This window comes from Lentzea alba (assembly GCF_011067745.1).
GTDB classification, from domain to species: Bacteria; Actinomycetota; Actinomycetes; order Mycobacteriales; family Pseudonocardiaceae; genus Lentzea; species Lentzea alba.
The window spans coordinates 288,356-345,164 of sequence record NZ_JAAMPJ010000009.1; the positions used below are offsets into that span (position 1 = coordinate 288,356).

Sequence of the window (56,809 nt, forward strand, 5' to 3'; positions counted from 1 at the left end):
GCGGGCGTGACGGTGGTGGACACCTCCGAGACCATGGGCGTCACCGGCACCGACCACGCGCACCTCACGTTCGACCGCACCCCCGTGCCGATCGCCAACCGGCTCGGCGAAGTGGGCCAGGGCCTGGCCGTCGCGCTCGGTGGTTTCCTCACCCCGTCCCGGATCTCGGTCGCGATGAGCTGTGTCGGACTCGCCCGCCGCGCGCAGGAGCTCGCGGTGGACTACGCGAGGGAACGCGTGACGTTCGGCAAACCGCTGACGTCCCGGCAGGCCGTCCAGTTCATGCTCGCGGAGAACGAGGCGGAGATCGAGGCCGCGAAGCAGCTGGTGCTGCACGGCGCGCAGGCGTGGGAGGACGACGATCCCGCCGCCCCGGCGCTGTCGTCGATGGCGAAGATGATCGCCGTCGACATGCTCACCAGGGTGACCGACAAGGCGCTGCAGATCCACGGCGGTTCCGGTTACTGGCGGACCAGCGCGATCGAGCGCGTGTACCGCGACGCGCGGGCGCAGCGGTTCGAGGAGGGCACCAACGAGGCGCAGAAGTCCGTGGTGTTCCGGGAGATGCAGGCCCGTTGGGAGGACGCGCGATGAGCCGCCGGGTCGCGGTCATCACCGGGGCGTCGCGGGGCATCGGCCGGGAGCTCGCGCTGCAGCTGGCGGGCTCCGGGGTCGACCTGGTGATCAACTACAAGAAGAACGAGGAACTGGCCGAGAAGACCGCGGCCGAGGTGGAGGCGCTCGGCGCCCGTGCCGTGGTGGTGCGGGCCGACGTCGAGACGGAGGAGGGCACGGACTCGCTGTTCGACGCGACGCACGCGGCGTTCGGCAGGCTCGACTACTTCGTGTCAAACGCCGCGGCCAGCGCGTTCAAGAACATCATGGATCTGAAGCCGCACCACCTCGACCGGTCGTACGCGATGAACCTGCGATCGTTCGTGCTGGGCGCTCAACACGCCGTGCGGCTGATGGACAACGGCGGCCGGATCGTCGCGTTGTCCAGCTACGGCAGCATTCGCGCCTACCCGACCTATGCCGCGCTCGGCGCGATGAAGGCCGCCATCGAGGCGTGGGTGCGGTACATGGCGGTCGAGTTCGCGCCGTACGGCATCAACGTCAACGCGGTGAACGGCGGGCTGATCCAGTCGGACTCGCTCGACTACTTCTACGGCGTCCCCGGCATGCCGGACATCGGCACCGTGCTCGACCGCGTGCCCAAGGGACGCCCCGGCACGCTGCCGGAGGTGGCGGCGACCGTCGCGTTCCTGCTGTCGCCGCAGGCCGAGTACATCACCGGCCAGACCGTCGTCGTCGACGGCGGGCTGAGCGTGGTCGCACCGCCGTTCTTCGCCGACGCGACAGCACCGCTGCGCCTGCCACCGCGCCCCGCGCGAACGGAGTGATCCGTTGCTGCGGCGAGTGTTCCAGCCGGGCATGATCGGGCGGATGCGGCTGCCCAACCGCATCGTGATGGGCTCGATGCACCTCAACCTCGAAACACGTGACGACGGTGGCGCGGCCGTGGCGGAGTTCTACGCGGAGCGCGCGCGTGGCGGGGTCGGGCTCATCATCACCGGCGGTTGCGCGGTGAACCGGCAGGGCTCGGGGGGCCGGGGGTACGTCGTGCTGAGCGATCCCGCTCAGCACGACGCCCTCGCCCGGTGGGCCACCGCCGTGCACGCGGAAGGCGGCCGGATCGCCCTTCAGCTGTTCCACGCCGGCCGGCTCACCTCCAGCCGGTACACGGGCCTGCCGCCGCTCGGTCCGTCCACAGTCGCCAGTCGGATGTTCCCGGACGAGCCGCCGGTCGCGATGACGACCGGGCAGATCGAGGACACCATCGCCGACTTCGCCCGTGCCGCGGCGCTGGCGGGCGAACTGGGCTTCGACGCGGTCGAGGTGATGGGGTCGGAGGGGTACCTCGTCAACCAGTTCGGGTCGCCGCTGACGAACACCCGCACCGACGCGTGGGGCGGCGACGCGCGCCGGCGGAACCGGTTCGCACTGGCCGTCGTGGCGGCGATCAGGGACCGCGTGGCCGGACTCCCGGTGCTGTTCCGGATGTCCGGCGACGACCTGATGCCCGGTTCGTCCACAGTGGACGAGCAGAGGGCGTTCGCGGTCGAGCTCGCATTGGCCGGCGTGCACGCCGTCAACGTGGGCGTCGGCTGGCACGAGTCACGGGTCCCGACCGTGCAGGGGATGGTGCCGCCCGGCACGTGGAGCCACTACGCGGCCGGCGTGAAACTGGCCCTCGCGGCCGAACGCCTCGCCGTGCCGGTGATCACGGCCAACAGGTACACCCGCCTCGACCAGGCCGAGCGGGCGCTGGCCGAGGGGCAGGCCGACTTCGTGTCGATGGCCCGCCCGTTGCTGGCCGATCCCGCCATCGTGGCGAAGGCCCGGACGAACGAGCCGGTCAACACCTGCATCGCCTGCAACGAGGCGTGCATCGACAGGTCGCTCGGCGACGAACCGGTGTCCTGCGTGGTGAACCCCCGCGCGGGCCGGGAACTCGTCTTCCCCCGCCTCACCGTGCGCCGCGCCCGCCGGTACGCGGTCATCGGCGGCGGCCCGGCGGGCATGGAGGCCGCGCGCGCCCTGGCGTCGCTCGGCAACAGCGTCTCGCTCTTCGAGGCCTCCAGCGAACTCGGCGGCCAGTTCCGCCTTGCCCGGCGCGTGCCGGGCAAGGCGGACTTCGGCGCGACGATCGGCTACTTCACCGACGAACTCACCCGGCTAGGCGTAGACCTGCGCCTGGACACCCCGATCACCACGGCCAACCTCGCCCTGATCGAGCAGACCGACGGCGTGGTGCTGGCGACCGGCGTGACACCCCGCGAACTCGACCTGCCGGGAGCCGACCTGCCGCACGTCGTGCGCTACCCGCGCGCGTTCCGCGAACCGGAGTCGCTCGGCGAGCGAGTGGTGATCATCGGCGGCGGTGGCATCGCGGTGGACCTGGCGCACCTGCTAGGCCACGTGCCGAGCCCGCTCGACGCGCGGACGCGGTTCCTCGTCGACCACGGCCTGACCGAGGGACCAGCTCCAGCGCCCCCATCACGCTCGCTGACGATCCTGCGCCGCCAGGGCCGCATCGGGACAGGCATGGGCCGCAGCACCCGCTGGGCGGCCGTAGACGCGCTGCGCCGCCAGGGCACGGAACTGCTCAGCGGCGTCCGCTGCGAGGCCATCACCCCCGACGGCGTGTGCGTCACCGACGAAACCGGAACCCGCCGACTGATCCCGGCCGACTCGGTGGTCGTGGCGATCGGCCAGGAACCCCGCGCCACCCTGCTCCCCTTGCTGGCCAATACCGGCCTCCCCCTCCAGTTGGTCGGCGGCTCCGCCAGCGCCACCGGCCTCAACGCCACCCGCGCCTTCGAAGACGGCCTACGCGCCGCCCACACCCTGGGCCGCTGACCGACCCCGCACGCGGGGCCCTCCCGTGCCGCAGCAGTACACAAAAGCTCCCCGCGTGCACCACCCAACAACGCAAACCAGACAAACCAGCCACCACCCAACCCACCACAGCCGCAGCATCCCGAACTGCACGCGGGGCCCTTCCGTACCGTCAGACAGTACGAAAGCTCCCCGCGTGCACCACCCCACAACACAAACCAGACAAAACGGCCACTGTCCGAGCCGCCGCGGCCGCAGCATGACTGACCGCACGCGGGGAGCTTTCGTACTGTCACGCAGTACGGAAGGGCCCCGCGTGCGGTCAGCGGTGGTTAGGGGGTGTAGCGGCCCAGGACTACGGCGGCGTTCGCGCCGCCGAAGCCGAGAGCGTTCACCAGCACGACGTCCGGCCGGCCGGCCCGTGAGGTGTTGGGCACGCAGTCGATCGGACACTCCGGGTCGAGCACGCGGTGGTTGATCGTCGGCGGCAGAAATCCTTCCTGCACCGCGAGAACAGCGGCGGTGCAGGCGTGCGCCGCCGCGGCCCCCATGGTGTGGCCGATCATGGACTTGATCGCGGCGACGGGCGGGACGGCACCCTGCCCGAAGACCTCCGCGAGCGCCGCGCACTCCATGGGGTCGTTGGCTTTCGTGCCGGTGCCGTGGGCCAGCACGAGACCGACCTCGTGCGGCGCGACACCCGCGTCGGCCAGCGCGCCGCGCAGGCACTCGGTCACCATCTCCTGCAGCGGCCGGGTCGGGTGGTACGCGTCGCAGGTCAGGCTGTAGCCGAGCACCTCGGCGTGAATGGTGGCGCCACGGGCCAGCGCGAAGTCCAGCGCCTCCAACACGAGCACCGCCGCGCCCTCGCCGAACACCACGCCTTTCCGGTCGGCGTCGAACGGCCGGCACGCGTCCGGTGCGAGCGCTCCCAGGCGGTACATGTTCGCGAAGACCTTGCGGTTGGGCGTGTCCCCGCCGCCGCACAGCGCGAAGTCGACCTCGCCGGAACGAATCGCGTCCAAGCCGTAGCCCACGGCGTAGTTCCCGGCCGCGCAGACGTTCGGCAAAGTGATCGCCTCGACGTCGGACAGGCCCAGGTCGGCCGCCACCGCCAGCGGCATCCGGCTCATCCGGAACCTCTTGGCCAGCAACGGATCGAGGTGCGGCAACCCCTGCGCCAACTCCATCTCGGTCAACACGTCGACGTCGCGCGCGTCGCCGTCGGTGGTGCCGATCGAGATGAGCCCCGGCACGTCACGCAGCTCCCCCAACGAAACCGCGGCGTCCTCCACCGCCATCCGGGCCGCGGCCACCGTCATCCGAGTGGCCAGGCCTTGTTCCGAGTCGCCGTCGGGGAAATCGGGCACCTCGCACATCCGGTCGTGCGCGAACCCGGTCGTGTCGAAGAACGAGATCGGGCCCGCTCCGCTGCGGCCTTCCCGCAGCCCAGCGCCGAACCCGCTTCTGCCGTTGCCGATGCTCGACACGACACCGAGCCCGGTGACGACAGTCCTGCGTGCGGTCATTCCTGCTCCTCGTCACGCGATCCGATGACGCAACCCGGTCAGCTCGACGCGGGAGGTGATGCCGAGCTTGCGGAAGATCCGGCCGAGGTGCGCGTGCACGGTGTGCGGGGACACGAACATCCGCGCGGCGACCTGACGGTTGGTGAGTCCTCCCGCGACGAGCTCGGCGACCTCGCGTTCGGTGTCGGTGAGGCTGTCCCAGCCCGTCGACGGCCGGTCGGCGTAGCTCCAGTGCCTGCGCCGGACGCCGGCCTCGCGCAGCTTGCTCCTGATCCTCGCCGCGTCCCTGGTCGAGCCCGCCGCCGTGTAGCCGGTCATCGCCGTCTCCAGCGCCGCCACGGCCCCGGCGCCGTCCACCGCGGCCAGGTCCTCGGCGGCCGACGCCCGTGCCCACGGGTCGCCGTACTGGTCCAGCGCCGCGGTGAGCGACGCGGCGTCTCCCCTGGCCACGCCACGGGCGTGCGCCGCCGCGGCGGCCAGCACCGCGACGCCGGGATTGCGCCTGGCCACCTCGGCCGACGCGGCGACGACCATCCGCACCAGGTCCCGGTCGTCGGCCGAGAGGGCCGCGCGAACCAGCCAGGCGGCCGCGCCCGGCTCCAGCAGCAACGGTGCGGGCTGGTCCAGCAGTTCGGGATGGCTCGCGGCCAACGCCGACAGCGCCTCGCCCGGACTCGTGCGCGCGGCCTCGACCTGCAGCGCCGTCCACACGTGACCGGCGCGGAAGTACGGCAGGTGACACTCGGGCGCCTGGCCGAGGTGCAGCCGGGCGGCGGTGACGTCCCCCCGGCGCAGGGCGGCCGTGGCGAGCACCGTCGTCATCAACGAGGCGGGCCAGGTCACCCCGAGCTCCTCGGAGAGCTCGAAGGCGGCCTCCACCACCTCGGTGGCCTCCGCGACACGGCCGGTCCGCGCCTTCACCCTGGCTCCCACCACCCGGAGCAGCAGCTCGCTGCCGACGTCGGTCGCGTGTCCCACCAGGCTTTCCGCCGCGGCGAACGCCTCCTCGGCCGCGCGCAGGTCGCCGACGCCGGCCAGCGCGACGGTGAGCACGAGCTGCGGATGCGGCACCGGCACGTCCCGCCACCCACCCGGCCCGCAGCGCATCGCCTCGTTCAGCAGGTCGACACAGGCCGTGACGTCGCCGGCGGCCCACCGACGGGTCGCGAGCACCAGCCGTGCCGTCCCGGCGAGCACCGACCGGTCCTCGGCACCGGCGAGCGCATCCTCGGCGAGCCGGCCCGCGTCCTCGTCGTCACCGTTGGCGAGGAGCGCGAACAGCCGTGTGGCCTGCAGCCGCTCGTCGTCGGCGCCACTGGCCAACAGCTGTTCCGCCACCGCGACCGCCGACCGGTAACGGCCGTTCAGCACCCGCACCGTCGCCAGCGCCGTGCCCAGCCGCACCGCCTGGTCCTCCGGCGGGGTCACCGCGAGCCCCGCCGAGGCGAGCTCCTCGGCCTCGGTGAGCCTGCCCAGCCGCAGCAGCGCGGTCACCCGGAGGTCGAGGAGCCGGTGGTGGTCCGCCGCGCCGGGGCGGGTGAGCCGCAACGCTCTCAGCGAGATCTCCGCGGCCGCCGCCGGCGCGGTGTCGAGCGCCTGCGCCGCCGCGTCGGCGAGAGCCCGGATCGCCTGGGTGTCCCCCGGCAGCGCGCCCCGCACGAGATGATCGGCCGCGTCGGCGGCGGTACCGGTGCGGCGCAACAACAACAGGCCGATCTCCCGGTGCAGTGCGGCGGCGACCGACGGCGTCACCGACTCCCGCAGCACCCTCCGCATGAGGTGGTACCGGAACGCCAAGGTGTCCGGTTCGTCACCGGGGACGACCATCCCCGCCCGCATCGCCTCGCGCACCGCCAGCAGGATGTCGCCCGCGGACCGGCCGAGCACGTCCGCGACGTCGGCGACCCGGAACGTCGCGCCGAAGAGCGCCGCGACCTCCAGCACGGAGATCACCTCGTCGCTGCCCCCGTCCAGCATCCGCCGCACGACGGTGACGACCTTGCCCGGCAACGGCCGCGACGACCAGGCCGCGGCGCTGTCGCCGCGCTGCACGTCGTACTCCTCGCGAAGACCGTCCAGCAGGGCGTTCAACAGGGCGGGGTTGCCGCCCGCCCCGGCCGCGAGCAGGACCAGGCCACCGTCCGGGCGGCCACCGGCGAAGTCGGTCACGATCCGCTCGACCTCGGCCGCCGACAACGGCCGGACCCGCAGCCGCGTGGCACCTTCGGACTCGAGGTGGTCGAACAGCCGGTCCACCTCCGTCGCCGCGCCGATGCCGTCGCGGCGCACCAGCAGCCACAGCACCGGGCGATCCCCCAGCACCGACGGAAAGGACCTCAGGGCCGAGAGCGTCGTCGGATCAGCCCAGTGCAGGTTGTCGAGCCCGATGAACACGGGTCCGGAGCCGCTGCGCCCCTCGATCGACCGCAACAGTTGCGCCGCCTCCGCTTTCCAGGCCGTTTCTCCGAGAGCCTCGGCGAGAACGGCGAGCGGAGCCCACCTGGCCAGTTCGTCCGCGCGGGCCGAACAAATGGACACGCCGTGGGAAAGCGCCAGGTTCCGCGCGAAGGCGAGCAGGCGGCCGCATCCCACGCCCGCCTCGCCTTCCACCAGCACGACACCGCCGTGGCCCTCGGCAACTGCGGAAAGCGCTGTGCGCAGACATGCCCGAACCTCTGCCCAGTCGTCCCCGTTCACCACCGCGACCCCTTCCCTGGCGAGCCGTCACCCGTGCGCGGAAGTGAACGTCCGTCGAATTCGACGGACGACAATGCGAACACGGATTCGAAAAAGTCACCTGATAGTGGCGAAAACCTATCAGAGTGATCTTCTCGCAAACCGGGGGAAACATGACTCAATTGGTAAAACTGTGGTACGGGACAGCAGGGGTTCGGTACCTTCGAATGACCACCCCCAGTGTCTGAACACACCGAAAGCCGGGGCCGGACGTGGATCGTCCGACCCCGGCTCAAACGGGGTTCACAACCAGGCGGTCGTTCAGTTCGCCGCGTTGTTGTTGTTCGCGTTGTTGTTGTTCAGGTTGTTGTTGTTCAGGTTGTTGTTCGGGTTGTTCGCGTTGCGGTTGTTGTTGTTCATTTCAGCCACCTCGTGCTCGAAGGGAACCCAGCGGACCGTCGACCGGGCCGCGCTAAGAGCCTCCGGTCCACGCCGAGCACCGCACATCACCCGAGTTGGCACGGCGAACGGAGTGACAACGCCCAGGATTTCGCGGCACCGCTGACAGGTTGGGCGATGTGACCGGTTGGCGGGCCGCGCGAAGCTGACGCCGTCCCGACCCTCGAGAGGGGAAGTCAGCCATGACGTCTCAGATGGACGCGCCCGTGAACACGGACGGCACGATCTCGTTGGAGCTCACGGAAGACGAGCGGCACGCCGTCCGGCGGCTCACGACCACCCTCACCGCGAACCCGCTGGCGCTGATCGACGGCACCGAGTGGGTGCAACAGGCGTTGGACCTGTCGTGCGAGCTTCCCCTGCGACTGCGTGAGGCGCTGCGCCGCTTCCGCAGGCATCCCGGCGCCGAGGCGGTGCTGCTGGTGCGCGGTCTGCCCGTCGACGAGAACGACCTGCCGCCCACTCCGAACGTGCCGGGTTCGGTCGAGAAGCACCCGACCACGCCGGCCGCGGCACTGGCGCTCACCAGCCTGCAGCTGGGCGACGTCACGGCGTTCCGCCAGGAGAAGGGCGGCGCTCTGGTGCAGAACGTGGTCCCGGTGCCGGGAAAGGAGGACTTCCAGGGCAACGCGGGCTCGACCACGCTGACCATGCACGTGGAGAACGCCTTCCACACACACCGGCCGGACTACGTCGCGCTGCTGTGCCTGCGCAACGACCACGACAACGTGGCGGGGCTGCGCACCGCGAGCGTGCGCACCGCACTTTCCTTGCTGTCACCCGAAATGCGGGCCGTCCTCGGCGAACCCCGGTTCATCACGGACGCGCCGCCCTCCTTCGGGGACAGCGTGCCGTCGGCGAAACCGTGCGCCCTGCTGAACGGCGCTCCGGAGGACCCTGACATCGTGGTGGACTTCCACGCCACGCAGCCTCAGGACGAAGTCGCCGCGGCCGCGTTCCGCGCGCTCGGCGACGCGCTGGACCAGGTGCGGCGCACGTTCATCCTGCGCACGGGCGACCTGGCGATCGTCGACAACCGGCTCGCGCTGCACGGCCGCACCGCCTTCAAACCCCGGTACGACGGCAGGGACCGCTGGCTGCAGCGCACCTACATCCACCTGGACGCCCGGCGCACCAGGCCGTACCGGGAAGCGAACGGCAACGTGCTGTCCTGACCGGTCAGCTGGCGGCCGCGCGCCGCGCCCTCGGCGGCCACTGACCGAGCTCCAGGACACCGAGCGAGTACGCCTTGGACACCAGCGACGCCCGGTTGTGCACGCCGAGCCGGCGGATCATGGCACTGACCCGGTACTCGACCCCCTGCTGGCTCAGGTGCAGCTTGCGCGCCAGCTGCGCACCGGACTCACCGGCCGCGATCCCTTCCAGGATCTGGGTGTCGGCCTCACCGAACAGGGCGGAGGGCGCCGTGTTCCCCGCGACGGCGGGCTCCGGCTTCACCAGCACCACAACGCAAACAAGGCGTTCGAGCGCGTCCCTGACCGGCACCGCGGCCACCTGGCACCGGAACGCCGGTTCGCCGGGCGCGGCACCGGCGGCGGCCATCCGATCGAGCATCTGCGGCCGTCTGCTGTCGGAGAGGCGGGCGAACTTCCGGCGCGCCCGGACCTGGGCGCCGGGGTGCAGCAGATCGAGGAACGGGCATCCGTAGAGATCGCCGGGGGTCTTGCGGAACTGCCTCAGGAACTCGGCGTTGGCCTGGACGATCCGCATCGCGCCGTCGAGCCGGGCGACGCCCGCCCCCGACTCGACGGACAACCACCGGAACAGGTCGACCCAGGCGTCCGGGTGGCTGGTGGTGTCCTGGGTCAGCAACGCGTCGGCGACGGCTGCACTCGCCTCTGACAGTCCGGCGGCCACTTTCATCTCGACCTGACCTTTCGGGGGGAGGAGGCTTTGTGGTGAGAAGGCTAGAAACCCGTTCTCCGTGCGGTCAACGACACTGCGGGAAGCGAACGGCAACTCTGTGGGAGCGCTCTCTCGGGGTACGGAGCCCGCACTCCGGCGTCGCGGACATGTCCACACGACTACTCGGTGAGCGGTGCCGTGCCGGACCCCTGTGCGAAGCCGAGAACGTCGAGCAACCCCGTCCTGCCCGCGACCCCGAGCTTGCGATAGCAGTTGGTGAGGCGCTTCTCGACGGCTCGTCTGCTGACCTCGAGCAGTTCGGCGATCTCCCCGTTGGTCAGGCCCTCCGCGACGAGTTCGGCGACCCGGCTCTCCCCTTCGGTGAGCGCCGGGATGCCGGACGCGGAGTCCGCACCGGAGGGCAGCGGCCCGGCCGCGAGGGAGTCCGGGTCGCTCAACGCGAGGCGGTGGGCACGGGCGGCCGCACGTTCGTGGCCGGGCAGTTCCGCGGCCCGCAGCCGGTTGGCGAGCGACCACACGGTCGCGGCGACCTCCTGCGGGCGGACAGCCGACTCCAGCACGTCGACGGCGTCCTGCAACAGCGCCACGCCACGCGCGCCTTCGGTCATCTCGCCGAGCAGGCGCAACGCCCGTCCGTGGGTCCGCGGTTCGCCCCACGTCGCCGCGAGACGACGTTGTTCGTCCGCGAGCCGCCGGGCCTCCGGCAGGTCGCCGAGCCTGCGGTGCAGCCGCGCCGCCCAGGCCCGCCACGGGACCAACGCCGGATTCCGCCAGCCGAGCCGCTCGAACTCGCTCCCGCACTCCAGCACGTATGAGAGCGCACCCACGTCGTCCTCGCCGTCGGCCAGCGACGCCCGCAGCAACCGCACGGCCGCCGGCACCGGCCGGTCCACCGGAACGTGGGCCTCACAACGCTCCAGCACCAGGCGGGTGAGGTCCGGGTCCTCGCACTCGATCGCGGTCAGCACCATCGAGCGCACGAACGGCGACTCCGGTACCGCCCAGTCCGGCACCGGCGCCCGCGCCGCGGCGACCGCCAGCGCGACCGCGTCCGCCGTCGCACCCTGATGCGCCCGCACCAGAGCGCGATCGGCGTCGATCAGCGCGAGCTCCAGACCTCCGTCGAGCGGACTCGCCAGGTCGGCCGCGGTGTCGAGCCACGACAACGCCTCGTCGAGCGCTCCGGCGGTGACCAGAACTTTGATCAGCAGACGTGCCGGGGTGTGGACGTGGCCCCGTGCGGCCGGTTCGCGGTCGAGGATTCGCTTGGCCGTCCTGGCCGCGTCGGGTGCGGAGATCCGGACCGAGAGCATGCTCGAGTGCAGCAGCACGATGAGCAACTCCCGTTCCGCGCCACCGGTGATGGCGGGTTCGCTGCCGAGTTCGGCCAGTCTCCGGGCCGAGGCCGCGAGCACGTTCGGGTCACCACAGCCGAGGTAGCGGGTCCTCGCCTCCAGCCGCAACGCCAGGTCCCGGTCGACGCCGGTGAGCGTGGCGACGTCGCCGAGCTCCGCCGTGACACCGCGGATCAGGTCGGCCACCGGCTGGGGTGCCCTCGCGAGCCAGGACGGTTCCAGGCGCATCAACGCCGCGCCGCGTTCGCGTGCGGAGCCGAGGTGGGGAAGGGCCGCGACGATGTGGCGGGTGGCGACCGCCGGGTCGGTGTCGCGGATGGCCACGGCGAGATCCACCAGCAGCCGTGCCCGCCGCGGACCGTCCTCCGGTACCGCGAACACCGCCCTGCGCAGGCACCGCGCGGCCAGCACGGGCTCGCCCCGGTCGAGCGCCAGCCTGCCCGCCTCCCGCAACGCCGAGATCGCCCACTCGTCGAGCGGCATGGTCACGGCGAGCAGGTGCGCGGCGACCTGCTCGGCGGGGCGGCCCCGGTGGTGTCCCAGTTCCGCCGCCCGCAGGTGGAGGACTTCCCGTTCCCGCGCCGGCATGGCGTGCTCGACCGCGTCGGCGGCGAACACGTGGGCGAACCGCGGCCGCAGACCGGCGGCGAACAGGCCGAGGCGGGTCAGCCGGCGCACGGTGTCGCTCCAGCGGATCGGATCGAGCCGGGCCAGCAGCCGCGCCGTCTCCTCGTCCGCGTCGTCCCCCAGCGCCGCCACCGCGTGCACGACGGCGCGGGTGGACGCGGGCAACGCGCGCACGCACGAGACCAGCCTCGCCCGCAGCGATTCGGGCCGCCTGGCCGACAGGTCTTCCACGCTGCTCACCGCCGGGCGGATCCCGTCCGCTGCCAGGTCCGCGAGGAGGGCGGTCAGCGCGATGGGGCTCCCGGCGGTGATCTCGTGGCACCGCCGCACGAACTTCTCGTCACCCGGCTCGCCGAACGCACTCGCGACCAGCTCACCGGTCGCGGCCGGCGACAGGTCCCGCGGCCGCAGCACCACCGCGGCCGCGTCGAGCACCTCCCGCACCAGCGGCGTCTCCGTGCCGGGGTCGCCGTCGCGCACGGTCACCACCAGCACCACGGGCAGCCTGCCGATCCGGCAGGCCAGCCGCGCCAAGGCCCGCAACGAAGCCTCGTCACTCCACTGCAGGTCGTCGACGAGCAACGCGAGCGGCTCGCCGGTGCTCAGCGCGTGCACGATCGAGTCCACAGTGGACTCACTGACCGCGGGCTCACCGTGCTGACCCAGGGCGAGCAGCTGGAGCACGACGCCGAGCACGAAGTCGCTCTCCAGCGGCGACGCGGCGGCCCACCGGACCTGGTACCCCGCCCGTCGCGCCCAGGCCGCCCCGGCGAGCAGCAGCGCGGACCGGCCCACGCCGAGCGGGCCGCTGATCACGACGGTCGCCCCCGCACCCGTCCGCGCTTGGTCGAACACCGCGGCGAGGTGGCCGAGCTCGACGTCACGCTCCAGCGTCATCGCGCTCCCCCTCCTCGACGACGGCCAGGTCGAGCAGGGCCCTGAGCTGGTGCCGCCGCGTGACGCCGGTCTTGCGGTAAATGCCGCTGAGATGCCACTCGACCGTGCGGCGGCTGACGGCGAGCTGCGTTGCGATGTCCACGTTGGACAGTCCGCAGCCGGCCAGTTCGGTGATCCTGCGCTCGGTGGGGGACAACAGGTCCCCGATCCGCGCCGCCGTGGCGCGGAGGTGCTCGGCGAGGTGGAGGGAGCCGAACTCGCCGGCCAGCTGGTCGGATTCGAGCAACAGGTCGAGCGCCTCCCCGATCGCTCCGGACGACACCCGGTACCTGGCGAGCTCGGCGAGCGCCTGCGCGTACCGGAACCTCCACGCCGAGCCGCGCAACAGCCGAACCGCCTCGGCGCAGTGCTGTTCGGCCTCGGCCCCCGTGAGCACGAGCGAGGCGACCAGGTGTCCGCTCCCGACCGCTGTGCGCGTCCCCCACCGCCCGGCGAGCCCGAGTTCCTCCATGATCAGTGCCGCGGCCTCCTCCTGCCGGCCGAGTGCCCGCAGTGCGATCGCGGTGAGCGCGCGCCAGCCGAGCAGGGCCGGGTTCGTCCAGCCCCGCGCCAGCAGCCGCCGGCCGCACTCGCGCAGGTGGGTCACCGCGTCGGCCGGCCGGTCCCGGTGCAGGTCGAGCACGCCCTGGGCCAGCAGGACCTGCGCCCAGCCGAACCCGCGCCGGGCCCTCGGCTCCCACTCGACGTCGAGCAGTGACTCGGCCAGGGAGACGTGCCCCCGTTCCAGCGCCAGCACCGCCTCGAACGCCACCAGACCGGGCAGCGCCACGGGATGCCAGCACTGCCGCGGATGCTGGGCCAGGGCGGTCTCGAGGTCCGCGGCCGCCTCCTCGAACCTGCCGTCGCGGGCGTGCACCTTGCCTCGGGCCAGATGCGCCACGGCACCGAGCACGCCGGAACCTCGCTCCTGCGCGAGTGCGATGGCCCTGCCCAGACCGGCCAGGGCCTCGGTCGAGTCGTCGGTCAGCATCAGCGTGCGGCACACCAGCACCTGCGAGGTGACCAGCCGGGTCTCGCCCTCCAACGCCGTCATCGCCAGCGCGCGGGTCGCGGCCAGGTCGACGCCTCGCACCGCGAGCTGCCACGCCGCCACGCCGGCCTCGTCCGGCCCGTCGGGGCGGCCGGGCTGGTCCACCGACACGGGCAGCTCGAACTCGGTCACGTCGTGCGAGGCATCGTCGGCGATCCAGTACAGCGCCGACAACGCCGCCCGTTCGGCCGGCGTCACCCCGGCCCTGCCGCAGGCCGTCCCGATCGCCGACCGGGCCTCGACGTCGTCGCCCTTGGCCACCAGCAGGTCGGCCGCGTCCAGCCGGACGTCCACCAGGTCGGGCCCACCCTCGCGCAGCAGCACTCGCCGCAGCAACCGTTCTCCCGCCAGGGGAGAGTCCGGTGTGCTGGCGATCGCGAGGTCGATCTCCAGCACGGCCCTGCGCAGGTCGTCGAGAGGTTCCCGCAGTGCCCTGGCGAGCAGCTCGACGGCGGTGCCGAACTCGCGCACGTTCCTCGCGCGCGTCGCCTCCCGGCACAGCGTCTCGACCACCCAGCGCTCGCCGATCGGCCGGGCTCGCAGCAGCAGCCGCGCGACGTCCTGGTCCGGCAGCGCGCCGCGGTGGGCGATGGTCGCGGCCCTGGCGTAGAGGTCCGCCCTGTGCTGGGCGTCCAGGCCGGTGAGAATCCGGTCGGCGGCAGGTGCGAGCGGGGTGCCGCCCGCGCCCAGTGCCAGGCCGCTCACCAGTTCCCGCGCTTCGGCCGGCGACATCGTCCGCACCCCGGCCAGTGCGCAGACCAGCTCGAAGTCGAGGTTCCCCGGTTCGAGCGCGAGCACCCGGACGAGGTCGGCGAGCTCGGTGGGCAGTCCGGCGACGAGGGCCGCGGCCCGGTCGGCGAACGCCTCCGCACAACGCCGGACCAGCTCGGCCTCCCCGCACGGGTGCGGACCGGCGGCGAGGAGGTCGGCGGCGTCGTGGACCAGTGCGGGACGTCCTCCGGTCGACTCGGCCACGACGTGCGCGGTCCCGGGGTCGATCGTGTCTCCCGCGCGGGCTCGCAGCACCGCCAGCACCGCGGGTTCGCTCAACGGCCGCAGCCGCCGGACGGTCATCGCCGCGGGGAGGCTGCGGATGCCGTACTCCTGCCAGTCCCGCGCGAACGGATCGGTGACCGCGAAGACCACGGCCACCGGCCGGTGGGCGGGCCTGGTGATCATGGAACGCAGCCACCGCGCCGAAGCCCGGTCGATCCACTGCACGTCGTCGAGCAGGAGCAGCAACGGCCGCCGCGCCGCGTCTTCGAGCAGGGTGGCCTTCATCGTGGTGGCCAGGTCCTCGGAGTCCCCCTGGCGCAGCGGGTCCAGCTGCGCCACCAACCCGAACCGCCTGGCCGTCTCGCCGCGGGAACACCGGCCGACGAGGACCCGGCACCCGGCCGTCTCGGCGTGCGTCCGAGTCCAGCGCAACAGGGCGCTGCGTCCCGCCCCGCCGGGACCGCGCAACAACACCGTGCGTGGTGTGCCCGACACCAGATCGCCCACCACGCCGCGCAGCACGTCGATTTCCTGCTCTCGTTCGACCAGAACGTGCCCGCTGCAAGGATCCGCGGTCCGTCTTCGGCCCTTCTCCGCCACCGCCGTCTCCATGCCCCTCACCCCCGGGACCCGGAGCCCGTGCGGGGGACGAGCGCTCCGGCGAGCTGCCGCCGTCCGCTCACCCCCAGCTTGCGGTAAGCGCTGGTCAGGTGGATCTCGACGGTGCGCAGCGACACCACCAGCGACTCGGCGATCTGGCGGTTGGAGGCTCCGGCGGCAGCCAGGTCCACGATCCTGCGCTCGCTCGGGGTGAGCGAGCCCGTCCACACCTCGTCCCGCCGTCCCATCCGGCCACCAAGGCTTTCGAGGCCGGCGCGCGCCCAGGACGCGTGTGCCAGCTGGCCCCAGCGCACCGCGAGATCGACCGCGTGCCGCAGGCGTGCGCGTCCGGCTCTCAGGTCACCACCGCGGGCCAGTGCGAGCCCGAGGAGGTGCTCGGCCTGCACCTGGCGCACCCGGTCCCCCGCGGCGGCCAGCAGTTCGACGGCCTCGCTCAGCAGTGCGGGCGCCCGGTCGTGACGGGCGATCGCGCCCTGCGCGAGCCGGGCGAGTCCCAGTGCCTGCCGCGTGCCCCAGCGGCGGGCCAGTTCCGTTCCCCGTTCGACCGCCTCCACAGCCTCGTCGGCTCGGCCGAGATCGGCGAGCAGCCGGGCGAGATCCACCCACCACGGCGCGAAGACCGGGTTGGTCACGCCCACCTCGCGCAGGCTGTCGCCACAGGCGACCAGGTCGGTCAGCGCCGCCTGCGCATCTCCCTGGGCCCAGCGGATTCTGGCCCTGGTCATCAGGTACTCGTAGTACTCGCGGACCCTGCTGGTCGTCGCCTCGCCCAGCACCGTCTCGGCCGTGTCCGCCTCGTCGAGCAGCACCAGCACCGAGGCCAGTGCCACGCGCGGCGCGACGGTGTGTTTGCGGCCCGCCGCACCGGAGAGTTCCACCGCCCGGCACGCGTCCGCGTAGGCGCCGGAGAGTTCGTCGGACTCGGCCCGGATCATGGCCCGCATGGCGAGTGCCGCGCTTTCCGCCCGAGAGTTGTTCGACGCCGCGCTGTCCTCGATCAGACGGCCGAGCGTCGCCAGCGAGGTGGTCCGATCGCCGGCGAGGTAACACACGAAAGCTCCCACGGACGAACCTGCCGTGGGCTCGCCCGGTCCGATGAGCCGGACCGCCGTGGTCGCGTGTGCGAGTGCGATGCGAGCCGGCTCGCCCTGGATGGCGGCGAGCGCGCTCCGCGCCGCCGCGCTCAGCCGTTCGGCGACGGTGTCACCACCGGTGCCGAAGTCGGCGGGCAACAGGGCCCGGGCACTCGGCGCCGCGGTTCCGATCGTGGTCAGATCCGTGATACCTCCGAGGACCCGGATCGCGGTGAGGTAGCCCACGAGGTCCCGATGAGCGGCGTCGCCGGCTTCGGCCACCGGCCCCAGTTCGGCCAGCACCTCGTCGACCTGGTCGAGCACCTCGGGCGCGCGGCCGGCGGCGAGCCCCGCGGCGGCGAGCTTGCCGACGACCGACGCGCGCTCCCTGACGTCCGCGGTGAGCGTCAGCGCCTCGCGCAACAGTTCCAGGGCGCGGTCCGGGTCGCTCAGCCCCACGACCGCGGCGAGATCGATCCGGTTGCGCGGATCGCGCGGACCGGACCGGTACACCGCGAACAGGAAGCGGCGGCGCGACTGGAGAGGAGCCTGCCGGGCGGCTTCCCGCAGGATGTCGAGCATCCACGGCGGTGGCTGTTCCGGCAGCGGCAACAGCTGCTCCGCGACGTGCGTGGCCGGATACCCCGCAACGCTGAGCAGCCACCCGGCCCGGCCGCGGAGCTCCTCGCGCCGCAGCGCGGACAAGCCGTGCAGCACCGGTGCGACCACCTGGACCGCCGATCCGCGTTCGTCGAGGAAGTCGTTGCACCGCAACAGCTCTACCACCTCCTGCACCCGGACCACGGGCACCTCGGCGAGCATGGCGACGAGTTCGGCGTCCGTCGTGCCCAGCGCACCCACGGCCCTGGCCACGTCGAGTGCGTGGCCGGTCTGGCCGAGCACGGCGAGCACGTCCCGCGGCGCGACCGTCCTGCCGATCTCCGCCACCCGCGACGCCTCACCGTTCACCGGCGGGACGCGCCGGCCGTTCAGCACCTCGATCAGGCGCGACAACGTTCCGGGGTTCCCGTCGGCGACGCGGGCGCACTGCTCGGTGAAACCGGCCTCCGCCCTCGGTCCCAGCGCGCTCGCGGCCAGCACCGCCGCGTCGGCGGGCGGCAGCGGGCCGAGGTCGAGGACCGTGCCGCTGTGCCGCTCCAGCAATCCGAACGGCGGGGACGCCGACGCGAACGCCTCCGTGCGCAGACCGAGCACGACCAGCAACGGCAGTTCCGCCGCCCGGCGCAGGGTGAAGTCCAGCCAGCGCAGCGTCGCGGCGTCGCAGTGCTGCACGTCGTCGATCACCAGCACGAGCTCACCCGCGCGATCGACGGCGTCCAGCACGACCCGGTGCAGCAGGCGCAGGATCGACCGGAAGACGGCCTGTCTCTCGCCGCGGTGGTCCTCGTCGCCGGCACCGTCGTCGAGCGAGCGCAACACCGGCAGCTTCCAGCGCAACGGTTCCGCGCCGGGAGTGGAGCCGAGCAACCCGCACGCCGCGTCGAAGGCGGCTGTTTCGGGAGCACAGGTCGTCCTCAGGACGGCGCTGGGCCGCAGATCCTCCAGCGCGGCGTCGAGCAAGGCCGACTTGCCGATTCCGCTCGGTCCGCGCACGAGCACGACTCGCGGTGTGCCGGCGCGTACCGCGGCCGCGGCGTCAGCGAAGAGACGTAATTCCCGATCTCTGCCGACCAGCGTGCCTCCGGTCATCATCACACACCTTCATCCCACCCTGGGGGCATCTCGATTGGTGATTTTCACCGATGACGTGACCGGTCACGCACATTGCCGGAGGCTACCAATCAAAAGGAACCAACCACCTCAGGTCGCAGGGTTTTACCTGGGAAACCCTTATACCACTGAACATCACTTGCACAAACGAACAGCACCATCTGAGAAATACGTGAAAAATGTTCACGAACAGTTCTTTCGATTCGTTCGACGACCGGTCGTCGAACAGGTTCGACAACGCAGCGTGCACATCCCCCAACAGCTACTACGCTGCGAAATCACGTTCTCGGCCACTCATGGTCAGCAAGCCCCCCGGGCAACCCCGAAAAACAAGGAATGGCTTCCGAAGAACGCGGACGACCGAGGTCGTCTCAGACGGATCCGGCCGCCGCCGGACACTCGCCCAACTGAGATGACAACAGTGGAGAACATTCCAGTTCCGGCGCGTTCGGGATGCACACCCGTCCACCTGGGATCCATGCGCACTTCATCCAACGTTTTTCTTCGAACTTGAACGGCGCGATCCCGGTGGATCCGACTCACACCGCTTCGCGGACCGCGTGGAACAGGTGATGCCGAACCGACGACCGGGCGCCCGCCGACATCGACACCTTGAGCGCGAATCCCGCGGCCCGCAGCGCGGATTCCCAGACACCGCCGTCCGGGAAGATCTGCCCTCCGCGCAGGACCTCACCGCCCGGCACCGGCGAGTGCAGGAAGTGCGTCGAGACGAGAGCGGCGGGATCGTCCCCGGCCGGAACGCTGAACACCAGTTCACCGCCGGGCACGAGCAGGCGGTGGATCCGCATCAGCGCGCGGCCGATGTTGGTCGCGTGATGCAACGAGTGACCCGCCACGACCACGTCGGCCGAGGCGTCCGCGAAACCCTGGTCCGCGAAGTCCTGGTTGACGTCGAGAATCTCGGCGCGAAGCTCCGGACGCGCCCGCACCACGGCCCACAGGACCTCTTCGCAGACGTCGGTGAACCGGTAGCACGCGATCGCGGAAGGCAGCACGTCCAGCAGCGCGTCGGTGGTCCGCCCGGTGCCGCCACCGATCTCCACCACCCGGACCGCGCGCCGGCGGACCAGGGCACCGGAGCCGACGAGCTGCGCACAGTCCTCGTCGAGCTCATCGGTGCAGGAACTCAAGCCCTCACCCGCCAGCGCTGCGCACGCCGAGCCGTCCGGTGCGAGCAGTGCTCCCGCCGTGACCTCGTCCCTGAGCAGTTCGGGCAGACGCCTGACCGCCCGCTCGTGCAACCGCGCCGCGTTGCGCGGAATCCTCAGCCGCCGGTACGACGAGCTCAGATCCTCGGGCCTGAGGCGGCGAACCTCCCCGAGCACGCGGTACCCGCGGCCGTCGAACTCGATCACCCCGCGCAACGCCAGGGTGCGCAACCACCGCAGCACCAGCCACTCGTGCCGTGGTGCGATGCGCAGGGCTCGTGCGGTCACGTCCAGCGACGCCCGCGCACCGGGCTCCAGCTCCAGTGCCGAGACCATCGCGGCAACGCTGACCTCGTCGAGGTACGTCAGCGACGCGGACCTGCGACCGAACACGCGCGGGAGCACGATCGGCAAGTTCATCCCAGGAACCCGAACCTGATCGGGCCCGCCGACTCGAGGCTGGAGTGCAGCAGGTCGGCGTGGAACTTCACCCGCGCAGCATCCTCACGCGCCAGCGCACACACGATCTCGTCGGCCGCGACGGTCGCCATCATCAGGTTCAGCACCTGGTCCGCGCCCGTCAGGTCACCGCGCGCCGCAAGGCCCGCCCGCATCCGGTGCAGGCAGGCCACCAGCTCCGCGCACGTTTCGGAAAGTTCACCCATCTTCGGAGAGTCCCACGTGGACGGCCCGACGAACGTCCTGTTCGGACACTGTCGGAACTCCGTCCGCAAAGCCCGGAAAACCCGGAAAACACAGCCGGCGCACCGGCCGCGGCTCAGTACATCGTGACCTTGGCCGTGGCGAGGTCGTACGACGCGCCGACCACCCGCAGCTTGCCCGCCTTGATCGCCTCGGCGAGCGAGGGCGTGCCCTCCAGCGTCGCGACGACACTGCGCACGTGCGCCTCCAGGGCGGAGGCGTAGACGTCCTCGCCCTTGGCCGCCTTCGCGGCGGGCAGCAAGGCGGACACCAGCGCGCCCAGCGCACCGGTCGGCAGCTTGCTCGGGTCCTTCATCGCGTCCACGGCCGCCTTCACCGCACCGCAGTTCTGGTGCCCGAGCACCATGATCAGCGGCGTGTTCAACGCCAGCACCCCGTACTCGATGGTGCCGATCGTGGGCTCCGACAACACGTTCCCGGCCGTGCGCGTCACGAAGACGTCACCGAAGTCCTCGTCGAAGACCACCTCGACCGGCACGCGCGAGTCCGCGCACCCGAACACCTGCGCGTACGGCGACTGTCCGGTGGCGTGCTTGCGGATGTCCGACAGCGTCTGCACGTGCAGCCGCTCGTTCGCCAGCAGTCGCTTGTTGCCCTCCAGCAACCGCTGCAACGCACCGTCGGGCGTCTTGGGCAGGTCCGTGCTCTGCGGCGCGGGCACCGTCGTCGCGGCACCCTCTCCAGCCGCCTTGCTGCCGCCGGACGCACAGGCGCTCACGGCGACCGAGATCCCGCCGAGAGCGAGGCCGCGCAGCAGCGTTCGCCTGGCGGAGACGCCCTGCGGGCGTTCTTCAACAGTCATGTCAACAGTTTCCACAGTGGACATGCTAAGCAGTCGTCCACAGTGGACCATTCGACGTCTGTCGCACGATCGCGTGACGTACTACGAGGAAAACCCGCCGGATTCAGGGCTGAATGTCCGAATTTCCAGACGTTACCGACGTCGGGTGAGTTCCTCGATCCCCGGAGAACCTTCCGCGAACCGAGGAACCCGGGGCGGCCGCACGACGGCAGGCAGCACCCCGGGAACGCACCCGCGGCCGGCCCGCCGCTGACGGACCGGACCGCCCACCTCTCCAACGAAGCCGAGTTCTCAAAGGACGCGGAAAAGCAGTCAGCCCTGCTCACGACGCAGTGCCCTGCGCAGCGCTTCCGCGATGTCACACCCGTCACCGGGGTCGAGACAGGCGTGGATCAGCGCCTCGACGGACGCCACGAACAGGTCGCGGTTGTCCGCGGTGTCGTCACCGGTGCCGGCGATGTGCTGCGCGAAACCCGACGTCTGCGCGGACACCATCATGCTGAGCTTCTCCGGTGTGACGCCGGGCCGGAACCGCACGCCGAGCAGCTTCAAGCCCTCCTCGTACACCGGCGCCCAGCGGGTGGAGTACGCGTCGAGCATTTCGCGGTAGGCGGTCGTGGCCACCGACTGCCACTTGGCGTCGATCGTCAGCGAGAGCTGGAACAGCCAGTACCTCGCCAACCGGATGCGCATGCGCAGGTCGTGCGTGGCGATCTTCGCGATGAGATCGGTGAGTTCGAGCTCGCCCTTGCGCACCCTGGGCAGTTCGGCGAGCGCCCGGCGCGGGCCGTAGTCGAGGAAAAGGCCCCAGCGCGGTGCCGTGCAGGTGTACTTGATGAGGCACGTGAAGAAGTTCGCCATGCCGCCGCGGCTCGGCCAGCGGTCGCGGAACGCTCCTTCCCCGGCGCTCACGGCGCACGGCAGTTCGGCGGCCATCGTGGCGGCGCGGCGCACGATGATCTTGCGCGTCAGCCGGGCGCCCGCGAGCTCGTCGCGGCTGCGCGAGTTGCGGCCGGACAGCTGGTCGTCGATCTCCTTGAGGCCGGCTTCGAGGAAGACCATCGTGGTGACGTAGGCGGAGCGGCGCGGATTGCGCGGATCGGCGAGGCCGGGTCGGGAAATGTGCTCTCGGAAGACTTCTGGCCAGTCGACTTCGTCGTTGAAGTGCACGGCACCCCCTAAAAGGATCACCTCATTCGAGCACGACGGCCGCGGCACCGGCAACGGTCACAGCCCATCCTGACCAGGAGGATGACGGGTCCCCTTTCCCGCGTCATCGTGGAGTCACGCGGATTCGGCTGAAAGGGGAAGTCCGATGCGAATCGTGGTGGAGACGTCGTTGTTGTCCGCTCGGGTCATCGAGGTGCTGCTGGTCCTGCTGACCGCCACCGTGTGCGGAGTGCGCCGCCGCAAACCTCCTCCGCGATGACGGCCGCGGATCAGCGGTTCACCCGCTGGCGCCGCACCGCGACGACCACCGCCGCCACGGCGATCACCAGGCACAGCCAGGCGAACCAGTCGCCGAGGCGGGTGTACGCCGTGGCTCCGGGTCCCGCGGGCAGGCCGGCGACCACCGTCGTGAAGGTGTCCGGCCCGCCGGTGCGGGCCTCGGCCACGATCCGGCCCATCCCGTCGGACACCATCAGCACGCCCGTCCGGCCGGACCAGGCCACGCCGAACCCGTTCTCCACCCCGCGCAGCGACGCCACTCTCGCGTGCTGCCAGCCGTTCGCCTTCTCGTCCGCGGCAGGGATCGCCATCGTGCGCGCACCGGCGGCCGCGTAGTCCCGGCTCGGGTTGGCGAGGTTGACCTCCCCGCAGATCTGCACGCCCGCACCCGCCGCGTGGACCAGTTCACCGGTCCCGCGGACGTACGCGTTCGGTGCGCCACCGTCCGCGGGGATGGCGAGCGCGGTGTTGAGCTTCGCTCCCCCGGACCGCCGCACGTAGCCGACCACGACGTCGGCACCCCGGTCGCGCGCGGCGCGGGTGAGCGGCGCGACCAACGACGGCAGGCTCGCGTCGTCGACGCCGAACTCGCCCTCGGGCAGCACGACCAGCCGGACTCCCTCCGGCAACGTCGCGATCCGGTCCGCGTAGGCCTTGACCAGTCGCTCGCCGTCCGCCGTCGCGACGTCCACCGCCCAATGCCCCTGGTTCGGCGCGATGAGCGCGACCTGGTGCGACGGCCCGGTCTCGCCCGCCAGCCGGACGACTCCGAAGCCCAGCACGCCGACGAGCACCACGCCCAGCGCCACCCCGATCCGCCACCGGGACACCGTCGAGCCGACCATCGCCGCGATGCCCGCGGGCACCAGCAGCAGCACGAACTCGATGCCCCAGAACCCGGTGACCGACGCGATCTGCAGCACCACCGGCACGTCGCCCATGCTGTTGGCCGGAGTGCCCATCACGCCGGTCGGGTTCGTCACCCCCACCAGGTACAGCACACCGGTCCACACGGCGGGCGCGCTCACCGTGGCCAGCAACGGCATGCCACGCACGACCAGGGCGCGGAAGAGCAACACCGCGGCAGTCAGCGTGGCCGCCGAGCCGGCGCTGATCCCCAGCGCCATCGGCAGCGGAACGTCGGTGGAGTGCAGGGAATGCGCCCAGTTGTTCGACGACCCCAGCACACCGGCGAGAAAGGCCGCGGCCGCCGCCAGCCGGGCCGACACCCGAGGCGCCAGCAGCAACACCGGCAGCGGAGCGAGCCAGGTCAGCGCGGGTACCGGCGTGAAACCGGTGCCGAAGAAGGACAACAACCCCGAGCAGAGCGCGGCCCCCAGGCCAGCTAACAGCCGATCACGTTTCGAGTCCATCGAGAATCCTCCCCACCGTCCGCGCGCACAGCGCACGGAAGTCCTTTTCGGACAGACCGATGCGCCCGCTCAGGTAGAGCTGGATCAGGCCCTGGGCGGACGAGGTGAAGATCAGCGCGACCTCCAGCGGGTCGTCCCGGCGCAGCAGACCTTCCCGCATGCCGAGGTCGACGAGCGCGAGGATCGGGCTGAACGTGGGCGAGCCGCCGTCGCGGAAGTCGTCCGGGAAACGCCGCGCGGACTCGCGCCGGTCGGCGATCAGGAAGTTGTACAGGTGCGGCTGCCCCAGCGCGAAGTCGAGCAGATCGTCCAGCAACCCGAAGACCCGCGCGCGCAGATCACTGGTCTCCGCACGCCGCCCCCAGTTGCCGGCCACCTCCAGGAAACTCGCGTCTGCGACGGCGCGCAGCAACGCGTCCCGGTTCGGGTAGTGCGAGTAGATCGCCATGGGCGTGATGCCCACGGCGTCGGCGACCCGCCGCATGCTGACCGCCGCGGCGCCCTCGGCGAGCAGGATCGCCCGCGCCGCCGAGGCGATGCGCTCGGCGGTTCCCCCCGTACCCATACTATACAGCGTATAGGAGAACTCCCCGGCGCACAGCCGGATCAGATCCAGCCGTGGTCGCGGGCGATCCGGGCGGCCTGTCCCCGGCTGCGGGCGCCGAGCTTGGTCATCGCGGACGACGCGTAGTTCCGCACGGTGCCCGCGGACACGTGCATCACCCGAGCGATCTCGTTGGCGGTGACGGTGTCGTCGACCAGCCGCAGCACGTCCAGCTCCCGCTCGGTCAACGGACAGCGGACCTCGGCGATGGCGTCCGCGGCGAAGTCCGGATCGACGTAGCGCAGCCCGGAGTGGACTCGCCGGATCACTTCGGCCAGCAGGGACGCCGGTGCCGTCTTCGCCAGGAACCCCTTGGCACCGGACGAAAGAGCCTGCCGCAGCACGCCGGGACGGGCGTGCCGGGTCAGCATCACCGACCGGACGTCCGGGTAGGCGGCGGACAGCCGTTCGAGCACGGCGAGACCGTCGAGCACCGGCATCTCGTGATCGACCACCAGCACGTCGGGATGGTGCTCGGCGACCGCGGCCAGCGCCGCGGCCCCGTCCGGCACCCCGGCCACGACCTCCAGGTCCTGCTCCAGGTTGAGCAGCGACTCGATGGCCTGACGGGTCAGCTGCTCATCGTCGGCCAGCACCACCCGGATCATCGGGGTACCTCCGCTCGCACCTCGAAGACGCCGTCGCGGGCGCCGGCGCTGAACACTCCCCCGGCTTCGGTGATCCGGCGGGCCAGCCCGCGCAGTCCGGAGCCCTCCCGATCGTCGCGGCGCAGCGGCGCCACCCCGTCGTTGCCCACCGTCAGAACGGCCTTGCCGTCACCGGTTTCCAGCTTCACCGTGCAGCGGCTCGCTCCGGCGTGCCGCAACAGGTTGGTCACCGCTTCTCGCAGCACCCGGCCGAGCAGTTCGCTCGCTTCACCGTCGAGTCGCTCCGGATCGCCGGTGAACTCCCAGCCGATTCCGGCCGAGTCGAGCAACGCGCGGACGCCGGCCAGTTCGGTGGCGAGTTCGGTGGACCGCCGGCCTTGCACCAACGCCCGCACGTCGTGGATCGCGCCTCTGGCCAGCCGCTGGATCTCGTCGAGCTCGGCGCGGGACCGAGCCGGGTCGATCTCGCTCAGCCTGCTCGCCAGCTCGCTCTTGAACGACACGACTTCGAGCGCGTGCCCGAGAATGTCGTGCAGGTCCTCCGCGAACCGCAGCCTTTCCCTGGTGGTGGCCAGCTCCGCGGCGTCGCGCCGCGCCTTTTCCAGCTCCAGCGTGAGATTCCACTGCCTGAGCAGCGTCACCTCGGCGTAGGTCATCGCCAGCACCAGGAGCAGCGCGAAGCCGCCCTGGCGGAGCACGTTCCCGACGGTCTCGTTTCCGGTGAGCGCCATCGTGGTGACCGCGGCGAACGCGACCAGCAGCGCGAACGGCACGCTGAAACGCCAGCCGGCCCGGGGAAAGCGGGCGATGCGCAGATCGTGCCCGAGCAGACCCGCGGCCAGGGCCCAGGCGACGGTGTGCCCGGTGGCGACGGAGACCACCACCATCCCGACCGCGACCAGGGCGATCACCCCGGCCTGCCACCACGGCATCAGGCCCGTCGAAGCGGTGATCGACCGGAGCGTCCAGTACCGATGGGACAGCACGAGCACCGCCAGCCCGACGGCGACCACCACCGCGCGCTCGATCGTCAGCGGATCACCGAGCTCGGTGAGCACGAGCACGACGGCGATCATGCCCACCGCGACGATCACGTTGTACCGGCTGTAGCGGCGGAGGGACTCGAGGGCGCCTTGATCCGCTGACCTCACCCGCCGCCGGCTTCTCCACATCCGTTCAGGTTAGCCACCCATGACAGCTGTCACGTCGTTCGCGGACGAGCGTCATCTCCCGTCGTGACAGCGGCGACTGGGGCGGCGTTCGCGGTCCGGGGATCGTTCGTGGGCATGGAAGACGACATCGTGATCGAGATCTCCCTGCTGAGGTTCTCCTACGACACCTTCGCCGCCGTCGACGGGGTGGACCTCACCGTCCGTCGTGGCGAGATCTTCGCTCTGCTCGGCACGAACGGCGCGGGCAAGACGACCACCCTCGAACTCGTCGAGGGCTTCCGCCGCCCGGAATCGGGCACGGTCCGGGTGTTGGGGCACGACCCCGCGCGGGCCAGATCGCTGCTGAAGCCCCGGATGGGCATGATGCTGCAACACGCGGGACTGATCGAGGAGCTGTCCGTCTTCGAGACGCTGAAGCTGTGGGGCTCGCTGACCACCCGCTCCGACGACGTCGAGGAACTGCTGGACCGGATCGAACTGGTCCACCGCCGGGACACCCGCGTCGAACAGCTCTCCGGTGGCGAGAAGCGGCGCCTGGACTTCGCGCTCGCCATCTACGGACGTCCCGAACTGATCGTGCTGGACGAACCGACCACCGGGCTGGATCCCGAGTCGCGGCAACGGTTGTGGCAGACCGTCGAACGGTTGCGCGACAGCGGCAGCACGATCCTGCTGACCACGCATTACCTGGAGGAAGCGGAGTCGCTCGCCGACCGGGTGGCGATCATGCACCAGGGACGGATCTCGGTGGCGGGCACGCTGCCCGAGGTGCTGGGCACACGTCCGTCCCGGATCACCGCACGTGTGCCCGCCTCGGCCTTGGAACGGGCACTGCCCGCTTTCGCCGGCGCACTCAAGTCCACTTTGGACGACACCGGCGCACTGCTGGTGCTCGAAACCACCGCCCTGCAGGAGGATCTCGGCGCCCTGCTGCGCTGGGCCGGCGACGGCGGCATCGAGCTCGACCGGCTGACCGCCAGCCAGGCGTCACTGGCCGAGATCTTTCTCACCGTGGGAGCGAACCGATGAACATGGCGATGCGGCACGGCGTTCTCGAGATCCGTTTGCTGTTCCGGCGCAAGACCACCGCGTTCGCCGCGTCGGTGCTGCCGATCGGGCTGTGCGTGCTGACCTGGTTCACCGTGCGCAACCGCGCACCGGAGAGCTGGGGATCGCTCGTCAGCGACCGGTTCGTGATGCTGATGCTGCTGTCGGTGTTCATGACCAGCATGACCGTGTACACCGCGCGACGGCAGTCGCTGGTGCTGAAACGGCTGCGGACCTCGGAGCTCACCGACGCCGGCGTGATCACCGCGATCACCATGCCGGTGGTGACGATGGGCGTGGCCCAGGTACTCGTCTACGTGGTTTTCTGCCTGGTCGTCGGCGCACCGATGCCGGCACACCCGTGGCTGCTGCTGCTCGGGCTCGCGTCCGGGCTGCTGACGACGGTGGCCGCCGGAATGGCGATCGCCGCGGTGAGCCGGAGTGTCGAGGCCACGCCCGTCACCGCGTTCCCCGTCATCGTCGCCACGCTGGCAGGCCTGTTCATGCAGGACGCGCCGGACGCCGCGGTGGTGGCGTCCGGGGTGATGCTGCCGCTGATCGGTCCAGCTGACCTGGTCGCGAAGGGCTGGTCCGGTTACGACGCCGGCGCGACGCTCACGTCCATGCCCCCGCCGTTGCTCGGTCTGGCCTCGACCTTGTTGTGGGCGGCCGTGTTCGCCGCGGTGATCGCCCGTTTCTTCCGCTGGGAACCCCGCGCCTAGGTGTGCTGACCACTGGAGTGCCGGCCCCGGTCTGCTTCCCCCTGCGGTGACGCTCACAGCGCCTTCGGTGCCATCCGGCGGGTAACGTGACCGGAGCTCCACAGTGGATTCATGAGCTCCGAAGGCGGCGGACAGTGATCGAGTCGGACGGCAGCACCGACCAGAGCGTGGCGCGCATCGCGGAACGCCTCAAGGAACGCATCTACGCGGAGCTCGCGGTCATCGCGGTCACGCTCGGGCTGGCGCTGGCCGGGTCGAGCACCCACCTCTCCGCCGCCCTGTCCGTGCTCGGCGCCTCCTTCGGCCTGTGGCTCGCGACGATCGCGGCCGAGGTGCAGGGGCACCGGTTCGCCTACGGGCAGCGGATGAACGGCCCGGAGCTGCGGCACATGCTGGTCGTCACCAGTCCTCTGATGACCGCGGCCGCCGGGCCGTTGGTCCTGATCCTCTTCTCCGCCTTCGGTGCCTTCTCGCTCACCGCCGCGCTGTACGCGTCGGTCGCTGTGGACACCGCGACCATGTTCGTGTGGGGCTACACGGCGGGCCGGCGGATGCGGGCGAGCGTGCTGATGTCAGTCCTCAGCGGAGTCGTCAACCTGCTGATCGGTGGGGTCGTCATCGTGGTCAAGGTGATCGCCGGCCACTGAGACCTCCAGCACGACACCGTCGCCGGACACGTGCAGCGTGCCGTCCGGAGCGACGGTGAGCCCGGCGAAACCACGCGGACACCCCGGCATGCCGTGCGTGAACAGCGCGCGGCGCTGTGTTTCGAGTGGACGGAGGTCGAGCTCTCCGGCCTCCGTCCTGATCTCACCGGTCACGAGGCTGATGGCCAGCAGTCGCCGCCGACCTGCCTCCACGACGACCAACTCGTCGCCGCGGACGGTCAGACCTTGGGGCGCGGCAAGACCTTCGGCGATCGGCACCGGTCGTCCGTCGTCGATCCGGTACACGGCGCCCTGCTCGTCGCTGACGTAGCAACGCCCGTCGGCGTCGAACGCCACGTCCACCGGCTCGGAGAACCCGTTGGCCACCACGGTGATCGTGTCGCCGGCGTCGACCGCGACGACCCTCCCCGCACCCGTCTCCGCGACCACGAGCGCACCGTCGGCACGCACCGCGATGCCGAGAGGGCAGCTCAACCCCTTGGCACGCACCTTCTTGCCCGTGCGCACCTCGCCGTACTGCGAGGTCGTGTGCAGCTCGTCCCCGTCGGCGACGATGCCGTGCGTGGAGCGCATGGTCCGTTCACCGGCCACGCGATAGTGGTCCGCCACGTGGACGGTGCCGCCGGAGACCGCGAGGCCGTAGGGCCCGACGAGGCCCTGCGGCACGATCTGGCGGATCCGGCCGTCCGGGTGCACCTCTGCGATGCCGCCGCTCGCGAAACTGGAGACGTACACGCGGTTGTCCTCGTCGACCGCGGCGTTGTCCAGCCCGAACAGACCGGTGGTGACGGTCTGCCGGCTCCCGTCGGGAGAGATGCGCGTGATGTCACCGTCGGCGCCGGCGGAGAGGATCAGCAGCACGCCCGCACGGTCGAAGCGGACCGCGACCGGTATCTGCACGTCCTCGGCCACGAGTTCCGGTGTGCCGCCCTCCGGCGAGATCCGGTGGACCTCGCCGGAGAGCATGCGCGGGTAGTACAGGTAGCCGTCGGGGCCGAGTTGCATCGCGTTGCCCATCGGCAGATCACCGGCGAGCACGACGGGCGCGCCGCCGCCGGGGAACAGCTCGAGGACCCGTCCGCCGGGTCGCATCTCGTTGACGAACAACCGGTTCCCGGCGCACGCGATGCCGTTCGGCACCTTCACCTCGTCGGTGACCAGCGTGAACTCACCGCGCGGGTCACGGCGCCACACCCGGCCGGGCACCAGGTCGGTGATGTACATCGACCCGTCCGCGCCGAACGCGAGGTCGTCCGGTGACTGGACGACGTCTCCGGCCGGCACGATCATCTCGACCTCCGCCGTGGGGAGGTCGACGGCGCTGATGCACCCACCGAGGAAGTCGGCCACGTACAGCCGTCCGTCCGGCCCGAAGGCGATGCCGTTGGTGCCGTGGAAGGAACTCATCCGGCGATCACCATGACGTCGTCCATGCCGCCGTTGTCCCGCCAGTCCCGGAGCATGGCGTGGAACGCGGTGGCGCCCTTCGCGTAACCCTGGCGCGGGTGAGGCTTGCCCTCGTTGTTGTAGTAGCCGGGAGTGCATTCGAGGTGGAACTTGTAGAGCTCCTCCGCGTTCTCTCCGAGAGCCGCCGCCCAGGCGTCCACCGACTCCGCACTCGGCTCGACCCACCGGGCACCGCGCTTGCCCGCCTCCGCCACGACCGCCGCGATGTGGCTCGCCTGCTCGTCGAGGATGTGCGCGTAGTTCACCGAGGCGGCGTTCTGGAACGCGCCCAGGGTGAGCAGGTTGGGGAAGCCGTCGCTGTAGAAACCGTGCAGCGTCCGCGGCCCGCGGCTCCAGTGCTGCAACAGGTGGACGCCGTCACGTCCGTACACCGGCAGCCGGCCGGTGATCATGTCGGACATGGCGACCTGGAAACCGGTCGCGAAGATGATGCAGTCCACCTCGTACTCGCGGTCGCCGACCACGAGCGCGTTCTCCGTGACGCGTTCGACGCCGCCGTGATCGGCGGTGTCGACCAGGGTCACGTTGGGGCGGTTGAAGGTCTGCAGGTACTCGTCGCTGAAGGTCGGCCGCTTGCACGCGTAGCGGTACCAGGGCTTGAGCAGCTCGGCCGTCTCCCGGTCCCGCACGATGTCGTCGACGCGGGCGCGGACCTGGTTCATCTTCCGGAAGTCGAGGATCTCCTCGGCGCGCTCGCGTTCCTCCGGCGTCAGCGAGTCGGCCTGCCCGCCCGCGGTGATCTTCCGCAACAGCCGGGCACTGCCCGTCCACGCGTCGCCCACCAGGTCCTCGTCGACGGAGCCGCCGCTGACGATCCCGAGGAAGTTCTCCATCCGCTGCCGTTGCCACCCCGGTTCCAGCGACGCCGCCCATTCGGGGTCGGTCGGCCGGTTGTCACGGTAGTCCACAGTGGACGGCGTGCGCTGGAAGACGTACAGCTGCTGCGCGTCGCGGCCGAGGTGGGGCACGACCTGGATCGCCGTCGCGCCGGTGCCGATCAGGGCGACGCGTTTGCCGGCCAGCCCGGTGAGGTTCCCGCCTGCGTCACCGCCGGTGTAGCCGTAGTCCCAGCGGCTGGTGTGGAAGGTGTGTCCCTTGAAGGTGTCGATACCGGGGATACCGGGGAGCTTGGGCCGGTCCATCGTCCCGTTGGACATCACCACGTACCGCGCCCGCATCCGGTCGCCGCGGTCGGTGGACACGATCCATCGGGCCGCGTCCTCGTCCCAGCGCAGCTCGGTGACCGCGGTCTGGAAGCACGCGTCGCGGTAGAGGTCGAAGTGCTCACCGATGGCACGCGCATGCCGGCGGATCTCCTCGCCGGGCGAGTACTTCCACTCGGGGACGTAGCCGAGTTCGTCCAGCAACGGCAGGTAGACGTACGACTCGATGTCGCAGTGGATTCCCGGGTAACGGTTCCAGTACCACGTGCCACCGAAGTCGCCGCCCTTCTCCACCACCCGGATGGAGCCGACGCCGGCCTGTCGCAGCCGGGCCCCGGCGAGCAGGCCGCCGAGCCCGCCGCCGATGACGACGACCTCCACCTCGTCGTGCAGGGGTTCGCGGGTGAAGTCCGGATCGGCGTGCGGGTCGTCGGCGTAGAAGCCGAACTCACCGGCCACGTCGCGGTACTGCGTGGCGCCGTCGGGACGGATGCGGCGGTCGCGCTCGGCCCGGTACCGGGCGCGCAGCTCGTTCGGGTCGAAGTCGAGGTCCTCGGAAACAGGCAACACGGGAAAGCCTTTCGCTGAAGAGGGTTGCTCAGACCGCGGACCAGCCGTTGTCGACCGGGAGGACGACACCGCTGATGTTCGAAGCGGCGTTCGAGGCGAGGAAGACGATGGCGGCGGCCTGCTCCTCGGCCTGCGAGATGCGGCCGATGTTCTGCATGTACTTGCCGACGACCTGAGGCCCGTGCGTGTCGGGATCCACGTTGACGGAGATGCCCGTGCTCACCCCGCCGGGCGCGATGGCGTTCGCGCGAATGCCGGAGTCCCGGTACATGACCGCGACCGAGCGCGTCAGTCCGATGAGGCCGGTCTTCGACGACGTGTACGCCAGTCCGGCGGCACTGCCGCGCAGGCCCGCCTCCGACGCCGTGTAGACGATCGCGCCCTTGCCCTTGGCGAGCATGTGCGGCAACGCGGCGCGGGTGAGCCGGAACGGCGCGGTGAGGTTGACGCCGATGACGCGCTCCCACTCCGCGTCGGAGACGTCGGCCGCCGCGTTCATCGAGTCCATGATCCCGGCGTTGCACACCAGCACGTCCAGGCCGCCGAACTCCTCCACCGCCGTCGCGACCACCTCGTCGACCACGGCCGAGTCGGTCAGGTCCCCCGCGACGACGACCGCGGCACCGCCGGCGGCGGTGATCTCCTCGGCGACGACCTTGGCGGCGTCACCGTTGATGTCGGCTACCACCACCTTCGCGCCCAACCCGGCGAACTGGAGGGCCGCGGCCCGCCCGATTCCCGATCCGCCGCCGGTGATGACGACGCTGCTGCCACTCAGATCACTGTTCGAGGTCATGTGCTCACCATACTCATTTATTGTCAGTCAGTGCCACAATGTCACCCGAAGACAAGAAGTAAGATGCGGAAGCCCTGGGACGGAGGTGCCATGCCCAACGAACAGCAGACCCGCACGCCAGAACGGACCGGACGACCGCCGCTGACCGAACGGCGCAAGGCGGAGACCCGGCTGGAGGTCGCGCGCGCGGCCGTCCGCCTGTTCCTGGCCAAGGGCCTCGCGGGCACGTCCGCCGAGGAGATCGCGGCGGAGGTGGGCATCTCCGCGCGCACGTTGTGGCGCTACTTCCCGAACAAGGAGAGCTGCGTCATGCCGCTGCTGACCGGCGGGATCGAACACACGGCCGCGTGCCTGCGTTCGTGGCGCCGCGACCAGGGCGTGTCGGACCTGCTCGGCATGCTCACGTCCGGCCGCGTCGGCTCCCGCGAGGAGATGGCGGCGATGATGAACCTGGTCCGGCTGACCCGGACCGAACCGGGCCTGCGCGCGGTCTGGCTGGAGGCGCACCGGGAGGCGGAGCCGGCGTTCGCCGAGGCACTCGCCCACCGCGCCGGCCTCGCCGAACCCGACCTGGTCATCGCGATCCAGGCGGCGATGATCAACAGTGCGTTGCGGGTGACCGTGGAGCACCACGCGTTCAACACCGAGAGGCCGGAGTCCCTGGCGGAGGCGACGGCCGAGGCCCTGGTCATCGCCGCGCGCGGCCTCCCGAACTGACCAAGACCAGCTCGTCAGCCGTGGTTGATCGCTTCGGTGGCCTCGGTGATGATCTCGCGCATCGCGGTCTCGGCGCCGACCGGATCGCCTGACCGGATCGCCTGCGCGACGTCGGCGTGCAGCCGGATGGCGACCGGGTTCGGGAGGTGCGGCATCAGGCCGTGATGGGTGCGCCCGATGAGCACCTCGTCGGTCACGCCGGTCAGCGCGGCGAGCATCTCGTTGCCGGACGCCGCCAGCAGCGTCCGGTGGAACACCAGATCCGCCTGCAGGTAAGCCTCCAGGTCACCGGACTTGCCGTGCACGGCCATGTCCATCACGGCGCCGGTCATGACGCCGCACTGTTCCGGGGTGGCCCGCCGCGCGGCCAGCGCCGCGGCCACCGGTTCGACGCCCGCACGCAGTTCGCCCAGGGACGCCAGCTGCGCCTGCCGGTCCGGGCCGTCCAGCCGCCAGCGGATGATCCGCGGGTCCAGGACGTTCCAGGCGGCGCGTTCGGCGACGGTCACGCCGACGCGACGACGGGTGGTCAGCATGCCCATGGACTCCAGCACGCGTACCGCCTCGCGGATCACCGAGCGGCCGACCTCGTAGCGCTGGGCGAGTTCCTCGATGCGCAGCACGTCGCCGGGCGGGATCGCGCCGGAGCTGATCTGCGTGCCCAGGTGATCAAGGACGGTCTCATGCAGACCGCGTTTGAGCTGCTCTTCGGCCACCACGAGCGCAAATCATCCCATGATTGCCTAGCTGGGGCTACATGAGCGATTAAGACCTGATCAATCGAGCTCCGGTCTTGTAAAAAGCAGATTATTAACTCAAGATGTTGCGCACTGCGCTCACCGCCAACACCCCAACGGAGGGGCCGTGTCGCAACTCATCGCCGTCATGGGCGTGTCCGGATCCGGCAAGACGACCGTGGGCGCCGCGCTGGCCCAGCGCCTGCGCGTGCCCTTCGCCGACGCCGACGACTTCCACCCGCAGACCAACATCGACAAGATGTCCGCCGGCATCCCGCTCGACGACGCCGACCGGCTCCCCTGGCTCGTGGCCATCGGTGCGTGGCTCGCCACGCACTCGGCCGACGGCGGCGTGATCGGCTGCTCGGCCCTCAAGCGCTCCTATCGCGACGTCCTGCGCGCCGCCGCGCCCACGACGTTGTTCGTGCACCTGGCCGGCGACCAGGACGTGGTGCGCAAACGCGTCGCCGGCCGACCTGGGCACTTCATGCCCGCGAGCCTCGTCGCCACCCAGTTCGCCACCCTCGAACCGCTCGAACCCGACGAGAGCGGGATCGAGATCGATCTCGACCAGCCCGTGGACCGGGTCGTCGAGGCCTACCTGCACGCCGCCGTGGAGGCACTGTGAACGTCGCACTCGCCGCTGTCTCCAGCGGACGCCTGATCCCGGCCGCGCTGATCGGCATCGCGCTGCTGGTGCTGCTGATCACCCGGTTCCGGGTGCACCCGTTCCTCGGCCTGACGATCTCCTCGCTGATCGTCGCGGTGATCGCGGGCATGCCCATGGAGGCGTCGATCGCCTCCTTCGCCAAGGGCTTCGGCGACACCGCCGCCGGCGTCGGCACCCTGATCGCGCTCGGCGCGATGTTCGGCAAGCTGCTGGCCGACTCCGGCGGCGCCGACACCATCGTGGACACGATCATCGGCCGTTCCAGCACGCGCACCCTGCCCTGGGCGATGGCCGCGGTCGGCGCGTTGATCGGCCTGCCGATGTTCTTCGAGATCGGCCTGGTGCTGATCATGCCGGTGATCCTGCTGGTCTCCCGCCGTTCCGGGGTGTCGTTGATGCGCCTGGGCATTCCGGCGCTGGCCGGTCTGTCGGCGATGCACGGGCTGGTGCCGCCGCACCCCGGTCCGCTGGTCGCGGTCACCGCGCTCAAGGCCGACCTCGGCATCACCCTCGGCCTGGGCGTGCTGATCGCCCTGCCCACCATCGCCATCGCGGGACCGCTGTTCGCCCGGTTCGCCGCCCGCTGGGTCGACGTGCCCGCCCCCGCGCTGTTCGACACCGAACCGCGCGACGAACGGCCGCGCCCGACGTTCGCCGTCACGCTGGCCACCGTGCTGCTGCCGGTGGTGCTGATGATGGGCAAGGCGCTGGCCGACATCTTCATGGCCAAGGGCAACCCGGTGCGCAGCGCACTGGACTTCCTCGGCGCACCGCTGATCGCGCTGCTGATCGCGGTGATCGTCGCGATGTTCACCTTCGGCCGCGGCGCGCGGATGGACGTCAAGGCCGTGGCGAAGTCCGTCGAGGACGGTCTGCCGCCGATCGCCGGCATCCTGCTCATCGTCGCCGCCGGCGGCGGTTTCAAGCAGACGCTGATCGACACCGGGATCGGCAAGCTGATCGCCGACTGGGTCGCCGGCAGCGGGATGTCGGTGCTGCTGCTGGCCTGGCTGGTCGCGGTGCTCATCCGGCTGGCCACCGGCTCGGCAACCGTCGCCACGGTCACCGCGTCCGGCATCCTCGCCCCGCTGGTGTCGACCCTGTCCCCCGGCGAGACCTCGCTGCTCGTCCTCGCGATCGGCGCCGGCTCGCTGTTCTTCTCCCACGTCAACGACGCCGGGTTCTGGTTGGTGAAGGGCTACTTCGGGCTCAACGTCGGGCAGACCATCAAGACCTGGTCGATCATGGAAACCATCCTGTCCGTGACCGGACTGGTCTTCACGTTGCTGCTCAACCTGATCATCTGACCGGTGCGCCGAACGCGGACGCGTGGTCGCGGGCCCAGTCGGCGAACGTCAGCGCGGGCCTGCCCAGCAGGTCCTCCACCGTGCTCGTGGTGGGGCCCGCGCTGACGGCGTAGTCGGCCAGGGAGCCGAGCAGACGGGCGGGAACCTCCTCGGGCAGTCCCTGCGCGAGGAGGCCCTGCCGCACCTGTTCCGGCGGAAGTTCCTGGAAGGACAACGTCCGGCCGACAGCGGCGCCGACGATCCGCACCTTCTCGTACTGGTCCAGCGACTCCGGTCCGGTCAGCGTGTGCACCGACCCGGCGTGCCCGTTGCCCAGAAGTGCTTGTGCGGCAACCGTTGCGATGTCGGTTTCGTGGATCGGCGACGTGGCGGCCTTGCCGTACGCGCCGCGCACGACGTCACCGGCCCTGACCTGCGGCACCCAGGCCAGCGCGTTGGCGGCGAAGTCGGCCAGGCGCAGGACCGTCCACTCCAGACCGGAGCCGGTCACGAGCTCCTCGGCCCGCCGGAACTGGTCGGCGAACCGGGCTTCCCCCGCCGGATGCTCCACCGTCGTGGCCGACAGCAGCACCGCCCGCCGGACGCCCTGCTCGACGGCCAGGGCCAGCAACGCCTCCAGGCCAGGACCGGTGGCCCGCGGGCTGATCTGGATCGCCTCCACCCCTTCCAGGTCCGGTTTGATCCACTGTGGACTGAACAGGTCACCCGTCTGGCGGGTGACAGTGGTGACGGGCACGTTGTCCTGCAACAGCAGTTCCGCCACGCGCCGCCCCACGACGCCGTTGCCACCGGTGATCAGGATCATGATGCTTCCACCCCTTGGCCGAGCTGCCGCAACTGCGCGAAGACGTCGACAACGCCCCAGATCTCGGCGATCCGGCCGTGGGCGAAGCGGATGATGAAAATCTCGTCGTACCTGACGGACCTTCCGGTCGCCGGCAGGCCGCGGTACTCGCCCTGATGGGTGCCGGTGACCGTGTTCCGGTAGACGACCTTGTCCCCCTCGGCGACCACGTCCTCGATGGCGACGCGAATGTCGGGGAACGCGCGCAGAAGCGTCACCCACACCTGCTTGAGCGCCTGCACCCCCGTCACGCCACTGGGTACCGGGGCGTGGAACACCAGGTCCGGATCGACGACTTCGTCGATCACCTTCGCGATGGCCTCCACGTCGCCGCTGTTGACGGCGTCGTGGAAGCGGCCGAACGTCTCTTGGTTCGTCATGTGCACAAGACGACGGCTTCCGCAGGGATGTGACAGGCCGTGAGCGGCGTCACAATCACTCAGGCCGCGGCCTCGGCGCCCAGGCGATCAGGTTCGCGAAGATCCCGCCGAGGATCACGACGCCCAGCATGACGCCCACGACCCAGAACGCCTGGTCGTTGTCGGCCAGCGCGGCGTCGACGACCTTGCCGTTCTCCAGGTCGTAGCGGACCGTCACGCGCTCACCGGGGTTCCGGGCCGGGCCGTTCTCCGACAGGGTCGCGACCTGCTTCGTGCCGTCCGGCAACGGGTACTCGACCTTGACCGAGGCGCTCTTCCCCGATTTCAGTCGCTCCTGCACCGTCCCCTCGGCACTGGCCCAGGACTGCTGCTCGGTCGCCGAACTGATCACGAACGCCAACCCCGCGACCGCGCCCGCCAGCACGAGCCCCGCCACGAACCGGCCGGTGCGGGACTTCAACGATTTCGCCACCACGCCTCCCCTCGCCCACGACATCGCGGCAACCGTCCCGAACGTCACACGAGCGGCTGGATGAGCCCATTAGCCTGTGTGGAGCAGCACAGTCGGCTACTCTCTGGTCGCGTTCAGTGAGAAAGCGACCCTGGGGGACGCGTGATAGATCCCGAGCAGCTGCTCAGCCAGTACGAAGGCAAGCTCGCCGAGGCACAGGCCAAGAGCGACGCCATCCGCGAGAACCTCGCGAACCTGCACGTCACCGAGCGCAGCCCGGACGGGCAGATCACGGTGACGGTGAACGACGCGGGCAACCTCGTCGGCCTGCAACTCGGCCAGGCGCTGCAGCGCAAGGACGGTGCGGCGGTCGCGCAGGACATCATGCGCACCTTGCAGGCCGCGCAGAGCCGTGTCGCGAACACGGTCCAGGAGTCGATGGCGCCTCTTCTGGGCGAGGACTCCGAGGCCATGCACATGATGATGGACAAGCTCCGCAGCGCCCAGCCGCCACCACCGCCGGAGCAGTACGGGCAGGGAGGCGGGAGCTGGGGTCCGACCGAAACTCGCCTGGGGACCATCGAGGACGACGGCGCGCCGCCTCCTCCCCCGCCGCCCGCGCGCCCGCAACCGCCCCAGCAGCCGCCCCGCCGCCGTCCAGTCGAGGACGATGACGACGACTTCGGCAACGGAGGGTTCCTCCGATGAACTACCGCATCGACCTCAGCGAGATGGACAACCACGCCAGGCGCGTCGACGAGATCGGCGGGCGCATCGGCACCGCCATCGGCGCGGGCACCGCGGCGTCGAACTCCGAGGCGTTCGGCTTGCTCGGCATCCCGCTCGCGGCCCTCTGCTCGGCCGCGCAGCACATGGCGATGAACACCCTCAACGACGCCGCCGAGGCCGCGCTCGACCACCACAAGCGGGTGCTGGCGTGGCGCGAGGCCGTCAAGGCGAACGACGAGGACCAGGCCAGCCGCTTCAAGGTGGGTGAGTGATGAGCACGCCGAGCATGGGGCCCGCTCCGGCGCCCACCGAGAACCCGCTGATCCGCAAGGGAGAAAAGACCAAGTGGTCTGAGGGTTCAGGCCTGCTCCACGACGTCTCCGAGGCGGTGGGCGGCTTCGCCGACGGAAACTGGGCGGAGGGGCTGCTGAACCTCGCCAGCGCGGCAGGCGACATCGGCAAGGTGCTGACCGATCCGCTCGCCTACCTGTTCAGCGCGGGCTTCGGCTGGATGTTCGAGCACATTCCTTTCCTCAAGGAACCGCTCGACTGGTTGACCGGTGACCAGCAGACGCTGGACGGCATGGCGCAGACGTGGTCGTCGGTGTCGAGCTACCTGGACGAGATCTCCACCGACCTCAAGGACGCCGTCAACAAGGACGCTGGCCAGTGGGTGGGCAAGGACTCGGAGAAGTACCGCGAGTTCGGCGCCGATCGCGCCGACACCTATGGTGCAGTCGGCACGGCGGCCCGGGGTATGTCGATCCTGATCACGATCTGCAAGACGATCCTCAAGGTGGTCCGCGACATCGTGCGTGACCTGATCACCGAGGCAGTCGGCAAGCTGATCAGCATCTGCATCCGCTGGGCTCCTGCCTTCGCGGCGTTCGGCGCGGGTGTCGCCGGTGCCGTCGCCGAATGTGTGCCTGTGGCGGTGCGGTACGCGCAGAAGTGCGTCGAGTGGTGCCGCAAGCTCACCAAGGCATTCAGCAAAGCGGGCGGCCTGTTCAAGAAGCTGGACGATGTTCTCGCCAACGCCAGCGTCAACCTCGCCAAGCGCGGCGACGACTTCGTGACCGTGCTGAAGCAGGGCGCGAACGCGGACATCGCCCGCGCGATGAAGGACTTCAACTTCGCCGGGATGATGAAGGATGCCGGCGCCGGTGCGAAGAAGGTCATCGTCGACGGCGTCACGGGCCTGCCGAAGGACATCGGCCCCGCCATGGCCGAGGAGTTCCGCAAAGAAGGCGCGAAGATCGTCGACAACCGAGGTTGGCTGTCCTGGCGCGAACTACGGGAAAAGGAAAAGGAAGAAGAGAACGGGTGAAGGTTCTTCGGCGTGTCCTCGTCTACCTGATCCTGCCGCTTCTCGGTTACCTGATCGGCGCCACGATCTTCACCCACTTCTACAACAAGATCGAGCGCGGTGACCTGCAGAAGGCCACGCTGGTGGCGGAGGCGAAGTCCTGCGAACGCCTCAGCCCGGTGTCGTGGCGGGGATTCGGCTATCACTACGAGTGCAAAGCCGAGATCCGTGTCGTGTCGGACCAGACGACCCACATGTCGACCGTGACGGGGTGGCTCACGCCCGAGGACATCGGCAAGGAGTACGCGGCCCATACCCAGCGGGTGGGCAAAGCGTTGTATCCGGACGAGCGGAACCAGTGGCAGCTTCTGCTGGGCTGCGTGCTCACGTTCGTCTTCGCGATCGTCTACCTCATCGCGTTCGCCAACGTCGCGTACCGCATCCTGCCCGACCGCGGCCCGCGCAAACGACGCAGGCCGACCCGGTACGAACCACCCGCACAGTGATCCGTTCCGGGTCGTGACCGGCCGGCGCCTACTTCTTCCCGGCGCCGGCCTTCTTCTCGCGCACGCGCACGGAGATCCGGACCGGGCTGCCCTCGAACCCGAACTCCTCGCGGAGCTTGCGCTCGATGAACCGGCGGTAGCTCGCCTCCAGGAACCCGGTCGTGAACAGCACGAACGTCGGCGGCCGGGTCGAGGCCTGGGTCGCGAACAGCACCTTGGGCTGCTTGCCGCCGCGCACCGGCGGCGGGGTCGCGGCGATCAGGTCCGACAGCCACTGGTTCAGGCGACCGGTGGGCACGCGGGTGTCCCACGAGTTCAACGCGGTGCGCAGCGCGGGCGCCAGCTTGTGCACCGCGCGGCCGGTCAGCGCGGAGATGTTGACCTTGTCCGCCCACGGCACGCGCACCAGGCCGCGTTCGAGCTCGCGGATCATCTCGTTGCGACGGTCCTCGTCGACGAGGTCCCACTTGTTGAACGCCAGCACGCACGCACGGCCCGACTCGACCACCATCGTGAGCACGCGGAGGTCCTGTTCGGACAACGGCTCGTGCGCGTCCAGCAGCACGATCGCGACCTCGGCGGTCTCGATCGCGGACTTCGTGCGCAGCGAGGCGTAGTACTCGGCGCCGCTCTCGAACTTCACCCGCTTGCGCAGGCCGGCCGTGTCGACGAAGCGCCAGATCTCGCCGTCCAGCTCGACCAGCGAGTCGACCGGGTCGACGGTGGTGCCGGCGACCGAGTCGACGACCGAGCGGTTCTCGCCCGTCAGCCGGTTCAGCAGCGACGACTTGCCCACGTTCGGCTTGCCGACCAGCGCCACCCGCCGCGGGCCACCTGCTCCGTTGCGGAAGTCGTCGCGCGGGGTCTCCGGGAGCTTCTGCAGGATCACGTCGAGCAGGTCACCGGACCCGCGGCCGTGCAGACCGGACACCGGGAACGGCTCGCCCAGGCCGAGCGACCACAGCGAGGCGATGTCGGCCATCAGGCGGTCGTCGTCCACCTTGGACGCGCAGAGGATCACCGGCTTCTTGGAGCGCCGCAGGACCTTCGCGACGGCCTCCTCGGTCGTCGTCGCGCCGACCGTCGCGTCCACGACCACGAGGATCACGTCCGCGGTCGCCATCGCGAGCTCGGCCTGCGCGGCCACGGCGGCCTGCAGGCCCTGTGCGTCCGGCTCCCAGCCGCCCGTGTCGACCACGGTGAACTTGCGGCCGTTCCACAGCGCGTCGTACGCCACGCGGTCACGCGTGACGCCCGGCACGTCCTGCACCACGGCCTCTCGCCGGCCGATGATGCGGTTGACCAGCGTGGACTTGCCCACGTTCGGCCGTCCGACCACCGCGAGCACCGGCTGAGGCGGCTTCGAGTCCTCGCCGTCCTCCCCGTCGAGGTCGTCGAAGGCTGACCAGTCGGCCTCGTCCTCCCAGGTGCCGTCCAGGTCCGTCATCGTCTTCCCTCACTCTTGCGATGTCCATCGAGTTCGGCGACCAGTGTCGCCAGGCGATCGCGCACCTGCTCGGTGGCAACGCCGAGGGCCGTCCGCCCCTTCCCCTCGGGAAGGTGGAACGGCTCACCGATCAGCACGTCGACCTCGGGCCGCCAGCCCTTGGCCTGATAGGTCCCGCGACAGGCGACCGGCAGCACCATCGCGCCGGACGTCTTGGCCAGCCACGCCGCACCGTTCTGCGCGCTCGCCACGTCGCCCTCGCCACGGGTGCCCTCGGGGAAGACCCCGATCACGCCACCCGCCTTGAGCACGGACAAAGCGCTGGTCAGCGCGGTGCGATCGGCCTCTCCCCGCTTGACGGGGATCTGCCCGATCTTCAGCAGCAACATGCCCACGACGGGCTTGAACATCTCCTGCTTGATCAGGAACGTCACCCGCCGGGGCAGGACGCCGAACAGAATCGGCCCGTCCGCCATCGAGCTGTGGTTGGCGACGACGACCACGCCGCCGCTCAAGGGTACGCGGTCGCGCCCGTGGACCCGAATCCGGAACTGCCACGCCCACGGCACGCGGGCGATCCACCTGCCGATGTCGGTCAGCCACGGCAGGCCCTCGGGGGGAAGGGTCACCCTGTCACCCTCAGCCCACGGCTTTCCACGAGGTCCAGCAACGCGCCGACGGTGCCCGCGAGATCGAGGTCGGTGTTGTCCAGCTCGACCGCGTCGTCCGCCGCCTTGAGCGGCGACACCGCCCGGCTGGAGTCGTAGGTGTCGCGCCGCCGCACGTCCGCGAGCACAGCGTCCACAGTGGACTCGCGCCCGGCCGCGTTGTCCTGCTTGGTCCGGCGCGCGGCCCGCGCGTCCGCCGACGCCGTCAGGTAGACCTTGAGCGGCGCGTCCGGCGACACGACGGTGCCGATGTCGCGCCCCTCGACCACGATGCCGCCCACGGTGTCGACGGCGTCCGCGATGATCGCCCGCTGCTGCGCCACGAGCAGCTCCCGCACGTGCCTGGCCGCCGACACCGGCGACACGGCCAGCGTCACCTCGGGTCCGCGGATCTCCACCGACACGTCGTCACCGTCGAGCACGATCCCCGGCTTCTCGGGATCGGTACCCACGACGAGCTTCGCGTTGTCCGCGACCTCGCCGACCTTGACCTCGTCAGTCGGGTCGACCCCGGCCCGCAGCACGGCCACGGCGATCGCCCGGTACATGGAGCCGGTGTCGAGGTAGCGCGCGTCCAGCGCCATCGCGAGGCGCTTCGCGACGGTGGACTTGCCGGTGCCGGCCGGTCCGTCGAGTGCCACCACACCGCGCAACTGACCCTGGCCCACCACAGCTCCCTCCGAGACACCCACGGCCCACATTGTGCCTGGTGCGGACGCTCACACCGCAGGCGGTACGGCCCACCCCGGCTCCAGCGCGACGATCTCGGCGCCGGCACCACCGAGATCGTCCGGCGGGGACAGCCACCAGGACAACGCGAGGAAGTCCTTCCCGGGCTCGATCATCACCACCGCGCCGTCGCCCGGCCCGTCCGACACCTGGTCGAACAACCGGACGTCGATCCGGCCGTAGCTGTCGCGTTGTGTCTCAGCCAGCTCGTCGTGCGGACCGGCGAGGAACGCCGCGTGGTCCTCGGCCGAACGCCAGAACGCCAGCACGTGCGCGACGCCCGGCCCGCTCCACCCGCCGCACTGCCCGAGGAACCCCGGCACCTCCGCCAACGGCCCCCAGCCCCGCTGTCCCCGGTCGAACGCGACCGGATCGAGCACCTGGCAGCGCACCCACTTGATCAGCACGACCCCGACGGTATCGATCGGTGCAATCAGCAACAGGCCCGAGCCGTCGCGGCCGATCTGGTGTGGCATCCCCCGATCCCGGCGGGACCGTTCCTCGCCACGCCCATTCACACGATCAAGCTCACGGTGGCGCGTCACGGACATCCACAACGCCCGGCAAGGACTTCAGCGCCTGACCACGCGCTGCCTGGATGGAATCATGTCGCGGTGCACTTGGGCAGACGCTGGTTCGTCATCATCGCGTTCGGCTTGACGTTGCTCGGCTTCGTGGTCTGGCTGGCCACGTCGGACAACGGTCTGGACACCGGCGACAAGGTTGCCAGCATCGCCGGCGCGCTGATCGGGTTCGTCACCTTGCTCGTCACCCTGCGCCCCAACGCTTCCACGACCACTCGGGACCCCGGCGAGGCTGTGGAGGATCTGGCCCGGTTCGTGACCAGGCAGTGGGAACGCGAAGCCGACGCACGAGGCCTCACCCGTCACGAACCCCTCGACGTCCGCTGGGCGTCCACCGAACGACCTGTCGCACCGAGCGCGGCGGAGGTCGTCGGGACGGACGCCATGGCGGCCAGGCCCACGCGGCTCAAGCTGCACGGCGGCGTCGAGGACCTGGCGGACGTCCTGCGGAAATTGCCAGGACGTCAGCTCGTGCTGCTGGGGGAACCCGGTTCCGGCAAGACCAGCGCGGCCGCGCTCCTGACGCTGCGACTGCTCGCCCGGCGACAGGCCGGCGAGCCCGTGCCGGTGCTCTTCCCGCTCGCGTCCTGGGATCCGAAGACCCAGGACCTCGAAACCTGGATGGCGCAGCGGATCTCGGTCGACCACCCGGCGTTCCGCCGGCGCGGCGTGCACGGGCCGGACGCCGCGCGGGACCTGGTCGAACGCGGGCTGGTCCTGCCCGTGCTGGACGCGCTGGACGAGGTCGCGTCGAAGGTCGGCGCGGTGCAGGGCATCGCGCAGGTGGTCGGCCGCCGCAAGCCGATGGTTCTGACCTGCCGTGCCGATGACTACGAGGAGATCATCCGCGAGACCGGAGTTCCCGTCGGGCGCGCCGCCGTGGTCGAGTTGAAGCCGGTCACCGCTCGCGAGGCGGCCCGGTACCTCGCGACCGGAACCCCGGACGGCGACCAGCGGTGGCAACCGGTCGTGACCACCTTGCGCGAGGAACCGGAAGGAGTGCTGGCACGGGCGTTGTCCACGCCTCTGTCCGTGTACCTCGCGAAGACCGCGTACACGCCCCCGTCGACCAACCCCGCCGACTTGCTCGCGCACTCGACCTCCACCGCCGTCGAACACCACCTGCTGGAGGCCTACCTGCCTGCGCTCTACCCGGCACCGGAGGCGGTGAAGGCGCGGAAGTGGCTCGCCTTCCTGGCCCGCAGGCTCGCCGCGAGTCCTGTCGCCGGCAACCTCGCGTGGTGGCGGCTGTTCCTGCTGCTGCCCAAACCCCACGTGGTCACCTCCGCGACGCGAGCCGGGTTGGCGGGCGCGGTGCTCGTTGCCGCGATCGTCATCGAGTCCCTGGCCACCGGGGAGTTGTACCCGCTGCGGGACGCCCGCTCCTTCGTGAACTTCTTCGGAGTGCTCCCGTACTTCCTCCTCCTGAGCGCGATCGCCCTGGCACCGGTCGGGGCCCTGGTGGGCGCAGTGGCGACCGTGTTGGCGGCTTTGCGGCCACAGGCCGGCAGGGTGCTCGTCCCCCTGCCCAGGAACCTGGTGCTGACTTGGAGGACCACCACCCGCGTGATGGCCGTCCAGCTGCCCTTCGGTGCCTTGCTGATGGTTCTCCTCGGCACGTTCCTGTGGCCTGGGTTGCAGTTGAAGAACCTGGTGCTCCTCGGCCTGCTGGCCGGTGTCGCCGCGTCCGTGTACTCCTTCACGACGACGATCACCGTCGATGCTCCGGTGGACGGTCCCAGCGCCCTGGCGAGCGATCGCAGGACCACCCTGAGCTACCTGTCGCTGTGGGTGGTCGTGTACACCGGCCTGGCGGTGGTGCTGTCGAGCAAAGGCGGCCCCGTGTCCCCGGACAACACCGTCTCCGCGGTCCAGCTGACGGTTGCGTTCGCGACCTGGTTGAACTTCTCGGGCGCGTGGGCGAGGTTCGGCATCGCGCGGCTCTGGTTCGCCCTGTTCCGCAAGCTCCCCTGCCGCCTCATGCGCTTCCTCGACGACGCCCACCGACGCGGTGTCCTGCGCCAGGTCGGAGCGGCGTACGAGTTCCGCCACCAACGCCTGCAGCAGTACTTCAGCCAGCGCTGATCAGTGGTTGAGATCGGTTCTCAACGCCGCCGCCCCGCGCAGATACACGTGTTTGACCGACGCCCGCGGCAGCTCCGTCTCGACGTGGGCGAGCAGGCGGATCACCCGCGGCATGGCGCCGGGCACGGCGATCTCCGTGGCGGACAGCAGCGGCACGTCGGAGAGACCGGCCAGCCGCGCGGCGTAGGCGGGGAACTCCGAGGTGAGATCGGGTGTCGCGGTCAGAACCACGGAGATCAGGTCGTCCGCGGTCAGGGCGTTGCGGTCCAGGACCTCCCGCACCAGCTCGGCCGTCGCCTCCAGCAGCAGGTCCCGCGAGTCCGCGTCGATCTGCGTCGCTCCCCTGATAGCTCGTACCGCCATGACTTCGACCCTAGCGCGGCGAAACCGCGTGCGCCGCGATCGTCCTCATAGGACGTCAGCCGTCGACCACGATGTTGGGATACCGCAGCGTGAGGTCGAGCAGCTTCACCACGTAAACCGCCCAGCCGCCGCCGAGCAGCACGAGCCGCCGCTGCCCGAGCATCGTCGCCGTCTCGATCAGCACGTGCAGGCCGGTCGACCCGATGAACGTCAGGCCGCTGAAGTCGATCACCACGTCCCCGGCCGCGTCCCCGAACGCACAGGCCAGCGCCAGTTCCGACCGCAGCAGATCGCTGGTGGTCAGGTCGACCTCACCGGTGAGCGCCACCACCGCGCCCCGGCGCCGCACCTCCAGCAAGCCTGATTCGGGATCCATCGTCGGTGCCTCAGGAGTCGGGAGACAACAGGTCGCGCACCGCCGCGAGCACGCGGAGCGGGTGCGCGGGCTTCGGCAGGTACGCGTCGGCGACGTGCGCGGCCGGTTCGATCGCCGAAACGGCCACCACCGGCACGCCGAACGTCCGGGCGACGGCCGCGAACCGGGTTCCCTCGCCATGAGACGTCAGCAGGTCCACGATCGCCAGTGCGGGCGGGTTCCGCAGCGCCGACTCGGCCGCGGCGACCGTCGTCACGAGCGTCACCTCGTAGCCCTCGGCCTGCAGGAACGCGGCCAGCGACTGGCCGGAGAACCGGTCGCCGTCCAGCAGCAGCACGCGCGGGCGTCCCGGCGGCGCGGGCAGATCCGGGACACCCGCACGCGACCAGACCCGCACGAGCGCACGCACGACCGTGCCGGGCCAGGTCGGTTTGCCGGGCCGCACCTGCACCTCGTCGGCGATGCCGAACAGCAGCCGCAACCCGAGCGGGCGGGCGGAGGCACCGGCCTCGTGGTCGAACACGCCGTCGTCCTCGATGGTCAGCAACACCGCGTGGTCCCGCGGCTCCCACGTCACCCCCACGATGGACGCGCCCGCGCGCCGCACCGCGTTGTCCGCCGCCTCGGACACCGCGAGCAGCACGTCCCGCGCGTCGTCACCGTTCAGGCCGGACTCACCGGCCAGATCGCGCACGAAGGCCCGGATCTCGGGCAGTGACCCCGGGACCGCCGGAAACCACCGGGTCTGCGCGCTCATCACGCCGCGTATGCCGGAGCCGCCAGCAACGGCGTGATGAGTTCCCTCAGCGTCGTTGCCCGGCGTCTGTCCGCTTCCGCGTGCAGCGGTACGAGCTTCTTGCGCGTGCGTGCGGACAGCATGTCGCCGGTCTGCGCCACGGCCAGACCCGCGACCGCCGCCGCTTCGTCCGCATCGCCCTCCATGAGGTGGTTGAGCGACAACGCGATGAGGGCGAACGTCCGGCTGCGGGCCATGTCGTCGCGATACCCCGTCACGGCCTGACGCAACGACGTGATCGCCGGCCGCGCGAAACTCACGTCCACCGTGCGTGCGAGAGCCGTGTAGACGGTCCCGGTGATGCCCGCGAGATCGGGCGCGTCGAAGAAGGCGGCCCACGGCGCTGCCTCGGCCACGTCCGCACGGGCGAACTCGTCGTGCGCCCGTCCCAGCAACGCCAGCGCGGGCACCCGCTGCCCCAGTTCGGCGTAGCACCACGCCTGGTTCGCGGCCAGGATCGCGTTCGTGTGGTGGCTGTTCGCGACGAGCCCGGCGAGCCGGAACATGCCGAGCGCTTCGGCGGGTCCACCGTGGTGCAGGTGGACCCGCCCCATCCGATAGCGGATGTTCGCCACCAGATCACCGTCCTGGGCGAAGTTCAGGGCGAGATTGAAGTGGCGGTGCGCGGACCCGCCGAGCCCGGCGTCGAACGCGGTCCAGCCCGCGAGCGCGTGCAGTTCCGCGATGGCGAAGCGGAACTCACGACGCACGACGGTGCTGGCCGAATGTGCGAACGCCTTGTCACACCAGGACAACAGCGCCTGCGCCTGAGTGCGGCACGCGCCACCGCCGTAGCGGTAGTCGACGGCACGCAACGCAGCGGTCATCGCCCTCAAGTGCTTGACGTGCACCAGTCCAATCTTGGAGTGAGGGGGCGGCAACGAGGGTGATGGCTCGTAGCGCATTCGCAGTTCTCCACAGCGGCTCGGGGACCGTTACTGCGAGTTTGTTCCTGGGATTGTTCGTCCGACAGGGCCGAACGAACCCGCCTGACAGGGCCCTACGACGTCAGGTCCGCGAGCAGGAGTCCACTGCGCGGCTTCGGCGTGAAATACGTGCTCTTGCGGGGCATCTTCGAGCCCTCCAACACCTCTTTCAGCGGTACCGGCGCGATGAGCAGCACCGCCTCGGCCTCGGCCGCGGGATCGGTGACCGCCCGCACGAACGGGCTCTCCGGATCGAGCCCGAGCGCCCGGTCCAGCAACAACGACTCCACGACGGCGTGGTCGATCCCTTGCCCCGCAGGCAGTTCGACCCGCAACACCTCGTCGGCGCAGCGCACCACGACCACGCCCGGCTCCGGATCGACGACGTACGGCAACGACGACACCGTCAGCCCCACCCGTTCCCACGCCGTCACCAGATCGGACGCGCCCAACCCGGTGCCGGTGATCGCGCGGTGGATCGGCCCCACCCGCAACCCCGGCCCGGACGTGATGAGCGCGAGCAGCCCGGACAGGCCCGCCTCCCTGGCCGCGGCGACCCGGTGGTTGCCGTCCGCCACGAGCAACGGATGCGCGCCCGCCGCTTCGAGGAACGCGTCCTGCGACTCCCCCGGCCCGACCAGCCACACCCAGTGCCTGCGCCCGCCGGAGTCCACAAGCGACACCGCCGGCTCGCCGGTCATCCCGAGCACCAACGATGTCAGGCCGTCGTGAGGACTGACCGGGACGAGCATGGCCGCGCTGGTGGCGATGCCGAGCGAGGCCAGCACCCGGCCGCGTTCGGCGACCACGTCCGGGTAGACGTCCTCGGTGTGCGCGATCGCGTCCGGGTCGACCAGGCACAGCAGCCCGCACGCCGTCCCGTCCGGTCCGTCCACCCGGTACGGCGCGACCACGTCGGTCACCTCGCGGTACGCCCGCCGGATCAGCACCGCGAGCTCGGCGCGGGCGGCCGGCAACGCGTCGAGCAGCCCCGTCCCGGCCGCCAGCGCCGCCGGCGTGCGATGGGGGTGCTGCACGGCCAGCAACGTGCCGTGCGGGGCTCTGGCGAGCGCACCGATCACCTGTCCGGGTTCGGCGAACTCGTCGACGTCCGGGCCGGGCACGCGGTCGCGCACCACCCACCCTCGTCTCACTGGGCGTACGGTCAGAGACATCCACGTATCATGATCTGTGTGAACGTAGAGATCACGCCCCTGCCGGGTATCGGAACGCGCCAGGACTTCATGATCCGCGCCGGACGCCGCGTCGGCGTGATCACCTACCGGGACGGCCGGTTCGAGCTGATCGTCTCCAAGGCGAACGATCCCGACTCCTGTTCTGCCTCGATACCCCTCTCACCGGAAGAGGCGAACACGCTCGCGGGCCTGCTCGGCGCGCCGCAGCTCGTCGCCCACCTGCGCGAGGAGCACCGCGACATCACGGGCATCACGACCCGTCAGCTGCCGGTCACCGCGTTCGCGAACCACACCCTCGGCGAGACCGCTCTGCGCACCAGGACCGGTGCGTCCATCGTGGCCGTCGTGCGCTCGGGCAACGCGCATCCGTCGCCCGGCCCCGACTTCATCTTCGAAAACGGTGACCTCGCTGTCGTCGTCGGCACCGCGGCAGGCCTCGACGCCGCCGCAGAGATCCTCCACGGCGGTTAAGCACAGTGCACGAGACGACCATTGCCATGATCCAGCTCGGCGCGGTGTTCTTCGGCCTCGGCCTGCTCGGCCGCGTCGCTCGCCGGATCGGCATCTCGCCCATCCCTCTCTACCTGATCGGTGGTCTCGCCTTCGGCGTCGGCGGCTTCGTGCCGTTACACGGCATCGAGGAGTTCACGCACATCGCCAGCGAGATCGGCGTCGTGCTGCTGTTGTTGCTGCTGGGCCTCGAGTACTCGGCGTCCGAGCTCACGACCGGGCTGAAGAAGTCCTGGATGGCGGGCGTGCTCGACCTGGTGCTGAACGCGGCACCGGGCGCGATCGCCGCGTTGCTGCTGGGCTGGGGCACGGTCGGCGCGCTGGCGATGGCCGGCGTCACCTACATCTCGTCGTCCGGCATCGTCGCGAAGGTGCTCGGCGACCTCGGCCGGCTGGGCAACCGCGAAACGCCGGTCGTGCTGTCGGTGCTGGTGTTCGAGGACCTCGCGATGGCCGTGTACCTGCCGGTGCTCACGGCGGTGCTGGCGGGCGTGAGCTTCGTCGGCGGACTCACCTCGGTCGGCATCTCCCTGCTCGCGATCACCGTGGTCCTGGTGGTGGCGTTGAAGTACGGCCGGTTCATCTCGGCCATTGTGGACAGTCCGGACCACGAGGTGTTCCTGCTCAAGCTGCTCGGCTCGGCCTTGCTCGTGGCCGGCATCGCCTCGCAGCTGCAGGTGTCCGCCGCGGTCGGCGCGTTCCTGCTCGGCATCGCGATCTCCGGCTCGACCGCCGAGAACGCGACGCGCCTGCTGGAGCCGTTGCGCGACCTGTTCGCCGCGATGTTCTTCGTCGTGTTCGGACTCAACACCGACCCGGCGACGATTCCACCCGTTCTTGGAATCGCGGTGGCTCTGGCCGCGATCACCACCCTCACCAAGGTCATCACCGGCTGGTGGGCCGCCCGCCGTCAGGGCATCGGCAAGATGGGCCGCATGCGTGCGGGCGCGGCACTCGTGGCGCGCGGCGAGTTCTCCATCGTCATCGCCGGGCTGGCCGTGGCATCTGGCCAGGTGGACGACCGGCTCGCCGCGCTGGCCACCGCGTACGTGCTGCTGATGGCGATCCTCGGGCCGATCGCGGCCAAGTACGTTGAGCCGATCGGTGAATTCTTTCAGCGCAGAAGGCAAATGGCCTGAAACAAGTGCCTCCGGATGACGACTCTCTCTAGTAGGGCTAGACGGAGAGTAGGGGCGAATCGTCATGACCGAACCCGCGGAAGTGGAGACCACCGGCCGGTTCCTGGTGCTGCTGCAGGAAGACGCCATCGAGGAGGGGGTGGCCGAGCTCGGCGCGATCGCCGGGTTCGACCCGAACAGCGGCGATCTGGACCCGGAGACCGTGCAGGTCTTCCCGGAGCTCGGCGTGGCGGTGGTGTCCGCCGATCCGAACCTGCTGGCCGAGCTGAACGGCGCCGCCGAGCGCCCCGGTCCGATCCAGATCGTCGAACCGGAACGCGTCGTGCACGTGTTCCAGGACGACACCGCCGCGCCCGCCGAGGAGGTCGAGGCGGCGGCCGACGAGTCGGTGCTGACCTGGGGCCTGCAGGCGGTCGGCGCGGACGTCAGCACGGCGACCGGCAAGGGCATCAAGATCGCCGTGCTGGACACCGGTTTCGAGAAGAACCACCCCGACTTCGCGGGCCGCGCCATCACCACGAAGTCGTTCATCACCGGCGAGGACGTGCAGGACGGCCACGGCCACGGCACGCACTGCATCGGCACCTCGGCGGGCCCGCGCAAGCCCGCCACGGCCCCCGGCTACGGCGTCGCCCACGAGGCCGAGATCTTCGCGGGCAAGGTGCTGTCCAACGCGGGCTCCGGCTCCGACGGCGGCATCCTCGCGGGCATCGACTGGGCCGTGAGCAACGGCTGCGCGGTCATCTCGATGTCGCTGGGCGCCGACGTCCCGGCCGGCACGCCGTACTCGCAGATCTACGAGATCGTCGCCCAGCGCTCCATGGCCAAGGGCACCCTGATCATCGCGGCCGCCGGCAACGCCTCGTCCCGCCCGGCCCGGATCGCCCCGGTGGGCCACCCGGCCCGCTGCCCGTCCATCATCTCCGTGGCCGCCATCGACGTGAACCGCGCGATCGCGTTCTTCTCGTCCGGCACCGCGGACAAGATCGGCCAGATCGACGTGGCGGGCCCCGGCGTGGACGTCTACTCGTCGTTCAAGCTGCCCGAGAAGTACGCCCGCCTGCGCGGCACGTCCATGGCGACCCCGCACGCGGCCGGCGTCGCGGTCCTGATCGCCGAGAAGACCGGCGCCCGAGGCTACGAGCTCTGGGCGCGCCTCGCCCTGTCCTCCCTGCGGCTCCCCCTGCCGTCCACCGACGTCGGCGGCGGGCTCGTCCAGGCGCCCTAGGAAAAGCGACGATGACCACTTCGGTGGACCAGGTGATGGTCTCCGTGACCGAAGGCAGCCTCCCGCGCGTCCTGAACGACCTGCGGGAGGCCGGCCTGGTCGTCGACACGGTGCTGGAGGCTCTGGGCGTGGTGACCGGCACGGTGGAGGTCCGCGCCATCCCCACCTTGCTCTCGGTATCCGGCGTCCTGGACGTCGAACGACAGTGGCGCGTACAGCTCCCGCCGTACTGACTAGGCTCTCCGGCGACCCCATTCACGCTCGATCGAACACGTGTTCTAAGATTGTGCGCGGGGCCACGTCGTTGCGGAGAGAGGAAACCTGATCGTGTCGGACACGCTCACCGAGGTGCAGGCAGTCGAGAAAACCGACGTGGAGGAGACTCCGGCGCCGGCCGCCGAGGCGACGAAGCCGGTCGAGGCTCCGGCCGCGGAGGCCCCGAAGGCGGAGGCCCCCAAGGCCGAGGCCCCCAAGGCCGAGAAGCCGAAGCCGGCCGCCCGCGCCAAGAGCACGGCGAAGAAGACCCGCACCGTGGAGCTCACGCTCACGGTGACCGGCACCGCCGAGGGTGAATGGCAGGCCGACCTGGTCCACGGCACGCAGCGTGTCGTGTCAGGCCTGGTCATCCCGGCCATCGCCGTGGCCAAGGCGGCCAAGGAGCTGCACGACGACATCGCGGAGGGCATCGAGTCGGTGCTCGAGGCGGCGCGCGACCAGCACCGCACCCGCATGGAGGAGCTGGAGGCCGAGCTGGCCAAGGTGAAGGCCCAGCTGGCCGAGCTCTCCGAGTAACAAGCACGCACCGAGAAGGGGCGGCCCGCACAACGCGGACCGCCCCTTCTCGCATGCTGAAAGTCACGCGGGGGCCCCGCGTTACCTTCCGGGTAACGCGGGGCCCCCGCGTTACCCGGGAAACGGCTAGCGCGACGGGTCGAGCAGGAGCTTGCCGGCCGTGCGGCGGGAACGCAGGTCCTCGTGCGCCTGCCGGATCTCGCCCATGCCGTACTCCCCGCCGGGCACGGCCTTGAGCTTGCCGTCCACCACGAGCTGGAACAGCTCGGCCATCGCGCGGTGCGCCAACGTTCCGTGCTCGGCGTCGCGCACCTTCAGGGCGTGCGGCAGCCACATACCCGCAACGGTCGTGGAGTGCACGAGCAGTGCTCCGAGGTCGACCGGCTTCGGCCTTTCCCGCGAGGCCATGCCATAAAACGCAAGCCGCCCGAACGGAGCCAGCGCCACCAAGGACTGATCAGTGGTAGCCCCTCCCGTCATGTCCAGCACGACATCGACCCGCCGGCCACCGTTGGCCTCCTTCAGCGCCGCGGTCATGTCCTCGGCGCGCGAGTCGATCGCCACGTCCGCACCCAGGTCCAGCGCCAGCTTCCGCTTGTCGTCGGACGAAGCGGTGGCGATGATCCGCCCGGCACCCCACAACTTGGCCAGCTGCACGGCGATCGTGCCCACGCCACCGGCCGCGGCGTGCACCACAACGGACTCGCCAGGCTCCATGTGCGTGGACTTGCGCAGCAGCAGCCACGCCGTGGCGCCCTGCACGATCAACGACAGCGCGGTCAGGTCGTCCACGCCGTCCGGCACGTCGAACGTCGTCAGCGCCGGCGCGACGGCCTTCTCCGCGTAGCCGCCGGAGTTCTTCGTCAGCGCCACCACGCGGCGGCCGTCGGCGGTGGTGCCGACGACCTCGCCACCGGGCACCAGCGGCAACGTCATCTGCGCGAGGTAGGAGTTCTCCGCCTGGTGCGTGTCCGCGTAGTTGAGCCCGGCGCGCGAGACGTTGATCAGCACCTCGCCCTCGGCCGGCACCGGGTCGGGCAGCTCCACCTGCTGGAGCACCTCGGGTCCGCCGAACTCGGTGATCTGGATGGCACGCACGTCAGCTCTCCTTGAGCGCGAGGGAAATGGGGTCCTTCTGGGCGGCCGCGACCCGCGAGCCGTCGGCGGCGCGCGGACCGGGCGGGTTGCGGAAGCCGAACGGCTCCGACGGACGGCCTGCCTGCACGAACCACGCCTCGCCGGTCCCCGAACCCTCCACGATGGACATGAAGGTGTCCACCACGACCGACACCGGCAGGATCGGCATGCCGATCTCCTCCAGCGTCGACCGCAGCGGCGTGATGATGTTGGTGTCCGCGAAGGCAGGACACAGCGCGTTCACCCGCACGTCCGGGTACGCGCCGCCGAGAGCACGCACCAGACCGACGACGGCGGCCTTGTTGGCGCCGTAGACGGGGTCGCCGGGCGTCGGCATGAGACCGGCCATCGACGCGGTGGCGATGATCTGGCCGCCGGAGGCCTTCAAGGCGGGCAGCGCGGCGTGCACGCCGTACACCACGCCATCGAGGTTGATGGCCATCGCACGACGGTACTTCTCGACGTCGAAGTCGTCGCCCAGCGAGCACCCGGTGCCGATGCCGGCGTTCAGGAAGGCGATGTCCAACCCGCCGAACTCGCGCACGGCCAGAGCCACCGCGTCCGCAGAGTCCGCGGGACTGGTCACGTCGCAGCGCACGAACACACCGCCGACCTCGTCGGCCACGACTTTGCCCTGGTCAGCGTCCACGTCCGCGACCACGACCCGCGCGCCAAGCGAAGCCAGGCGCCGGGCGGCCGCGGCACCGATGCCGTTCGATCCGCCGGTGATGAGCGCGACCTTGCCGCTGAGTTCCACGGGCACCTGCCTCCTCGCAGTAGCACCTTCCGGAGCAACTTCCAGGTAACATTCCGACCAGTCGGTATGGTCGTCCGCGCGACGCTGGACGTCAAGCGGACTGATAGGTACGTTACTAAGCGCTTGCTTAGCTCACCATCCCCCAACGAAGGAGGACCCGTGGCCGACAGGGTTGCGATCGTCACCGGCGCGGCTCGTGGCATCGGTGCCGCGGTCGCGCAGCGTCTCGCCGCGGACGGCCTGGCCGTCGCGTTGCTCGACCTGGACGAGCAGGGCGTGCTCGACGGCGCCGACAAGATCGTCGCGGGCGGTGGGCGCGCCATCGGCCTCAAGGTCGACGTGTCCGACGAGGAGCAGGTCAACGCCGCGGTCGAGAAGGTCGCCGAGCAGCTCGGCGCGCCGACCGTGCTGATCAACAACGCCGGCGTGCTGCGCGACAACCTGCTGTTCAAGATGTCCACCGCCGACTGGGACACGGTCATGAACGTGCACCTCCGCGGTGCGTTCCTGATGAGCAAGGCCGTGCAGGCGCACCAGACCAAGGAAGGCTTCGGCCGCATCGTCAACCTGTCGAGCACGAGCGCGCTCGGCAACCGCGGTCAGGCCAACTACTCCGCCGCCAAGGCCGGTCTGCAGGGCTTCACCAAGACCCTCGCGATCGAGCTCGGCAAGTTCGGCGTCACGGTCAACGCGATCGCGCCCGGTTTCATCGCCACCGAGATGACCAAGGCGACCGCCGAGCGCATGAAGATCTCGTTCGAGGACCTGATCAACGGTGCCGCGCAGACGATCCCGGTCGCGCGCGTCGGTCAGCCCGAGGACATCGCGCACACCGCGTCGTTCCTCGTGAGCGAGGGCGCCGGCTTCGTGTCCGGCCAGGTCATCTACGTCGCCGGCGGACCGAAGGACTGAGGGCCACCCCATGCGCGCTTTCGAGAACATCGAAGAGCTGGTCGCCGCCAAGGGCGAGCACCTCGGTTTCGGCGAGTGGCACGAGGTCACGCAGGAGCAGGTCAACCTGTTCGCCGACGCGACGCTGGACCACCAGTGGATCCACATCGACGTCGAGAAGGCGACCAAGGGCCCGTTCGGCGGCCCGGTGGCGCACGGCTACCTGACGCTGTCGCTGGTGCCGTTCCTGGTGCGGGACATCTACACCGTCAAGAACATCAAGATGGGCGTGAACTACGGCAGCAACAAGGTCCGCTTCCCGCAGCCGGTGCTCGTCGGCGCTCACGTGCGCGCGGGCGTCGAACTGCTGGACATCACGGACATCTCGCTGGGCAAGCAGCTCGTGACCAAGGTCGTCGTCGAGATCGAGGGCAACGACAAGCCCGCGTGCGTGGCCGAGATCGTCAGCGTCATCGTGCCCTGATGATCAAACGCCGATGATCAAACACTGAGGCTGTGGATCAGCAGATCCGCGTAGTGCTCAGCCAGCCGCCCGGCCGGGATCTCCCCGTCCGGGCGGTACCACGTGCCCAGGTGGTGCAGCGAGCCGAAGAAGTAGTGCGTGGCGAGGTCCGCGGGCACGTCCGCCCGGAAGATCCCGTCCCGCTGGCCTTCCTCGACCAGACCGCGGAACTTCTCGTGGTAGCGCCGCCGTTCCGCCCGCACTTCCTTCTGCTTCTCGGCGGACAGATGATCGATCGACCGGAAGAACACCTTGGCGGCGTCGAAGTTGTCGACGCTCGTGACGATCACGTCGATGGCCGCGTCGCGCAGCCGTTCGACGACCGAGCCGTCGGCCGAG

55 protein-coding genes (2 of these 55 cut by a window edge) are annotated in these 56,809 nt (G+C 70.5%); 22 read left to right on the plus strand and 33 right to left on the minus strand.

The window, feature by feature from the left end; translation table 11 throughout:
• The 3 genes in view from G7043_RS30680 to G7043_RS30690 are tightly spaced (at most 4 nt apart) and all read left to right on the plus strand, a layout consistent with a single transcriptional unit that may run on beyond the window.
• Positions 1-594 carry the 3' portion of an acyl-CoA dehydrogenase family protein gene (locus G7043_RS30680; protein ID WP_242642828.1) on the plus strand. Its footprint begins 597 nt before the window's first position, so only the last 594 of its 1,191 coding nucleotides appear in the window; its start codon lies off the left edge, out of view; its stop codon occupies positions 592-594.
• On the plus strand, positions 591-1,403 hold the full coding sequence (locus G7043_RS30685; protein WP_166051529.1) for an SDR family oxidoreductase: 813 nt from the start codon (positions 591-593) through the stop codon (positions 1,401-1,403). Before G7043_RS30680 ends, G7043_RS30685 begins: the two co-directional genes overlap by 4 nt.
• Positions 1,404-1,407: 4 nt before the next feature.
• Positions 1,408-3,423 (plus strand): oxidoreductase, encoded by a 2,016-nt coding sequence (locus G7043_RS30690; protein WP_166051531.1) that lies wholly within the window; start codon positions 1,408-1,410, stop codon positions 3,421-3,423.
• 311 nt (positions 3,424-3,734) lie between these two features.
• Here the strand turns inward: G7043_RS30690 and G7043_RS30695 are convergent, their stop codons facing one another.
• Both G7043_RS30695 and G7043_RS50045 read right to left on the minus strand, forming a co-directional pair.
• The gene (locus tag G7043_RS30695; RefSeq protein ID WP_166051533.1) at positions 3,735-4,931 is read right to left on the minus strand and encodes a beta-ketoacyl-[acyl-carrier-protein] synthase family protein; all 1,197 of its coding nucleotides are present in this window, start codon (positions 4,929-4,931) and stop codon (positions 3,735-3,737) included.
• A gap of 12 nt (positions 4,932-4,943) precedes the next feature.
• A complete protein-coding gene (locus tag G7043_RS50045; RefSeq protein WP_166051535.1) occupies positions 4,944-7,631 on the minus strand; it encodes a helix-turn-helix transcriptional regulator in 2,688 nt (895 codons plus the stop codon).
• Between the two features lie 617 nt (positions 7,632-8,248).
• Here G7043_RS50045 and G7043_RS30705 point away from each other — a divergent pair.
• Entirely contained in the window at positions 8,249-9,241 is a 993-nt protein-coding gene (locus tag G7043_RS30705; RefSeq protein WP_166051537.1) for a TauD/TfdA family dioxygenase, read from the plus strand.
• A gap of 4 nt (positions 9,242-9,245) precedes the next feature.
• On the opposite strand, the gene G7043_RS30710 is transcribed toward G7043_RS30705, so the two are convergent.
• The 12 genes from G7043_RS30710 to G7043_RS30765 all read right to left on the minus strand — a co-directional run bounded on the left by G7043_RS30710 (position 9,246) and on the right by G7043_RS30765 (position 26,243).
• The gene (locus G7043_RS30710; RefSeq protein ID WP_166051540.1) at positions 9,246-9,950 is read right to left on the minus strand and encodes a LuxR C-terminal-related transcriptional regulator; all 705 of its coding nucleotides are present in this window, start codon (positions 9,948-9,950) and stop codon (positions 9,246-9,248) included.
• A gap of 161 nt (positions 9,951-10,111) precedes the next feature.
• Positions 10,112-12,832 carry a helix-turn-helix transcriptional regulator gene (locus tag G7043_RS30715; protein WP_166051541.1) on the minus strand — a complete coding sequence of 907 codons (2,721 nt, stop codon included), beginning with the start codon at positions 12,830-12,832 and terminating at the stop codon, positions 10,112-10,114.
• The gene (locus G7043_RS30720) at positions 12,816-15,530 is read right to left on the minus strand and encodes a helix-turn-helix transcriptional regulator (protein WP_166051543.1); all 2,715 of its coding nucleotides are present in this window, start codon (positions 15,528-15,530) and stop codon (positions 12,816-12,818) included. Before G7043_RS30720 ends, G7043_RS30715 begins: the two co-directional genes overlap by 17 nt.
• Before the next feature lie 5 nt (positions 15,531-15,535).
• Positions 15,536-18,322, minus strand: a complete 2,787-nt coding sequence (locus G7043_RS30725) for a helix-turn-helix transcriptional regulator (RefSeq protein WP_166051545.1) — start codon at positions 18,320-18,322, stop codon at positions 15,536-15,538.
• Positions 18,323-18,882: 560 nt separating this feature from the next.
• Positions 18,883-19,932 (minus strand): class I SAM-dependent methyltransferase, encoded by a 1,050-nt coding sequence (locus G7043_RS30730; protein WP_166051547.1) that lies wholly within the window; start codon positions 19,930-19,932, stop codon positions 18,883-18,885.
• The gene (locus G7043_RS30735; protein ID WP_166051549.1) at positions 19,929-20,177 is read right to left on the minus strand and encodes a hypothetical protein; all 249 of its coding nucleotides are present in this window, start codon (positions 20,175-20,177) and stop codon (positions 19,929-19,931) included. The genes G7043_RS30730 and G7043_RS30735 overlap by 4 nt, the downstream gene beginning before the upstream one ends.
• A 113-nt stretch (positions 20,178-20,290) precedes the next feature.
• Positions 20,291-21,037, minus strand: a complete 747-nt coding sequence (locus G7043_RS30740; protein ID WP_166051551.1) for a carbonic anhydrase — start codon at positions 21,035-21,037, stop codon at positions 20,291-20,293.
• A 312-nt stretch (positions 21,038-21,349) separates the two neighbouring features.
• Positions 21,350-22,207, minus strand: coding sequence for a hypothetical protein (locus G7043_RS30745; protein ID WP_166051553.1), 858 nt, complete (start codon positions 22,205-22,207; stop codon positions 21,350-21,352).
• A gap of 269 nt (positions 22,208-22,476) precedes the next feature.
• Entirely contained in the window at positions 22,477-23,859 is a 1,383-nt protein-coding gene (locus G7043_RS30750; protein WP_166051554.1) for a nitrilase-related carbon-nitrogen hydrolase, read from the minus strand.
• A complete protein-coding gene (locus G7043_RS30755) occupies positions 23,843-24,424 on the minus strand; it encodes a TetR/AcrR family transcriptional regulator (protein WP_166051557.1) in 582 nt (193 codons plus the stop codon). Before G7043_RS30755 ends, G7043_RS30750 begins: the two co-directional genes overlap by 17 nt.
• 41 nt (positions 24,425-24,465) lie before the next feature.
• Positions 24,466-25,071 carry a response regulator transcription factor gene (locus G7043_RS30760; protein ID WP_166051559.1) on the minus strand — a complete coding sequence of 202 codons (606 nt, stop codon included), beginning with the start codon at positions 25,069-25,071 and terminating at the stop codon, positions 24,466-24,468.
• Positions 25,068-26,243, minus strand: a complete 1,176-nt coding sequence (locus G7043_RS30765; RefSeq protein ID WP_166051561.1) for a sensor histidine kinase — start codon at positions 26,241-26,243, stop codon at positions 25,068-25,070. Before G7043_RS30765 ends, G7043_RS30760 begins: the two co-directional genes overlap by 4 nt.
• A gap of 63 nt (positions 26,244-26,306) precedes the next feature.
• Here G7043_RS30765 and G7043_RS30770 point away from each other — a divergent pair, with 63 nt between their 5' ends.
• The 3 genes from G7043_RS30770 (at position 26,307) to G7043_RS30780 (ending at position 28,659) form a co-directional block, all read left to right on the plus strand.
• On the plus strand, positions 26,307-27,272 hold the full coding sequence (locus G7043_RS30770) for an ABC transporter ATP-binding protein (RefSeq protein ID WP_313888158.1): 966 nt from the start codon (positions 26,307-26,309) through the stop codon (positions 27,270-27,272).
• Positions 27,269-28,012, plus strand: a complete 744-nt coding sequence (locus G7043_RS30775) for an ABC transporter permease (RefSeq protein WP_166051563.1) — start codon at positions 27,269-27,271, stop codon at positions 28,010-28,012. Before G7043_RS30770 ends, G7043_RS30775 begins: the two co-directional genes overlap by 4 nt.
• A 134-nt stretch (positions 28,013-28,146) precedes the next feature.
• A complete protein-coding gene (locus tag G7043_RS30780) occupies positions 28,147-28,659 on the plus strand; it encodes a hypothetical protein (protein WP_166051566.1) in 513 nt (170 codons plus the stop codon).
• On the opposite strand, the gene G7043_RS30785 is transcribed toward G7043_RS30780, so the two are convergent.
• The 3 genes from G7043_RS30785 to G7043_RS30795 are packed head-to-tail and all read right to left on the minus strand — an operon-like array spanning position 28,585 to position 32,676.
• Positions 28,585-30,087, minus strand: a complete 1,503-nt coding sequence (locus G7043_RS30785) for a hypothetical protein (RefSeq protein ID WP_242642829.1) — start codon at positions 30,085-30,087, stop codon at positions 28,585-28,587. The genes G7043_RS30780 and G7043_RS30785 overlap by 75 nt on opposite strands.
• Positions 30,084-31,880: a flavin-containing monooxygenase gene (locus G7043_RS30790; protein ID WP_166051568.1), complete on the minus strand. Its 1,797-nt coding sequence runs from the start codon at positions 31,878-31,880 to the stop codon at positions 30,084-30,086. Before G7043_RS30790 ends, G7043_RS30785 begins: the two co-directional genes overlap by 4 nt.
• Positions 31,881-31,908: 28 nt before the next feature.
• Positions 31,909-32,676, minus strand: coding sequence for an SDR family NAD(P)-dependent oxidoreductase (locus G7043_RS30795; protein WP_166051570.1), 768 nt, complete (start codon positions 32,674-32,676; stop codon positions 31,909-31,911).
• Positions 32,677-32,766: 90 nt separating this feature from the next.
• Here G7043_RS30795 and G7043_RS30800 point away from each other — a divergent pair, with 90 nt between their 5' ends.
• On the plus strand, positions 32,767-33,393 hold the full coding sequence (locus G7043_RS30800) for a TetR/AcrR family transcriptional regulator (protein WP_166051572.1): 627 nt from the start codon (positions 32,767-32,769) through the stop codon (positions 33,391-33,393).
• 14 nt (positions 33,394-33,407) lie between these two features.
• On the opposite strand, the gene G7043_RS30805 is transcribed toward G7043_RS30800, so the two are convergent.
• Positions 33,408-34,112: a FadR/GntR family transcriptional regulator gene (locus G7043_RS30805; RefSeq protein ID WP_313888159.1), complete on the minus strand. Its 705-nt coding sequence runs from the start codon at positions 34,110-34,112 to the stop codon at positions 33,408-33,410.
• A gap of 145 nt (positions 34,113-34,257) precedes the next feature.
• Between G7043_RS30805 and G7043_RS30810 the strand changes: the two genes are divergently transcribed.
• The gene (locus tag G7043_RS30810) at positions 34,258-34,758 is read left to right on the plus strand and encodes a gluconokinase (protein ID WP_166051574.1); all 501 of its coding nucleotides are present in this window, start codon (positions 34,258-34,260) and stop codon (positions 34,756-34,758) included.
• The gene (locus tag G7043_RS30815; protein WP_166051576.1) at positions 34,755-36,107 is read left to right on the plus strand and encodes a GntT/GntP/DsdX family permease; all 1,353 of its coding nucleotides are present in this window, start codon (positions 34,755-34,757) and stop codon (positions 36,105-36,107) included. The genes G7043_RS30810 and G7043_RS30815 overlap by 4 nt, the downstream gene beginning before the upstream one ends.
• On the opposite strand, the gene G7043_RS30820 is transcribed toward G7043_RS30815, so the two are convergent.
• Genes G7043_RS30820 through G7043_RS30830 form a run of 3 tightly spaced genes read right to left on the minus strand, consistent with a single transcriptional unit; the run spans position 36,100 to position 37,803 of the window.
• Positions 36,100-36,912, minus strand: a complete 813-nt coding sequence (locus G7043_RS30820) for an NAD(P)H-binding protein (RefSeq protein WP_166051578.1) — start codon at positions 36,910-36,912, stop codon at positions 36,100-36,102. The two genes, G7043_RS30815 and G7043_RS30820, sit on opposite strands and share 8 nt — an antisense overlap.
• Positions 36,909-37,331: an ester cyclase gene (locus G7043_RS30825; RefSeq protein ID WP_166051580.1), complete on the minus strand. Its 423-nt coding sequence runs from the start codon at positions 37,329-37,331 to the stop codon at positions 36,909-36,911. Before G7043_RS30825 ends, G7043_RS30820 begins: the two co-directional genes overlap by 4 nt.
• A 55-nt stretch (positions 37,332-37,386) precedes the next feature.
• Positions 37,387-37,803, minus strand: coding sequence for a DUF3592 domain-containing protein (locus G7043_RS30830; protein ID WP_166051582.1), 417 nt, complete (start codon positions 37,801-37,803; stop codon positions 37,387-37,389).
• A gap of 141 nt (positions 37,804-37,944) precedes the next feature.
• On the opposite strand from G7043_RS30830, the gene G7043_RS30835 reads away from it, so the two are divergent.
• From G7043_RS30835 to G7043_RS30850, 4 genes are read left to right on the plus strand one after another with little or no spacing between them, the layout of a single operon-like run.
• Entirely contained in the window at positions 37,945-38,490 is a 546-nt protein-coding gene (locus tag G7043_RS30835; protein ID WP_166051584.1) for a YbaB/EbfC family nucleoid-associated protein, read from the plus strand.
• Positions 38,487-38,783, plus strand: a complete 297-nt coding sequence (locus G7043_RS30840) for a hypothetical protein (RefSeq protein ID WP_166051586.1) — start codon at positions 38,487-38,489, stop codon at positions 38,781-38,783. Before G7043_RS30835 ends, G7043_RS30840 begins: the two co-directional genes overlap by 4 nt.
• Positions 38,783-39,838, plus strand: coding sequence for a hypothetical protein (locus G7043_RS30845; RefSeq protein WP_166051588.1), 1,056 nt, complete (start codon positions 38,783-38,785; stop codon positions 39,836-39,838). The genes G7043_RS30840 and G7043_RS30845 overlap by 1 nt, the downstream gene beginning before the upstream one ends.
• Positions 39,835-40,323 carry a DUF6346 domain-containing protein gene (locus G7043_RS30850; RefSeq protein ID WP_166051590.1) on the plus strand — a complete coding sequence of 163 codons (489 nt, stop codon included), beginning with the start codon at positions 39,835-39,837 and terminating at the stop codon, positions 40,321-40,323. Before G7043_RS30845 ends, G7043_RS30850 begins: the two co-directional genes overlap by 4 nt.
• 28 nt (positions 40,324-40,351) lie before the next feature.
• On the opposite strand, the gene der is transcribed toward G7043_RS30850, so the two are convergent.
• The 4 genes from der to G7043_RS30870 all read right to left on the minus strand — a co-directional run bounded on the left by der (position 40,352) and on the right by G7043_RS30870 (position 43,643).
• Positions 40,352-41,770 carry a ribosome biogenesis GTPase Der gene (gene der / locus G7043_RS30855; RefSeq protein ID WP_166051591.1) on the minus strand — a complete coding sequence of 473 codons (1,419 nt, stop codon included), beginning with the start codon at positions 41,768-41,770 and terminating at the stop codon, positions 40,352-40,354.
• On the minus strand, positions 41,767-42,399 hold the full coding sequence (locus G7043_RS30860) for a lysophospholipid acyltransferase family protein (protein ID WP_166051593.1): 633 nt from the start codon (positions 42,397-42,399) through the stop codon (positions 41,767-41,769). The genes der and G7043_RS30860 overlap by 4 nt, the downstream gene beginning before the upstream one ends.
• Entirely contained in the window at positions 42,396-43,082 is a 687-nt protein-coding gene (gene cmk / locus G7043_RS30865) for a (d)CMP kinase (RefSeq protein ID WP_166051840.1), read from the minus strand. Before cmk ends, G7043_RS30860 begins: the two co-directional genes overlap by 4 nt.
• Before the next feature lie 75 nt (positions 43,083-43,157).
• Positions 43,158-43,643: a DUF4937 domain-containing protein gene (locus G7043_RS30870; RefSeq protein WP_166051594.1), complete on the minus strand. Its 486-nt coding sequence runs from the start codon at positions 43,641-43,643 to the stop codon at positions 43,158-43,160.
• Positions 43,644-43,781: 138 nt separating this feature from the next.
• Between G7043_RS30870 and G7043_RS30875 the strand changes: the two genes are divergently transcribed.
• Positions 43,782-45,836, plus strand: coding sequence for a hypothetical protein (locus G7043_RS30875; RefSeq protein ID WP_166051124.1), 2,055 nt, complete (start codon positions 43,782-43,784; stop codon positions 45,834-45,836).
• On the opposite strand, the gene aroH is transcribed toward G7043_RS30875, so the two are convergent.
• From aroH to G7043_RS30900, 5 genes are all read right to left on the minus strand, one after another.
• Positions 45,837-46,199: a chorismate mutase gene (aroH, locus tag G7043_RS30880; protein WP_166051596.1), complete on the minus strand. Its 363-nt coding sequence runs from the start codon at positions 46,197-46,199 to the stop codon at positions 45,837-45,839.
• 55 nt (positions 46,200-46,254) lie between these two features.
• Positions 46,255-46,575, minus strand: coding sequence for an STAS domain-containing protein (locus G7043_RS30885; RefSeq protein ID WP_166051598.1), 321 nt, complete (start codon positions 46,573-46,575; stop codon positions 46,255-46,257).
• A 10-nt stretch (positions 46,576-46,585) separates the two neighbouring features.
• Entirely contained in the window at positions 46,586-47,332 is a 747-nt protein-coding gene (locus tag G7043_RS30890) for an ATP-binding protein (protein WP_166051600.1), read from the minus strand.
• The gene (locus G7043_RS30895; RefSeq protein WP_166051601.1) at positions 47,332-48,222 is read right to left on the minus strand and encodes a tetratricopeptide repeat protein; all 891 of its coding nucleotides are present in this window, start codon (positions 48,220-48,222) and stop codon (positions 47,332-47,334) included. The genes G7043_RS30890 and G7043_RS30895 overlap by 1 nt, the downstream gene beginning before the upstream one ends.
• A gap of 149 nt (positions 48,223-48,371) precedes the next feature.
• Complete coding sequence (locus G7043_RS30900) at positions 48,372-49,472, minus strand: DUF1015 family protein (protein WP_166051603.1); 1,101 nt, start codon at positions 49,470-49,472, stop codon at positions 48,372-48,374.
• A gap of 18 nt (positions 49,473-49,490) precedes the next feature.
• Between G7043_RS30900 and G7043_RS30905 the strand changes: the two genes are divergently transcribed.
• From G7043_RS30905 to G7043_RS30925, 5 genes are all read left to right on the plus strand, one after another.
• On the plus strand, positions 49,491-49,964 hold the full coding sequence (locus tag G7043_RS30905; RefSeq protein WP_166051605.1) for a cation:proton antiporter regulatory subunit: 474 nt from the start codon (positions 49,491-49,493) through the stop codon (positions 49,962-49,964).
• A 26-nt stretch (positions 49,965-49,990) separates the two neighbouring features.
• A complete protein-coding gene (locus tag G7043_RS30910; protein ID WP_207311975.1) occupies positions 49,991-51,142 on the plus strand; it encodes a cation:proton antiporter in 1,152 nt (383 codons plus the stop codon).
• A 64-nt stretch (positions 51,143-51,206) separates the two neighbouring features.
• Positions 51,207-52,370: a S8 family peptidase gene (locus G7043_RS30915; protein WP_166051609.1), complete on the plus strand. Its 1,164-nt coding sequence runs from the start codon at positions 51,207-51,209 to the stop codon at positions 52,368-52,370.
• Positions 52,371-52,381: 11 nt separating this feature from the next.
• Positions 52,382-52,603: a hypothetical protein gene (locus G7043_RS30920; protein ID WP_207311941.1), complete on the plus strand. Its 222-nt coding sequence runs from the start codon at positions 52,382-52,384 to the stop codon at positions 52,601-52,603.
• A 94-nt stretch (positions 52,604-52,697) separates the two neighbouring features.
• Positions 52,698-53,162 (plus strand): DUF6319 family protein, encoded by a 465-nt coding sequence (locus G7043_RS30925; protein ID WP_313888160.1) that lies wholly within the window; start codon positions 52,698-52,700, stop codon positions 53,160-53,162.
• 126 nt (positions 53,163-53,288) lie between these two features.
• Here G7043_RS30925 and G7043_RS30930 read toward each other — a convergent pair whose 3' ends face one another.
• Positions 53,289-54,260 (minus strand): quinone oxidoreductase family protein, encoded by a 972-nt coding sequence (locus G7043_RS30930; RefSeq protein WP_166051611.1) that lies wholly within the window; start codon positions 54,258-54,260, stop codon positions 53,289-53,291.
• Position 54,261: 1 nt separating this feature from the next.
• Positions 54,262-55,062 (minus strand): SDR family NAD(P)-dependent oxidoreductase, encoded by an 801-nt coding sequence (locus G7043_RS30935; protein ID WP_166051613.1) that lies wholly within the window; start codon positions 55,060-55,062, stop codon positions 54,262-54,264.
• Positions 55,063-55,215: 153 nt separating this feature from the next.
• Between G7043_RS30935 and G7043_RS30940 the strand changes: the two genes are divergently transcribed.
• Positions 55,216-55,968, plus strand: coding sequence for an SDR family oxidoreductase (locus tag G7043_RS30940; RefSeq protein WP_313888161.1), 753 nt, complete (start codon positions 55,216-55,218; stop codon positions 55,966-55,968).
• 10 nt (positions 55,969-55,978) lie between these two features.
• A complete protein-coding gene (locus G7043_RS30945) occupies positions 55,979-56,431 on the plus strand; it encodes a MaoC family dehydratase (RefSeq protein WP_166051618.1) in 453 nt (150 codons plus the stop codon).
• A 17-nt stretch (positions 56,432-56,448) separates the two neighbouring features.
• On the opposite strand, the gene G7043_RS30950 is transcribed toward G7043_RS30945, so the two are convergent.
• A protein-coding gene (locus tag G7043_RS30950; protein ID WP_313888162.1) for a TetR/AcrR family transcriptional regulator crosses the window boundary here: on the minus strand, positions 56,449-56,809 show its 3' portion. It continues 206 nt past the right edge of the window; only the last 361 of its 567 coding nucleotides appear in the window; the start codon falls outside the window, past its right edge — the gene reads right to left on this strand; its stop codon occupies positions 56,449-56,451.

What these genes read in the sequence shown, in the direction of transcription:
- G7043_RS30685 (WP_166051529.1), top strand. Translation starts at nt 591, where the DNA reads ATGAGCCGCCGGGTCGCGGTCATCACCGGGGCGTCGCGGGGCATCGGC.
- G7043_RS30695 (WP_166051533.1), bottom strand. Translation starts at nt 4,931, where the DNA reads ATGACCGCACGCAGGACTGTCGTCACCGGGCTCGGTGTCGTGTCGAGC.
- G7043_RS30705 (WP_166051537.1), top strand. Translation starts at nt 8,249, where the DNA reads ATGACGTCTCAGATGGACGCGCCCGTGAACACGGACGGCACGATCTCG.
- G7043_RS30710 (WP_166051540.1), bottom strand. Translation starts at nt 9,950, where the DNA reads ATGAAAGTGGCCGCCGGACTGTCAGAGGCGAGTGCAGCCGTCGCCGAC.
- G7043_RS30715 (WP_166051541.1), bottom strand. Translation starts at nt 12,832, where the DNA reads ATGACGCTGGAGCGTGACGTCGAGCTCGGCCACCTCGCCGCGGTGTTC.
- G7043_RS30720 (WP_166051543.1), bottom strand. Translation starts at nt 15,530, where the DNA reads ATGGAGACGGCGGTGGCGGAGAAGGGCCGAAGACGGACCGCGGATCCT.
- G7043_RS30725 (WP_166051545.1), bottom strand. Translation starts at nt 18,322, where the DNA reads ATGACCGGAGGCACGCTGGTCGGCAGAGATCGGGAATTACGTCTCTTC.
- G7043_RS30730 (WP_166051547.1), bottom strand. Translation starts at nt 19,932, where the DNA reads ATGAACTTGCCGATCGTGCTCCCGCGCGTGTTCGGTCGCAGGTCCGCG.
- G7043_RS30735 (WP_166051549.1), bottom strand. Translation starts at nt 20,177, where the DNA reads ATGGGTGAACTTTCCGAAACGTGCGCGGAGCTGGTGGCCTGCCTGCAC.
- G7043_RS30740 (WP_166051551.1), bottom strand. Translation starts at nt 21,037, where the DNA reads ATGACTGTTGAAGAACGCCCGCAGGGCGTCTCCGCCAGGCGAACGCTG.
- G7043_RS30750 (WP_166051554.1), bottom strand. Translation starts at nt 23,859, where the DNA reads ATGGACTCGAAACGTGATCGGCTGTTAGCTGGCCTGGGGGCCGCGCTC.
- G7043_RS30755 (WP_166051557.1), bottom strand. Translation starts at nt 24,424, where the DNA reads ATGGGTACGGGGGGAACCGCCGAGCGCATCGCCTCGGCGGCGCGGGCG.
- G7043_RS30760 (WP_166051559.1), bottom strand. Translation starts at nt 25,071, where the DNA reads ATGATCCGGGTGGTGCTGGCCGACGATGAGCAGCTGACCCGTCAGGCC.
- G7043_RS30765 (WP_166051561.1), bottom strand. Translation starts at nt 26,243, where the DNA reads ATGTGGAGAAGCCGGCGGCGGGTGAGGTCAGCGGATCAAGGCGCCCTC.
- G7043_RS30775 (WP_166051563.1), top strand. Translation starts at nt 27,269, where the DNA reads ATGAACATGGCGATGCGGCACGGCGTTCTCGAGATCCGTTTGCTGTTC.
- G7043_RS30785 (WP_242642829.1), bottom strand. Translation starts at nt 30,087, where the DNA reads ATGAGTTCCTTCCACGGCACCAACGGCATCGCCTTCGGGCCGGACGGA.
- G7043_RS30795 (WP_166051570.1), bottom strand. Translation starts at nt 32,676, where the DNA reads ATGACCTCGAACAGTGATCTGAGTGGCAGCAGCGTCGTCATCACCGGC.
- G7043_RS30800 (WP_166051572.1), top strand. Translation starts at nt 32,767, where the DNA reads ATGCCCAACGAACAGCAGACCCGCACGCCAGAACGGACCGGACGACCG.
- G7043_RS30820 (WP_166051578.1), bottom strand. Translation starts at nt 36,912, where the DNA reads ATGATCCTGATCACCGGTGGCAACGGCGTCGTGGGGCGGCGCGTGGCG.
- G7043_RS30825 (WP_166051580.1), bottom strand. Translation starts at nt 37,331, where the DNA reads ATGACGAACCAAGAGACGTTCGGCCGCTTCCACGACGCCGTCAACAGC.
- G7043_RS30840 (WP_166051586.1), top strand. Translation starts at nt 38,487, where the DNA reads ATGAACTACCGCATCGACCTCAGCGAGATGGACAACCACGCCAGGCGC.
- G7043_RS30845 (WP_166051588.1), top strand. Translation starts at nt 38,783, where the DNA reads ATGAGCACGCCGAGCATGGGGCCCGCTCCGGCGCCCACCGAGAACCCG.
- der (WP_166051591.1), bottom strand. Translation starts at nt 41,770, where the DNA reads ATGACGGACCTGGACGGCACCTGGGAGGACGAGGCCGACTGGTCAGCC.
- G7043_RS30870 (WP_166051594.1), bottom strand. Translation starts at nt 43,643, where the DNA reads ATGCCACACCAGATCGGCCGCGACGGCTCGGGCCTGTTGCTGATTGCA.
- aroH (WP_166051596.1), bottom strand. Translation starts at nt 46,199, where the DNA reads ATGGCGGTACGAGCTATCAGGGGAGCGACGCAGATCGACGCGGACTCG.
- G7043_RS30885 (WP_166051598.1), bottom strand. Translation starts at nt 46,575, where the DNA reads ATGGATCCCGAATCAGGCTTGCTGGAGGTGCGGCGCCGGGGCGCGGTG.
- G7043_RS30890 (WP_166051600.1), bottom strand. Translation starts at nt 47,332, where the DNA reads ATGAGCGCGCAGACCCGGTGGTTTCCGGCGGTCCCGGGGTCACTGCCC.
- G7043_RS30900 (WP_166051603.1), bottom strand. Translation starts at nt 49,472, where the DNA reads ATGTCTCTGACCGTACGCCCAGTGAGACGAGGGTGGGTGGTGCGCGAC.
- G7043_RS30910 (WP_207311975.1), top strand. Translation starts at nt 49,991, where the DNA reads ATGATCCAGCTCGGCGCGGTGTTCTTCGGCCTCGGCCTGCTCGGCCGC.
- G7043_RS30915 (WP_166051609.1), top strand. Translation starts at nt 51,207, where the DNA reads ATGACCGAACCCGCGGAAGTGGAGACCACCGGCCGGTTCCTGGTGCTG.
- G7043_RS30920 (WP_207311941.1), top strand. Translation starts at nt 52,382, where the DNA reads ATGACCACTTCGGTGGACCAGGTGATGGTCTCCGTGACCGAAGGCAGC.
- G7043_RS30945 (WP_166051618.1), top strand. Translation starts at nt 55,979, where the DNA reads ATGCGCGCTTTCGAGAACATCGAAGAGCTGGTCGCCGCCAAGGGCGAG.